The 56,066-nt window shown below is 66.6% G+C and carries 50 protein-coding genes (1 of these 50 running past the window's edge); 24 read left to right on the top strand and 26 right to left on the bottom strand.

Translation table 11 applies throughout. The features are described from left to right. Positions 1-1,876 carry the 3' portion of an amidase gene (locus XINFAN_RS19605; RefSeq protein ID WP_199286473.1) on the top strand. 74 nt of this gene lie to the left of the window's left edge, so only the last 1,876 of its 1,950 coding nucleotides appear in the window; its start codon lies off the left edge, out of view; it ends in the stop codon at positions 1,874-1,876. Here the strand turns inward: XINFAN_RS19605 and XINFAN_RS19600 are convergent. The 9 genes from XINFAN_RS19600 to XINFAN_RS19560 all read right to left on the bottom strand — a co-directional run bounded on the left by XINFAN_RS19600 (position 1,873) and on the right by XINFAN_RS19560 (position 10,511). Continuing rightward, positions 1,873-2,961 (bottom strand): ABC transporter ATP-binding protein, encoded by a 1,089-nt coding sequence (locus XINFAN_RS19600; RefSeq protein WP_124088547.1) that lies wholly within the window; start codon positions 2,959-2,961, stop codon positions 1,873-1,875. The two genes, XINFAN_RS19605 and XINFAN_RS19600, sit on opposite strands and share 4 nt — an antisense overlap. Then, the gene (locus XINFAN_RS19595; protein ID WP_124088546.1) at positions 2,958-3,758 is read right to left on the bottom strand and encodes an ABC transporter permease; all 801 of its coding nucleotides are present in this window, start codon (positions 3,756-3,758) and stop codon (positions 2,958-2,960) included. The genes XINFAN_RS19600 and XINFAN_RS19595 overlap by 4 nt, the downstream gene beginning before the upstream one ends. Next, a complete protein-coding gene (locus XINFAN_RS19590) occupies positions 3,758-4,600 on the bottom strand; it encodes an ABC transporter permease (RefSeq protein WP_124088545.1) in 843 nt (280 codons plus the stop codon). The genes XINFAN_RS19595 and XINFAN_RS19590 overlap by 1 nt, the downstream gene beginning before the upstream one ends. Before the next feature lie 68 nt (positions 4,601-4,668). Further along, entirely contained in the window at positions 4,669-5,679 is a 1,011-nt protein-coding gene (locus XINFAN_RS19585) for an ABC transporter substrate-binding protein (RefSeq protein WP_124088544.1), read from the bottom strand. 25 nt (positions 5,680-5,704) lie between these two features. Continuing rightward, positions 5,705-7,168, bottom strand: coding sequence for an aldehyde dehydrogenase (locus XINFAN_RS19580; protein ID WP_124088543.1), 1,464 nt, complete (start codon positions 7,166-7,168; stop codon positions 5,705-5,707). An 8-nt stretch (positions 7,169-7,176) separates the two neighbouring features. Further along, entirely contained in the window at positions 7,177-8,214 is a 1,038-nt protein-coding gene (locus XINFAN_RS19575; protein ID WP_124088542.1) for an LLM class flavin-dependent oxidoreductase, read from the bottom strand. Beyond that, positions 8,211-9,146 (bottom strand): flavin reductase family protein, encoded by a 936-nt coding sequence (locus XINFAN_RS19570; protein ID WP_124088541.1) that lies wholly within the window; start codon positions 9,144-9,146, stop codon positions 8,211-8,213. The genes XINFAN_RS19575 and XINFAN_RS19570 overlap by 4 nt, the downstream gene beginning before the upstream one ends. Then, a complete protein-coding gene (locus XINFAN_RS19565) occupies positions 9,143-9,937 on the bottom strand; it encodes an alpha/beta fold hydrolase (protein WP_124088540.1) in 795 nt (264 codons plus the stop codon). Before XINFAN_RS19565 ends, XINFAN_RS19570 begins: the two co-directional genes overlap by 4 nt. Then, positions 9,909-10,511, bottom strand: coding sequence for an amino acid synthesis family protein (locus XINFAN_RS19560; RefSeq protein WP_124088539.1), 603 nt, complete (start codon positions 10,509-10,511; stop codon positions 9,909-9,911). Before XINFAN_RS19560 ends, XINFAN_RS19565 begins: the two co-directional genes overlap by 29 nt. Positions 10,512-10,611: 100 nt before the next feature. On the opposite strand from XINFAN_RS19560, the gene XINFAN_RS19555 reads away from it, so the two are divergent. Both XINFAN_RS19555 and XINFAN_RS19550 read left to right on the top strand, forming a co-directional pair. Continuing rightward, on the top strand, positions 10,612-11,307 hold the full coding sequence (locus XINFAN_RS19555) for a GntR family transcriptional regulator (protein ID WP_124088538.1): 696 nt from the start codon (positions 10,612-10,614) through the stop codon (positions 11,305-11,307). Positions 11,308-11,309: 2 nt separating this feature from the next. Beyond that, positions 11,310-11,597, top strand: coding sequence for a DUF1330 domain-containing protein (locus tag XINFAN_RS19550; protein ID WP_124088537.1), 288 nt, complete (start codon positions 11,310-11,312; stop codon positions 11,595-11,597). 926 nt (positions 11,598-12,523) lie between these two features. On the opposite strand, the gene XINFAN_RS19545 is transcribed toward XINFAN_RS19550, so the two are convergent. After that, complete coding sequence (locus tag XINFAN_RS19545) at positions 12,524-14,539, bottom strand: TonB-dependent receptor domain-containing protein (RefSeq protein WP_233352407.1); 2,016 nt, start codon at positions 14,537-14,539, stop codon at positions 12,524-12,526. Positions 14,540-14,722: 183 nt separating this feature from the next. Between XINFAN_RS19545 and XINFAN_RS19540 the strand changes: the two genes are divergently transcribed. The 6 genes from XINFAN_RS19540 to XINFAN_RS19515 are packed head-to-tail and all read left to right on the top strand — an operon-like array spanning position 14,723 to position 19,755. Beyond that, on the top strand, positions 14,723-15,613 hold the full coding sequence (locus tag XINFAN_RS19540) for a helix-turn-helix transcriptional regulator (RefSeq protein ID WP_124088536.1): 891 nt from the start codon (positions 14,723-14,725) through the stop codon (positions 15,611-15,613). Between the two features lie 20 nt (positions 15,614-15,633). Next, the gene (locus XINFAN_RS19535) at positions 15,634-16,542 is read left to right on the top strand and encodes a siderophore ABC transporter substrate-binding protein (protein ID WP_124088535.1); all 909 of its coding nucleotides are present in this window, start codon (positions 15,634-15,636) and stop codon (positions 16,540-16,542) included. A gap of 1 nt (position 16,543) precedes the next feature. Next, on the top strand, positions 16,544-17,497 hold the full coding sequence (locus XINFAN_RS19530) for an ABC transporter permease (RefSeq protein ID WP_267898366.1): 954 nt from the start codon (positions 16,544-16,546) through the stop codon (positions 17,495-17,497). Continuing rightward, entirely contained in the window at positions 17,487-18,446 is a 960-nt protein-coding gene (locus XINFAN_RS19525) for an iron chelate uptake ABC transporter family permease subunit (protein ID WP_124088533.1), read from the top strand. Before XINFAN_RS19530 ends, XINFAN_RS19525 begins: the two co-directional genes overlap by 11 nt. Next, positions 18,443-19,201, top strand: a complete 759-nt coding sequence (locus XINFAN_RS19520) for an iron ABC transporter ATP-binding protein (protein WP_124088532.1) — start codon at positions 18,443-18,445, stop codon at positions 19,199-19,201. The genes XINFAN_RS19525 and XINFAN_RS19520 overlap by 4 nt, the downstream gene beginning before the upstream one ends. 50 nt (positions 19,202-19,251) lie before the next feature. Further along, complete coding sequence (locus XINFAN_RS19515) at positions 19,252-19,755, top strand: MarR family winged helix-turn-helix transcriptional regulator (protein WP_233352400.1); 504 nt, start codon at positions 19,252-19,254, stop codon at positions 19,753-19,755. A gap of 44 nt (positions 19,756-19,799) precedes the next feature. Here XINFAN_RS19515 and XINFAN_RS19510 read toward each other — a convergent pair whose 3' ends face one another. Continuing rightward, positions 19,800-21,809: a TonB-dependent receptor gene (locus XINFAN_RS19510; protein ID WP_124088531.1), complete on the bottom strand. Its 2,010-nt coding sequence runs from the start codon at positions 21,807-21,809 to the stop codon at positions 19,800-19,802. Between the two features lie 202 nt (positions 21,810-22,011). Between XINFAN_RS19510 and XINFAN_RS19505 the strand changes: the two genes are divergently transcribed. From XINFAN_RS19505 to XINFAN_RS19495, 3 genes are all read left to right on the top strand, one after another. Further along, complete coding sequence (locus XINFAN_RS19505; RefSeq protein ID WP_124088530.1) at positions 22,012-23,715, top strand: ABC transporter ATP-binding protein; 1,704 nt, start codon at positions 22,012-22,014, stop codon at positions 23,713-23,715. 59 nt (positions 23,716-23,774) lie between these two features. Beyond that, on the top strand, positions 23,775-24,482 hold the full coding sequence (locus XINFAN_RS19500) for a GntR family transcriptional regulator (protein ID WP_124088529.1): 708 nt from the start codon (positions 23,775-23,777) through the stop codon (positions 24,480-24,482). Positions 24,483-24,607: 125 nt separating this feature from the next. After that, on the top strand, positions 24,608-25,564 hold the full coding sequence (locus XINFAN_RS19495; RefSeq protein ID WP_124088528.1) for a dihydrodipicolinate synthase family protein: 957 nt from the start codon (positions 24,608-24,610) through the stop codon (positions 25,562-25,564). A 69-nt stretch (positions 25,565-25,633) separates the two neighbouring features. Here the strand turns inward: XINFAN_RS19495 and XINFAN_RS19490 are convergent, their stop codons facing one another. From XINFAN_RS19490 to XINFAN_RS19480, 3 genes are read right to left on the bottom strand one after another with little or no spacing between them, the layout of a single operon-like run. After that, positions 25,634-27,586 (bottom strand): ABC transporter permease, encoded by a 1,953-nt coding sequence (locus tag XINFAN_RS19490; protein ID WP_124088560.1) that lies wholly within the window; start codon positions 27,584-27,586, stop codon positions 25,634-25,636. A 2-nt stretch (positions 27,587-27,588) separates the two neighbouring features. Further along, positions 27,589-28,617, bottom strand: a complete 1,029-nt coding sequence (locus XINFAN_RS19485) for a quaternary amine ABC transporter ATP-binding protein (RefSeq protein ID WP_124088527.1) — start codon at positions 28,615-28,617, stop codon at positions 27,589-27,591. A 60-nt stretch (positions 28,618-28,677) separates the two neighbouring features. Beyond that, positions 28,678-29,631: an ABC transporter substrate-binding protein gene (locus tag XINFAN_RS19480; protein ID WP_124088526.1), complete on the bottom strand. Its 954-nt coding sequence runs from the start codon at positions 29,629-29,631 to the stop codon at positions 28,678-28,680. Between the two features lie 218 nt (positions 29,632-29,849). Between XINFAN_RS19480 and XINFAN_RS19475 the strand changes: the two genes are divergently transcribed. Beyond that, a complete protein-coding gene (locus tag XINFAN_RS19475; protein WP_124088525.1) occupies positions 29,850-30,554 on the top strand; it encodes a response regulator in 705 nt (234 codons plus the stop codon). Here the strand turns inward: XINFAN_RS19475 and XINFAN_RS19470 are convergent. Next, entirely contained in the window at positions 30,527-33,376 is a 2,850-nt protein-coding gene (locus XINFAN_RS19470) for an ATP-binding protein (protein WP_160144672.1), read from the bottom strand. The two genes, XINFAN_RS19475 and XINFAN_RS19470, sit on opposite strands and share 28 nt — an antisense overlap. A gap of 77 nt (positions 33,377-33,453) precedes the next feature. Here XINFAN_RS19470 and torT point away from each other — a divergent pair, with 77 nt between their 5' ends. The 7 genes from torT to XINFAN_RS19435 all read left to right on the top strand — a co-directional run bounded on the left by torT (position 33,454) and on the right by XINFAN_RS19435 (position 40,105). Then, entirely contained in the window at positions 33,454-34,509 is a 1,056-nt protein-coding gene (gene torT / locus XINFAN_RS19465) for a TMAO reductase system periplasmic protein TorT (protein WP_124088523.1), read from the top strand. Positions 34,510-34,599: 90 nt separating this feature from the next. After that, positions 34,600-35,901 carry an ABC transporter substrate-binding protein gene (locus XINFAN_RS19460; protein ID WP_124088522.1) on the top strand — a complete coding sequence of 434 codons (1,302 nt, stop codon included), beginning with the start codon at positions 34,600-34,602 and terminating at the stop codon, positions 35,899-35,901. Next, positions 35,894-36,358, top strand: a complete 465-nt coding sequence (locus XINFAN_RS19455; RefSeq protein WP_124088521.1) for a hypothetical protein — start codon at positions 35,894-35,896, stop codon at positions 36,356-36,358. The genes XINFAN_RS19460 and XINFAN_RS19455 overlap by 8 nt, the downstream gene beginning before the upstream one ends. A 127-nt stretch (positions 36,359-36,485) precedes the next feature. Next, on the top strand, positions 36,486-37,451 hold the full coding sequence (locus XINFAN_RS19450) for a glutathione S-transferase family protein (protein WP_124088520.1): 966 nt from the start codon (positions 36,486-36,488) through the stop codon (positions 37,449-37,451). A 96-nt stretch (positions 37,452-37,547) separates the two neighbouring features. Beyond that, positions 37,548-38,690 (top strand): isochorismate synthase, encoded by a 1,143-nt coding sequence (locus XINFAN_RS19445; protein WP_124088519.1) that lies wholly within the window; start codon positions 37,548-37,550, stop codon positions 38,688-38,690. Next, a complete protein-coding gene (locus XINFAN_RS19440) occupies positions 38,687-39,331 on the top strand; it encodes an isochorismatase family protein (RefSeq protein ID WP_124088518.1) in 645 nt (214 codons plus the stop codon). The genes XINFAN_RS19445 and XINFAN_RS19440 overlap by 4 nt, the downstream gene beginning before the upstream one ends. A 9-nt stretch (positions 39,332-39,340) precedes the next feature. Continuing rightward, positions 39,341-40,105, top strand: a complete 765-nt coding sequence (locus tag XINFAN_RS19435; RefSeq protein WP_124088517.1) for a 2,3-dihydro-2,3-dihydroxybenzoate dehydrogenase — start codon at positions 39,341-39,343, stop codon at positions 40,103-40,105. On the opposite strand, the gene dhaL is transcribed toward XINFAN_RS19435, so the two are convergent. The 5 genes from dhaL to XINFAN_RS19410 form a co-directional block, all read right to left on the bottom strand. Beyond that, on the bottom strand, positions 40,072-41,850 hold the full coding sequence (gene dhaL, locus XINFAN_RS19430; protein ID WP_124088516.1) for a dihydroxyacetone kinase subunit DhaL: 1,779 nt from the start codon (positions 41,848-41,850) through the stop codon (positions 40,072-40,074). The genes XINFAN_RS19435 and dhaL overlap by 34 nt on opposite strands. Before the next feature lie 480 nt (positions 41,851-42,330). After that, positions 42,331-43,686 carry a class I SAM-dependent methyltransferase gene (locus XINFAN_RS19425; RefSeq protein ID WP_124088515.1) on the bottom strand — a complete coding sequence of 452 codons (1,356 nt, stop codon included), beginning with the start codon at positions 43,684-43,686 and terminating at the stop codon, positions 42,331-42,333. Positions 43,687-43,760: 74 nt separating this feature from the next. Next, a complete protein-coding gene (locus tag XINFAN_RS19420; RefSeq protein ID WP_233352398.1) occupies positions 43,761-45,158 on the bottom strand; it encodes a Vgb family protein in 1,398 nt (465 codons plus the stop codon). Positions 45,159-45,181: 23 nt separating this feature from the next. After that, positions 45,182-45,439 (bottom strand): hypothetical protein, encoded by a 258-nt coding sequence (locus XINFAN_RS19415; RefSeq protein ID WP_124088514.1) that lies wholly within the window; start codon positions 45,437-45,439, stop codon positions 45,182-45,184. 56 nt (positions 45,440-45,495) lie between these two features. Further along, positions 45,496-47,679, bottom strand: coding sequence for a FepA family TonB-dependent siderophore receptor (locus XINFAN_RS19410; RefSeq protein WP_124088513.1), 2,184 nt, complete (start codon positions 47,677-47,679; stop codon positions 45,496-45,498). Positions 47,680-47,950: 271 nt separating this feature from the next. Between XINFAN_RS19410 and XINFAN_RS19405 the strand changes: the two genes are divergently transcribed. Together XINFAN_RS19405 and XINFAN_RS19400 are read left to right on the top strand one after the other, a co-directional pair. Further along, positions 47,951-48,679 carry a response regulator transcription factor gene (locus tag XINFAN_RS19405; RefSeq protein ID WP_124088512.1) on the top strand — a complete coding sequence of 243 codons (729 nt, stop codon included), beginning with the start codon at positions 47,951-47,953 and terminating at the stop codon, positions 48,677-48,679. A gap of 3 nt (positions 48,680-48,682) precedes the next feature. Continuing rightward, a complete protein-coding gene (locus XINFAN_RS19400; protein WP_124088511.1) occupies positions 48,683-50,035 on the top strand; it encodes an ATP-binding protein in 1,353 nt (450 codons plus the stop codon). 38 nt (positions 50,036-50,073) lie between these two features. On the opposite strand, the gene XINFAN_RS21875 is transcribed toward XINFAN_RS19400, so the two are convergent. From XINFAN_RS21875 to XINFAN_RS19390, 3 genes are all read right to left on the bottom strand, one after another. Then, positions 50,074-50,238, bottom strand: coding sequence for a hypothetical protein (locus XINFAN_RS21875; protein ID WP_160144671.1), 165 nt, complete (start codon positions 50,236-50,238; stop codon positions 50,074-50,076). Between the two features lie 66 nt (positions 50,239-50,304). Further along, positions 50,305-50,505 carry a hypothetical protein gene (locus tag XINFAN_RS19395; protein ID WP_160144670.1) on the bottom strand — a complete coding sequence of 67 codons (201 nt, stop codon included), beginning with the start codon at positions 50,503-50,505 and terminating at the stop codon, positions 50,305-50,307. Positions 50,506-50,601: 96 nt separating this feature from the next. After that, the gene (locus XINFAN_RS19390) at positions 50,602-52,251 is read right to left on the bottom strand and encodes an extracellular solute-binding protein (RefSeq protein ID WP_124088509.1); all 1,650 of its coding nucleotides are present in this window, start codon (positions 52,249-52,251) and stop codon (positions 50,602-50,604) included. A gap of 188 nt (positions 52,252-52,439) precedes the next feature. Between XINFAN_RS19390 and XINFAN_RS19385 the strand changes: the two genes are divergently transcribed. Further along, entirely contained in the window at positions 52,440-53,546 is a 1,107-nt protein-coding gene (locus XINFAN_RS19385; RefSeq protein WP_124088508.1) for a helix-turn-helix transcriptional regulator, read from the top strand. 196 nt (positions 53,547-53,742) lie between these two features. After that, positions 53,743-53,961, top strand: coding sequence for a hypothetical protein (locus tag XINFAN_RS19380; RefSeq protein ID WP_124088507.1), 219 nt, complete (start codon positions 53,743-53,745; stop codon positions 53,959-53,961). Positions 53,962-54,321: 360 nt separating this feature from the next. Here the strand turns inward: XINFAN_RS19380 and XINFAN_RS19375 are convergent, their stop codons facing one another. From XINFAN_RS19375 to XINFAN_RS19365, 3 genes are all read right to left on the bottom strand, one after another. Continuing rightward, on the bottom strand, positions 54,322-54,834 hold the full coding sequence (locus tag XINFAN_RS19375) for an RES family NAD+ phosphorylase (RefSeq protein ID WP_124088506.1): 513 nt from the start codon (positions 54,832-54,834) through the stop codon (positions 54,322-54,324). Further along, positions 54,831-55,301, bottom strand: a complete 471-nt coding sequence (locus XINFAN_RS19370) for an Xre family toxin-antitoxin system antitoxin (protein ID WP_199286472.1) — start codon at positions 55,299-55,301, stop codon at positions 54,831-54,833. The genes XINFAN_RS19375 and XINFAN_RS19370 overlap by 4 nt, the downstream gene beginning before the upstream one ends. A gap of 438 nt (positions 55,302-55,739) precedes the next feature. Then, positions 55,740-56,066 (bottom strand): ABC transporter permease (locus tag XINFAN_RS19365; RefSeq protein ID WP_124088504.1); only part of this gene is annotated, 327 nt, incomplete at its 5' end.

Below are 56,066 nucleotides of genomic sequence, written 5' to 3'. Positions count from 1 at the left end.
GGTGGCGGGCTATCTGAACCGGATCGCGCATTACGACCGGCAGGGGATCCTGCTGAACGCGGTGCCGGTGCTGAACCCGGCGATGTTCCAGGAGGCCCGCGCCTCGGACCTGCGGCGCGCTGCGGGAGGGACGCTCGGCCCGCTCGACGGCATCCCCTATACCGCGAAGGACAGCTACAAGGTGCGCGGGCTGACGGTGGCCGCGGGCTCGCCCGCCTTCCGCGACCTGGTGGCGACGGGCGACGCTTTCGCGATTTCCCGGCTGCGGGCAGGCGGGGCGGTGCTGATCGGGCTGACCAATATGCCGCCGATGGCGAATGGCGGCATGCAGCGCGGCCTCTGGGGAAGGGCAGAATCGCCCTACAATGGCGATTACCTGACGGCGGCTTTCGCCTCGGGCTCGTCCAACGGCTCGGGCACGGCGACGGCGGCGTCTTTCGCGGCCTTCGGGCTGGGCGAGGAAACCTGGTCCTCGGGCCGCGCACCGGCGGCGAACAACGGGCTTTGCGCCTATACGCCCTCGCGCGGGGTGATCTCGGTGCGGGGCAACTGGCCCTTGGTGCCGACGATGGATGTGGTGGTGCCGCATGCGCGGACCATGGCGGATCTGCTGGAAATCCTCGAGGTGATCGTCGCGGATGATCCCGAGACCCGCGGCGATCTGTGGCGGCGCCAGAGCTGGGTCGCGATCCCGAAGGCGTCAGCGGTGCGGCCGGAGTCCTATCCGGCGCTGACGGGGGTGCTGACGGGCAAGCGGTTCGGCGTGCCGGCGATGTATATCAACGCCGACCCTGCGGCCGGAACGGCGGAGCATCCCGGCATCGGCGGGCCGACCGGGCAAAGGATCGAGACCCGCGCCTCGGTCATCGCCCTGTGGCAGAGGGCGCGGGCGGCGCTGGAAGCGGCCGGGGCCGAGGTGGTGGTGACCGATTTCCCCGTGGTCTCGAATTACGAGGGCGACCGGCCGGGGGCGGCGAAGATCGGGACGCGCGGCCTCGTGCCGCCGGACTATCTGCGGCGCGAGATCGTGGAACTCTCGGCCTGGGCCTGGGACGATTTCCTGGCGGCGAACGGCGATCCGGGGCTGAATCGCCTCGGCCAGGTCGACGGGGCGGGCATCTTCCCGCCACCCGCAGGTGCGCTGCCCGACCGCTACACCGGGTTTGACGACGACATCGCCCATTATCCCGACCACGCCCGCGCCCATCCGGTCACGGATTTCCGCGAGATCCCGCATCTGGAACAGGGCTTCCGGGGGCTGGAGGCAACCCGCCAGCGCGATCTGGAGGCCTGGATGGACGGCCTCGGGCTGGATGCGGTGGTGTTCCCGGCGGTTGCGGATGTCGGCCCGGCGGATGCGGATGTGAACCCGGCCTCGGCGGAACTGGCCTGGAGGAACGGGGTCTGGGTCGCGAACGGCAATCTGGCGATAAGGCATCTGGGGATTCCCACCGTCACCGTGCCGATGGGGGTGATGGCGGATACCGGGATGCCCGCGGGCCTGACCTTCGCGGGCCGGGCGTATGACGACAACGCGCTTCTCGCGCTGGCGCTCGCGTTCGGGGCCACCGGCACCTGCCGCGAGCCCCCGCCGCGCACACCGGAACTGGCATTGCCCGACGCGCAAGGCGGCACCCGCCTCAGCCTGCGCGCCCGGATCGAAGACGCGCGCCTTGTGATCGAGGGCGAAACCGACGGCCCCGACCTCTGGCTGACGCTCGACGGAACCCCGCTCACCGCCACCCGCGACGGTGAGCGTTTCCGCGCCGAGACAGAGGCCCCGTCTGACCGCCCCCGGCACAGTCAGCATCTGCCGCCCTACCGCCCGATGGTGATCGCCTGCGCGGGCGGCGCGGCGGCCTACGCCTTCGCCTAGCCGCGCACGAAGGCGTGGGCGGCCTCCGGCGACCAGCGGATATGCAGCCGGTCGCCCCGCGCCACATTCGCCGCCAGCGGATGGCCGAAGTTCAGCCGCACCGACAGCGCCGCGCCCCAGGGGGTGCGCGCGGCCAGCGTGGTGTTGTTGCCGAGGAAGGTCATATCCTCGACCGTCACCGGCAGCGAGGCGCCCTCGGGGCCGGGCTCGGTCGCCAGTTCGATCCGTTCGGGCCGCAGCATGAGTTCCGCCGCCTGGCCCGCGCGCCCGCTGCCGTGCAGCGGCACGGCGGCCACCGTGGTGCCGTCGGCGAAGCGCAAAGCCGCGCGCTCACCCGAGACGCTGGCGAGTTCCCCGGCCAGAAACGCGCTGTCGCCGATGAAATCGGCCACGAAATGGGTGGCGGGGTTGGCGTAAAGCTCGGGCCCGGTGCCGACCTGCTCGATCTTGCCCTTGTTGAAGATCGCGATCCGGTCGGAAAGCCGCAGGGCCTCTTCCTGGTCATGGGTGACGTAGAGGATGGTGACGCCGGTTTCCTGGTGGATGCGGCGGATCTCGAACTGGATTTCCTCGCGCAGCTTCTTGTCGAGCGCCGAGAGCGGCTCGTCCATCAGCAGAACCGGCGGATCGTAGACCAGCGCACGCGCGAGAGCCACGCGCTGCTGCTGGCCGCCGGACATCTTCGCGGGCATACGGTCCTCGAACCCTTCCAGCCGCACCAGTTTCAGCGCGCGCTTCACCCGCGCATCCACCTCGGATTTGCCCATCCGGCGCACCCGCAGCGGGAAGGCGACATTCTCGCCCACGCTCAGATGCGGGAACAGCGTGTAGCGCTGGAACACCATGCCGATGTTGCGCTTGTGCGAGGGCGTGGACAGGATCGACTTGCCGCGGATGGTGATGTCGCCCGCGCTCGGGTCCTGGAACCCGGCGAGGATGTAGAGCGTCGTGGATTTCCCCGAACCCGAGGGGCCGAGGAAGGTCATGAACTCGCCCTCGGCGATCGACAGTTCGACGTGATCGGTGGCGACGACCTCGCCGAACACCTTGCGGATGCCGTTGATGTGCAGATAGGGCGTGGTCATCTGGATTTACCTTTGCGGATCAAAGCGGCGACGATCATCAGAAGCACCGTCAGCACGACAAGCAGGGTGGAGGCGGCGGCGATCACCGGGGTCAGGTCCTGGCGGAGCGTGGTCCAGACCTTGACCGGCAGGGTCTGCAAACCGGGCGAGGCCATGAAGATCGCCAGCACCACCTCGTCCCAGGAAATCAGGAAGGAAAAGATCGCGGCCGAGAAAAGCCCGTGGCTGATCGCGGGCAGGGTGACGCGGAACCGCGCCTCCCAGGGGCTGGCGCCGCAGAGGATGGCGGCATCCTCGATCGCCGGATCGAAGGTTTCCAGCGCGCCCGAGATGGTGATCACCGAGAACGGCAGCGCCACGATCAGATGGGCGATCACGAAACCGACCAGGGTGCCGTTCAGCCCGAGCCGCAGGAAGGCCGCGTAAAGCGCCACCGCGACGATGATCACCGGCAGCACCATCGGCGTCAGGAAGAACGCGCGCAGCACGGCGCGGCCGCGGAATTTGCCGCGCACCAGCGCCAGCGACACCAAAAGGCCGAGCGCGACCGACAGCACCATGACGATGGTGGCGATCTTCGCCGAGGTCAGCGCGGCCCCGATCCAGCGCGGATCGGCGAACAGCTCTTCATACCATTTCAGCGTCCAGCCCGGCGGGGGAAAGATCAGCCAGCGCGAATCTCCGAACGACAGCGCGATGATGAACAGGATCGGCATCAGCAGAAACAGCGTCATCAGCGCGCAGATGCCCGACAGCAGCCATTTCCAGGCCCCGAGCTTGTGGAAATCGAGAAGCATCAGCGCACCTCTGGTTTCGGTTCAAAGAACCGCAGCTGCACGGCGTAAAGGCCGAGGGTGACGATGAGCAGGATGAAAGCCGCGGCCCCGCCCATGCCCCAGTTCACAAGGCTCTGCACCTGCTGCGCGATCATCTCGGCCAGCATCATGTTGGCGGTGCCACCCAGAAGCGCGGGGGTGACGAAATAGCCCAGCGACATCACAAAAACCATCAGCCCGCCCGAGGCGATGCCGGGCGCCGCCAGTGGCAAGAGCACACGAAACAGGGCCTGGCCCTTCGAGGCGCCGCAAAGCGCCGCGGCTTGCAGGATGGCGGGGTCGATCTTCCTGATCACGCCCAGAAGCGGCAGGATCATGAAGGGCAGCATGATATAGACCATGCCGATGGTGACGCCGATCAGGTTGTTGGTCAGTTGCAGCGGCTGGTCGATGATGCCCAGAGCCATCAGGCTGCGGTTGATCAGCCCGGTCTGCTGCAAGAGCACCATCCAGGCGTAGGTGCGCGCCAGGAGGTTGGTCCACATGGAAAGCAGGATCACGGCGAAGATCACGCTGGCCCATCTCTGTGGCATGATCGCCAGCGCCCAGGCGACGGGGAAGGCCACCAGCACGGTAACCAGCGTGACCACGCCCGCGACGAAGAAGGTGTTGAAGAACACTTTCGCATAGGTCGCCGAGCCGATCAGCGTGCGGTAATTGTGCAGCCCGGGCTCGGGTTCGGTAACGGAACGCAACAGAAGCAGCGCGACCGGAACCACGAAGAAGGCCAGCAGCAGCAGGATCGCGGGCATGGCGAGGCCAAGGCCCGATCCCCTGCGCTTCGGGGCAAGTGTGATGCTCATTGCTGGTCTCCTCCCGGTCAGCGCAGGCGTGAAGGCGGGGGCCGGGTCAGCGGCCCCCGCGGGCGGGCTTACTGGGCCTGCCAGGCATACCAGCGGTTGCCGATCTCATCGCGATGCTCGGCCCACCAGGACATGTCGGCGTTGATCTGCACGGCGGTCTGCTGGTCGGGCAGGGTGGCGCGGATCGCCTCGTCCATCAGCGCGGCCGAGCCGGTGTTGATCGGCGCATAGCCGGTTTCAGTGGCAAAGGCGGCCTGGGCCTCGGCGCTGGTGGCATGGGCGATATAAGCCATCGCCGCATCCTTGTTCTTCGTGCCTTTGGGCACGACCAGCGCGTCGGCGGCGGTGATGTTCTGATCCCAGGAGACGCCCACATCCATCCCGTCGGCTTGCAGCGCGGCGATCCGGCCATTCCAGAAGAAGCCGATCGGCGCCTCGCCCGAGGCCAGCAACTGCTGCGACTGCGCGCCGCCTTCCCACCAGATGATGTCGCCCTTGATCGTGTCGAGCTTCGCGAAAGCGCGGTCCAGATCCAGCGGATACAGCTCCTCGGGCGTCACGCCGTCGGCCAGCAGCGCGGCCTCGATCACGCCCGGGGCGGACCATTTGTAGAAGGTGCGCTTGCCGGGGAATTTCGCGGTGTCGAACAGATCGGCCAGCGTCGAGGGCTTGTCGCCCGCGAAATTGGCCGGGTTATAGCCCAGCACGAAGGAATAGTAGAACGATCCCACCGCGTAATCCGACACGAAACGCGGGTCGAGCGTGGCCTTGTCGATCACGCTGAAATCCAGCGGCTCCAAAAGGCCCTGTTGCCCGGCCTGGATCGCCCAGTCGAACTCCACATCCACCACGTCCCAGGTGGTGGCGCCGGCCTCGACCATGGCCTTGATCTTGCCGTAGTCGGTGGGGCCGTCCATCACGATGCTGGTGCCGGTCGCGGCCGAGAACGGCTGTGCCCAGTTCTTGTCCTGCGCGTCCTGGGTGGTGCCGCCCCAGGAGGTGAACACCATCTCCTGCGCCGAGGCACCAGAGGCGAACATCGCCCCTGCGATGGCGGCGGCTTTGACGATATGTTTCATCTTTTTCTCCCTGTTGATCGTATTTTCAGCGCATCACGAACGGATCCGGGATCGGATCGTCCGAGGTGCGCAGCCAGACGGTTTTGACGGTGGTATAGTCGAGCGCGGCGGCGAGGCCGCCTTCGCGGCCGTGGCCCGAAAGCCCGTGCCCGCCGAAGGGCGCGATCGGAGAGACCGCGCGGTAGGTGTTGACCCAGACGATCCCGGCGCGGATCGCGCGGATCATCCGGTGCGCCCGGGTGAGGCTGCGGGTGAACACGCCCGAGGCCAGGCCGAAAGCGGTGTCGTTCGCCAGCGCCAGCGCCTCGGCCTCGTCTTTGAAGCCGACGACGGAAAGCACCGGGCCGAACAGTTCCTGCGTGAGCGCGGGCGCGTCGGGCACGCCGGTGCAGTCGAGGATGGTGGGCGGGAAATAGTAGCCCTCGCCCGGCGGTGTGGTGCCGCCGGTGATCAGCTTCGCGCCGCGTCCGAGGCTGTCGGCCACCAGCCGTTCGATCCGGTCGCGCTGGCGGGCGGTGCAGAGCGGGCCGACCTCGGTTTCCATCTTGTCCGGCGCGCCGATCCTCACCGCCTCGGCTTTGGCTTTCAGCCGGGCGAGGAAGTCCGCGCGGATGCTCTCCTGCACCAGAAGCCGCGATCCGGCGACGCAGCTCTGCCCGGTGGCGGCGAAGATCCCCGCCACCTGAGCGTTCGCGGCGCTGTCCAGATCGGCGTCGTCGAAGACGATGAAGGGCGATTTGCCCCCCAGTTCAAGCGAGGTTTTCGCCAGGTTCTCGGCCGAGCCGCGCACGATATGGCGCGCGGTCTCGGGTCCGCCGGTAAAGGCGATATGGGCGACTTTCGGATGTGTGGTCAGCGCCGCGCCTGCCTCGGGCCCGCCGGTCAGGATATTCACCACACCCGGCGGGAAACCGGCCTGATCGACCAGTTTCGCGAATTCCAGCAGCGGCGCGGGTCCGTCCTCGCTGGCTTTGACGACCAGCGTGCAGCCCGCCGCCAGGGCGGGGCCGATCTTGACCGCCGACAGGAAAAGCTGGCTGTTCCAGGGCACGATGGCCGCGACCACGCCCACCGGCTCGCGCCGCAGCCAGACCTCCATATCCGGCTTGTCGATGGGCAGATGCGCGCCCTCGATCTTGTCGGCAAGGCCCGCGTAATAGCGGTAATAGTCCGCGACATAGGCGATCTGCGCCGAGGTTTCGCGGATGATCTTGCCGGTATCGCGGGTCTCAATCGCCGCAAGGCGCGGCGCCGCTTCCGCCACCAGATCGGCCAGCCGGGCCAGCAGCCGCCCGCGCGCGGTGGCCGTCAGCCCGGCCCAGGCGGGATCGCGGAACGCGCGGTCGGCGGCGCGGACGGCCCGGTCGACATCCGCCGCGCTGGCCTGCGGCATCAGTGCCCAGGGGGCGCCGGTGGCGGGGTCGATGCTCTCGAACGTGGCCGCAGCCTCGTGGAAAGCGCCGTCGATATAGTGGCGGAAGCGGTCCATCTTTCCCCTCACGCGAAAGCGGGCATCACGTCGTCGATCAGCCGCTTCAGCCCCTCGCGCTTGCGCGCAAAGCTCATGCCGCTGTCGATCCAGAACGAGAATTCGTCATAGCCGAGCGCCTCGATGGCCTTCAGCCTGTCGATCACCTCGAATTTGTCGCCGATCAGCAGGTTCTGCCGCATCACCTCGGGCGAGTAGAACGGATGCGCGGCGATCTCCTCATCGGACAGCGGCTGGATCATGCCCTTGTCGATGGGGCGCTTGTTCAGGAACCAGGCGCCGAAATAGTTGTAGAAGGCGTTCAGCTCGCGCGCCGCCTGATCGGCGTCGGCGCGGTCCCTGGCCACGAAACCGTGTTGCAGGATCATGATCTTCGGACGCGGCACGTCTGGGTGGTTGGCGCAGCCGGCGTTGAACCGCTCCATCAGGCTGACGACTTCCTCATGCGGCTGATGCAGCGGCGTCACCTGCACATGGCAGCCCTGCGAGACGGCGAAGTCGTGGCTGCTCGGATCGCGCGCGGCGACCCAGACCGGCGGGTGCGGCTGTTGCAGCGGCAAGGGCGCCGAGGTGGTGGCGGGGAACTTCCAGAACTCGCCGTCATGGGCGTAATTGCCCTGCCACAGCCCTTTGATCGCCGGGATCAGCTCGCGCATCCGGCCGCCCGCGCCCCAGGCGTCGAGGCCGGGCATGATACGCTCGTATTCAAAGCTGTAGGCGCCGCGGGCGATGCCGAGTTCCAGCCGCCCGTCCATGATGATGTCGGCCATCGCGGCCTCGCCCGCCAGCTTGATCGGGTGCCAGAACGGCGCGATCACCGTGCCGGTGCCGAGGCGCACGTTCTTCGTCCGCCGCGCCAGATCGACCAGGTTCAGGAACGGGTTCGGCGCGATGGTAAAGCTCATGCCGTGGTGTTCGCCGGTCCAGATCGCGCACATGCCGCCCTCGTCGGCGATGTGGCAAAGTTCAAGCATTTCCTGGTAGAGGCGCGGCTCGGGATCGGTGGGGCTGACGCGCTCCATATGGATGAAAAGCGAGAATTTCATTGGTCTTTCCCTTTGTTGGCGCGCGTCACCATTCCCTGTTCATTTGTGCCGAAATAGACGCCGTAATTGCCCATCCGCGCCTCGTCGGCGAGGCGGTTGAGCATGATGCGCGCCGCCGGATCCGAGACCTCGGCGACGCCTTCGGGCGTCAGATCGACAAAGGCGCCGGTGGCGGCTTTGCCGGGCACGGCAGGGCAGCGGAAAGCGATATGCTGGCAAGCCTGCGCGGTATCCTCGTAGACGGCATAGATCGAACCGGCTGCCGCCTGCACTCCGGTCGAGGCGATCAGGGTGGAAAGCGCGGTCTGCACCCCCTCGCGCCCGACCCGCGCCATCGGCAGCGTGAGGCCGCCGTGGCCGTCACCCTTCAGCAGCACCTGGCCTTCGGCTTCCAGAATGGCCGAGATCACCACATCCGGCCCGGTGGGCAGTTGCGCGGCGGTGGCCGCCGGGGTGACATAGGCGCCGCGGTAATAGCCGAGGCCGGGCTCCTGCGTCGCCTCGAACCCGCCGATGCGGCCGATCAGGATGGTGTGGTCGCCCGCTTCGATGGCCTGGTGCAAGGTGCAGTCGAACCAGGCCGAGACGCCTGCGATCAGCGGCGCACCGACCGGCCCCTTGCGCCAGTAGATGGTGGAAAAGCGGTCCTCGGCGGGGCGGGCGAAAGTGGCCGAGACCTGCTTCTGCCCCTCGGCCAGGATGTTCACGGCGAAGCCTTTGGCGCCCTTGAACACCGGCAGGCTGCGCGAGGCATTGGCGATCGACACCAGAAGCAGCGGCGGGTCGAGGGAGACCGACGAGAAGGAATTGGCGGTGAAGCCGACCGGATGGCCGGTTTCGTCGATGGTCGTGACCACCGTCACCCCGGTCATGAAACAGCCGAAGGCGTCGCGCAGCGCGCGGGGGTCGGGAAGGGTGTCGGTCTCGCTCATGCCGGAACCTCTTCGGTGGCAAGCCATTGTTTCAGTTCGGCATTCACCGCATCCGGCGCGGTCAGTCCGACCATATGGCGGTGGCCCGCGATCACCGCCGCCCGGCCGCGCGGCGCAAGGCCGGCCATGGCGCGGGTCATTTCCGGCGTGGAATTGGCGTCGCCGTCGCCGGTCAGTACCAGCATCGGGCAGCGGATTTCGCCCAGACGGTCGGCATAAACCCCGTCGCCCCCGGCAAAGGCGCGGTAGGCGGTGGCGTAGCCGCGGGGGCTGACGGCGGAAAGCCAGGCCGCCACCTGGTCGCGCACCGCGCCCTCGCCCTCGCCGAACCAGCGCGACAGCGGGCCGTCGATGCTGCCCCTTCCGGCGGCGATCTCTTCGGCGCGGGCCAGAACGGCGGCGCGCGCGGCCTCGGCCCGGCGGTGCACCCCGTTCAGAAGCGCCACGCGGCGCACCAGATCCGGGTGTTCCACCGCCAGCCCGCCCGCGATCAGCGAGCCCATGGAATGGCCCGCGACATTCACCGGCCCGAGGCCGAGCGCGGCTATCACCCGCGCCGCCCAGGCGACGAAATCGGGCAGAAGCGCGCCCGCGGGCAGGGGGTCGCTTTCGCCATGGCCGGGCATATCCACCGCGATCACCCGGGCCACCGAGGCCAGATCTTCGATCTGTGGCCTCCAGGCCTCGGCCCGAAGGCCGACGCCGTGGATCAGCAGCAAAGGCTCGCCCGCGCCCGCCTCGATCAGGCGGACCGAGGCGCCGTCAGACAGCCGCAGGATTCGCGACATCATGGCCCAGGTCCTTCAGATCCTGATAGCGGTCGCCGATGCGGTGATGCGGCCGCCCGCCAAGCGCGGCGCCGAGCGCGACGAGGATCTCGTCGGCGGCCGGGGCGTCGGGGATCGAGAAATGCACGGTCTGGTAATGCGAGCGGCGACCCTCGTCGTCCTTGTCCATCAGCGGGATCATCACGGGCGTGTTGGCCGGGCCGCGCACATTGGTGAAGGCGAGATAGGTCTTCGCCTTCAGCGCCTGGCGGTAGTGATTGCCGAAGCGCAGGGTGTGGATCAGCGCGTTGGCATGTTCCAGCTCGCCGTCCATGCCGACCACGGCGGCCTTGCCATAGGCCTCGATGGCCTCCACGGAACCGGCGGCCTCGATGACCATCTTCGTCAGCAGCTCGCCCAGCACCGGGGCCACGGCATGGATCGCGGGCTTCAGATCCTCGACGAAGCCCTGGCCGGCCCAGGGGTTCTTCACCACCGCGGCGGCGGCGATCAGCGTCACGGGCTTCGGCGCGGCGCGGCCGCCCTCGATCAGGGTTTTCTCGACATAGGTGAGCGTCTTGCGGATCTGGGCGGACATGGTGAGTCCCTTTCGTTTTGTCTGCTGGTATGTTGGTATACCATAATACGGAATGTCAAGAACATCTTGCTTTGGTCCGGCGGACTGCTAAGGTGAGGCCATGGATCAGACAGCGCCCCCCGACGAAAAAGACAGCGGAGATCTTCGGATCGCGCATCCGGTGACCACCCTGCGCGAGCTGGCGGTCGAGCGGCTGCGCAACGCGATCATCACCGGGCGGTTCTCGGGCGGGGACCGGCTGGTCGAACGCACGCTTTGCGACCAGCTCGGGGTGTCGCGCTCGGTCGTGCGCGAGGCGATCCGCTATCTTGAGGCCGAGGGGCTGGTCGAGATCCAGCCGCGCGGCGGGCCGGTGGTGGCCATGCTGGACTGGCCGCAGGCGCGTCAGGTCTACGAGATCCGCCGTCTGCTGGAATCCGAGGCCGCTGCCGATTGCGCCTCCCGTGCGGATGATGGGGTGAAGGCCCGGCTGCGCGCGGCGCTGGCCGATCTGGAGGCGGCGTTCGACGATGCCTCGCCGCTACGGCTTTATGACGCGACCACAGCGCTTTACGAGGTGATCTTCACCGCCGCCGGCCACGATATCGCCTGGGAGGTGGTGCAGCGTTTGCACAGCCGGATCTCGCGGCTCAGGGCGCTGACGCTGGCGACGAGGGAGCGCCGGGTCTCGGGCCCGGCCCATATGGCGCGGATCTGCGACGCGATCTGCGCAAACGACCCCGTGGCCGCGGCCGCGGCGGTGCGCGACCATCTGCGCGACGCCGCCGAGATCGCGCGGCATCTGCTGGAGAAATGACCATGCCCGCCTATTGGATCGCCCATGTGAAAGTGACCGATCCCGCGCGCTACGACGAATACCGCGCGCTGGCACCCGCGGCTTTCGCGGCCCATGGGGCGAAATTCCTCGCCCGGGGCGGGGCGGGCGAGACCTTCGAAGGCCCCGACCTCGACCGCCATGTGGTGATCGAATTCCCCTCGCTGGAGGCGGCGCGGTCCTGCTATCATTCACCCGAATATCAGGCGGCGCGGGCGCGGCGCGAAGGCGCGGCCCTGGTCCATGTCGCCATCGTCGAGGGGGTGGCGTAGCGGCCGTCCCGGCTGCGGCCGCCGTAATCCGCGCCGCCCCAAAGCCCGCTTTTCAGCGCCCAAGGTCCGGCTCGCGACAGGGTCAGCGCGCATCCGCCCCGGCCGGTTGGAACGATCCCGCCCTTCGGGGGGCGGGGAAACGCAGTGCTTGTCCGGCCTGGGTGGGGCCGGAGACAAGGTCTGGCAGACCCGCCGGATGGCCCTGGGTGCCGCCGCCCGGATTCGGATACAGCGCGCCTTGACCGATAAGAAGACGGCCTTCGGAGTTCGGGCAGCACATGCCTGAGATCGTGCCTTATCGTATCCACACCATTCTCACTGATCAGGCCATTGGTCCGGAAGACGATGGCGAAATGCATCCGGTTCGCAGACCGGTTTCGCAACCGCGACATCCTCTGCGCCCGGCCAATGCGCTTCGACAGGGACTGTGAGGCGCATTGGATCGGGCGCAGACTGACCCGGCCCGACCACCCGTCGACCAACGGGCAGGCAGAGCGGATGAACCGCACCAGCAGGGATGCGACGGTCAAACTTTCCATTACGGTGGTCACGATGATGCGAACCCACCTCGCGGCGCTCATGGTCGCCTGTAACTTCGCCCGCAGACGTAAGACATCCCGGGATCACGCCCCGCGCAGACATCCGCATGGTCCGGATCTCAGAGCCGGATCGCGTCATCCGGAACCGATCCAAAATGCCGGGACTGAACATTTAAAGCACCGGCGGGGGCCTGATGATCGGGCCGATGACCGGATGCTTCGGCACCGGACAGCGAACCCGGTCCTGCCGGGATCCTCTGCAATCGCAACCGATATGATGAGTTCTGCACCCGAAGTCGCCTGGCTCTTGTTTGCGATGGGGGAAATGCTTTCGGCCCGGAACAGTCCGGGCCGAAGGCGGCAGGCAGTCGGGGCGGAGGGTTCCGCTCAGAACTTCAGCGCGGCGCCGAGCGTCACGGTGCGGCCCGGACCCCAGACCGGATCGATTCCGCCGCGGCTGCTGTTCGCGGCAAAGCCGGACCGCTCGGAATAGGTCTCGTCCAGCAGGTTGTCGACGCCGAGCCGGACCGAGAGATTCTCGTAAGCCGGGGGCGCCCATTCGGCCCAGGCGTTGACCACGGTGTAGGACGGCTGCCTGAAATAGGTGGTGGCGCCGACCACGCGCTCGTCGATGCTGCCCGCCCATTCCACCGTGGCGCCGACCACCATGTTCCAGGCCGGAACCTCGTGATCGACCCAGACCGCGGCGATGCTGCCCACCGGCATGAAGAACACGCCGTTGTCGGGCAGGACATCCACCCCGTCGCCGGTCACATCGGCTTTGGTGTAAGATGCGCCGATCCGGGTGCCGCCGAAGTCGTAAGCGGCGTTCAGCGTCACGCCCTTGCTGCGGAACTCCTCGCTGCGGTTGAGCAGCATGGTGCTGGAATAGTTCAGCAGATCGGTGATCTTCGTGTCGAACAGGGTGATCCCCGCCTGCCAGTTTTCGCCGCCGAAATTCGCGCCGATCTTGTAGTTCTCGGCCTCGCCGGGCCGCAGGTTCGGGTCGGTCGCGAAGGCGTTGTTGCGGGCGTGGACATAGCCGTAATCGCCGATCACATAGCCCAGCCAGGTGCGCGAGGCCCCGGCGAAGATCTCGACATTGTCGTTGAAGCGATATGCGGCGGTGGCGTTCACGCTGGCGCCCGAATCGCTGAACCGCTGGCCGTTCCAGTCGGTGAAGCGGTGCGCGTCGTAGCGCGCGCCGGTGGACAGGTTGAAACCGTTGTCGAACTCGAACCGGCCCTGGACATAGGCGCCGACCTGGGTGGTCGAGAAGTCGCGGTAACGGCGGTTGGCGGCCTGGCCGTCGCCGTAGTTATCGGTGGCGTAATCGTGCTGATTGAAGTCCACCCCGGCGGTGATCTTGCCCGCGCCGATGGTGAAGGTGTTCTGCACCTTGCCGCCGAACTGGTCCTCGTCAAAGATCGCGTCGCCGTTGTTGCCGCGCGCGCCGGTGGCGTAATTCGGCCGCCAGTATTCATACCGGCTGAGGTAAAGCGCCACCTCGGGATCCCAGCCGTCGGTCGGGTCGGTGGTGGTGTAGCTCAGCTTCACCGAATCGCGGCTGACCTTCAGCGGGTGAACCTCGTCGCCGGCCAGATCCATGTTTGCTTTGATCAGGCGGTCGGCGTCGTCGCGGCTGCGCTCCAGCCCCAGTTCCAGCCGGTGGCCCTCGAATTCATAGCCGAATTTCGCGATGACGTTGCGCGCCGCCGGTTCGGTGCCAAGCACCTCGCGGCCCTCGCCGTCCTCGTAATTGTCGCCGTCCGAGCCATGGGCCATGATCAGCCAGTCGAAACCCTGATGCCGGCCGTAGCCCGCGAGGCTGCCCGAGACGCCGCGCCCGTTCGAGCCATAAGACAGCGCCGCGCGGCCGCCCAGGGTCTGGCCGTCCTCCAGCAGGTCGTTCGCGCCGACCGTCTCGTAGCGCAGCGCGCCCGCGGCGGCGGCAAAGCCGGAATCGGCGGCGGCGGCGCCCGCCTCGACCTCGACCGCCTTCAGGAAGGCCGGGTCGATCACGTTCGAGCCGGTATGGTGCCAGCTGGTCGAGCCCTGCGGCACCCCGTCCACCGTCACCGACAGAAGCGACTGCTCGATCCCGAAGACGCTGACCTTCTTCGCCGGACCGCCGCCGCCCGAGACCGTCACCGAGGATTCCCGCGCGAACAGCTCCGACGTGTCGGCGGGTTGCAGACGCTCCAGATCCTCGGCGGTGATCACGGTGCCGCCGGTGGCCTCGATATTGTCCTTGCCGTCGGTGACGATGTAGATCGTGCCCAGATCGACGGGTTCGTCGTCGCGCACTTGCGCGTGAAGCGCGGTCGCAAGCGCCAGAAGCGACACGCCGGCAAGGGGCAACAGCCGCAGCATCGGGCGCAGAGGAGTCGGATGTCCTGACATGTTCGGTCCTTCTGGTCAGCGGACCGCCCCGTTCACGCGAAGTGTCGCAGGCCGGGCACGGTTCTTGAGTGTTTTGCGTGGTTATTATAGAAACCCGAGGGCACGCTCTATCGCGCAGGGTTTTGCCGGAGCGACAATCTTGTTTGACAGCGCGTCAGCCGGACGGAAGGGACAGGAGGTCGGATGACGGTTTTCCACTATCCCGGCAATCTGCGGATCGGCCTGCGCAACGAGGATGCGGCGGGGGTCTCGGGTTCCGCGATGCAGATCGGGGAAGACCGGCAGATGCTGTTCCTGCTGATCAGCGGGCATCAGAGATTTCTGGTGAATGATGCGGAATTCGTGCTTTCCACGCTGATTCCCGGCCAGACCGGGCCGCAGGCGCTGCTGCTGCGCGTCGCGGCGGGCAGCCGGGTGGAATATCTGGAAAGCCAGGGCCGCCCGCTGGTCAAGATCGGCATCATCACCGATCCCGACTGGCTGGATCATGCCGGCGAGGTGGATGAGAGCGAAGGGCCCGACATCCGCCCGCCCGCCCGTCTGCCGGGCCTGCCGCGCGATGTGACCCACCGGGCCTGGACGCCGGGGGCCGACATGCTGGCCATCGCGCAGGATATGGTCGCGGTGCATCGCCAGGGGGTTCTGGGCGCCATCCCGCGCGAGGCGATGAGCCTGTCGCTGATGTCGCGCGGCGTCGATCTCTACCTTACGGCGTTGCAGGCGGCGGTGCCGCCCCTGCGCGACGGGCAGCCGGGCCATCCGCGCATCGCGGCGCTGGCGGGCTATATCGCGAGCCACCTCGACGATCCCGACCTTGGCCCCGAGGATCTGGCGCGGGCCTGCGGCCTGGGGCTGCGCAGCCTGCAACGGCTGTGCCGCCGCACGATGGATTGCAGCCCGAGCGAGTTCATCCGCGCACAGCGGCTGGAGGCCGCCTTCGCCGCGCTGCGCCGGGGCAGCGTGAACGTGGCCCAGGCGGCCTTCATGGCGGGCTATTCCAGCGCGGCGAATTTCTCGACCGCGTTCAAGCGCGAATTCGGCGTCACCCCCGGCCGCGCGCAGGAGTTGCGGTGAGAGATCGCAAGGAGAGGGATATGCGTGGTTTTCTGACGGGTTTCGGATTTGCCCTGGCGCTGCTGGCGGGGCCTGCGCTGGCCGACAGCGTGACGATCCGCCATTCGCAGGGCGAGACGGTGGTGGATGCGCCGGTGGGCAAGGTGCTGATCCTCGACATCAACGCGCTCGACATCGCGGCGGCGCTCGGGGCACATCCCGCGGGCGTGCTGGGCAGTAATCTGCCCGCGTATCTGGCGGAATACGCCGGGGACGAACATCCGAAGATGGGCACGATCTTCGAGCCCGATTACGAGGCCATCGCCGCCGCCGGGGCGGATCTGATGATCGTCGGCACCCGCACCGCGCCGGTATACGGCCAGATGTCCTCGCTGCTGCCGACGGTGGATCTGAGCCTTGAAGGCAATCATTTCGAGGCGGTGCGCCGCAATATCCGCGCGGTGGGGCAGATCTTCGGGCTGGAGGCGAAGGCCGGGGAACTGGTCGCCGATCTCGACGCCCGGATCGACCGGCTGAAGCAGGTGGCGCCGGGGTCGGGCACCGCGCTGATCCTGGTGACGAACGGCGGCAAGCTGGGCGCTTACGGCCCGACCTCGCGGCTTGGCTGGATCCATACCGAACTGGGCTTCGCCCCGGTCGAAGAGGGGATCGACGACCGTTTCCACGGCGGCGATGTGATCTCGTTCGAGTATATCCTGGAGCGCAACCCCGACTGGATCTTCGTCGTCGACCGCGATGCAGGCGTCGGAGCCGCGGGCGAGGGCGCGAAAGCGGTGCTCGACAATGCGCTGATGGCCGGGACGAGGGCCGTGCAGGATGGCCATGTCGTGCTGCTCGACCCGAATGCGGCCTATATCACCTTCGGCGGCTATACCGCGATGACGATCCTGCTGGATCAGATGGCCGATGCGCTTGGGGCGGCGGGGTAACTTGCCGCTGCTGGCCGCATTCCTGCTGACGGCGGCTCTGGCCTGCACCAGCCTGATGGTGGGGGTCTCGGACCTCAGCCTTGCCGCGCTGGCCGCGGGCGACGACCGCGCCTGGCTGGTGCTGTGGGAAAGCCGGGTGCCCAGGATGCTGGCGCTGGTGCTCTCGGGCGCGTCGATGGCGATCGCGGGGCTGTTGATGCAGATCGTGATCCGCAACCGCTTTGTCGAGCCCTCGACCGTGGGCACGGTCGAGGCGGCGGGGATGGGGCTTCTCGTGATGACGCTGCTGGCCCCCGGCGCCCCGGTGATCGTCAAGATGGCGGTGGGTGCGGTTTTCGCCATGGCGGGGACGGGGCTGTTCCTTTTGATCCTGCGCCGGGTGCCGTTGCGCGATCAGATGATGGTGCCGCTGATCGGCATCATCCTGACCGGAGTGCTTCAGGCGGTGACCACCTTCTTCGCCTATCGCGCCGACCTGATGCAGACCGTGCTGGCCTGGACCCAGGGCGACCTCTCGGGCGTGTTGCGCGGGCGCTATGAGCTGTTGTGGCTTGGCGCGGCAGTGGCGGGTCTGGCCTGGATCACCGCCGACCGTTTCACGCTGGCGGGGCTGGGGCGCGACATGGCGGCCTCGCTCGGCCTCGCGCATGGCCGGGTGGTGGGGCTGGGGCTGGCCATCGTCTCGCTGGTCACGGCGGTGGTGGTGGTGACGGTTGGGATCATCCCTTTCCTCGGGCTGATCGTGCCGAACCTCGTGAGCCTCGCGCTTGGCGACAACATGCGCCGCGCGGTGCCCTGGGTGGCGGTCTCGGGCGCGGGGCTCGTGCTGGGGTGCGACATCCTCGGCCGGACCTTGCGCGCGCCTTACGAGATCCCGGTCGGGACCATCCTCGGCGTGATCGGCAGCCTCGTCTTTCTGATCCTGCTCCTGCGGAGGCGCGCGGATGCCGCCTGAGCGCCGCGCCCGTCTCGCGCTGGTCGTGCTGACGGTGCTGGTGCTGGCGGCGGTGGCCGCCTTCATGACGCTCGGCGTGCGCGGCAACTGGGATTTCGTGCTGAAATTCCGCGGCATGAAGCTGGCGGGGCTGGTGCTGGTCGCCCATGCGGTGGCCATCTCGACGGTCTTGTTCCAGACCGTCACCGCCAACCGGATCCTGACGCCCTCGATCATGGGGTTCGACGCGCTTTATGTGCTGACCTCGACGGTTCTGGTCGCCGTCCTCGGCTCGGCCGCGCTGGCGCAGCAGGACGCGCGGCTGTTGTTCGCGGCCAAGGTGGCGCTGATGGTGGGCTGTTCGATGGCGCTCTACCGCTGGCTGTTTCTGGGCGAGGAGCGCAGCCTGCACCGCCTGTTGCTGATCGGCGTGGTGTTCGGGATCTTCCTGCGCACGCTGGCGGAATTCGTGCAGCGCCTGCTTGACCCGAACGAGTTCATGGTGCTTTCCGACATGCTTTTCGCCAGTTTCGGCACCATCGAGCCGGTGCTGATGGGGATCGGCTGGGGGCTGACCGCGCTGGTCACGCTCTGGGTCGCGCGCAACGCCCGGCGGCTGGATGTGATCGGCCTCGGGCGCCCGATCGCGGTGAACCTCGGCATCCGGTGGCGGCGCGAGGTGCTGATGGTCCTGGCCATGGTTTCGGTGCTGGTCTCGGTCTCGACCGCGCTCGTGGGCCCCGTCACCTTCTTCGGCCTGCTGGCGGTCAGCCTTGCGCATCTGGCGGTGGGCACCTCGCGCCATGCGGTGCTGTTGCCGGCGGCGAGCCTCGTCGCGATCCTGTTGCTGGTCGCCGGGCAGACCGTGCTGGAGCGGGCCTTTGCCTTCAACACCGCGCTTGGCATCGTGATCGAATTCTTCGGCGGGGTGGTGTTCATCCTGCTCTTGCTGGCCGGAGGGCGCCGATGATCGAAACCCGCAACCTGCGCAAAAGCTACGGCCCCGCCCTGGTGCTGGACGATGTGAGCCTGGTGCTGCCCCGGGGCGGCATCACCACGATCATCGGCGCGAACGGCGCGGGGAAATCGACGCTGCTCTCAGTCATCGCGCGGCTGGTGCAGCCCGATGGCGGCAGCGTCACGGTCGACGGGACAGAGGTGTTCCACGCCGCCGGGCCGGAGCTGGCGAAGAAGCTGGCCGTGCTGCGGCAGGAGAACCACCTGACCGCCCGGCTGACGGTGCGCGAACTGGTGGGCTTCGGGCGCTGGCCGCACAACCGCGGCCGCCCGACCGACGAGGACCGCCGCGCGGTGGATCACGCGCTGGATTACCTCGACCTGACCGGCCTTGCCGGGCGCTTTCTCGACCAGCTTTCCGGCGGGCAGCGCCAGCGTGCCTTCGTCGCCATGGTCCTGGCGCAGGAGACCGATTATCTGCTGCTGGACGAGCCCTTGAACAATCTCGACATGAAGAACGCCCGCGCGATGATGCGCATCCTGCGCGAGGCGGCGCATGATCTGGGCAAGACCGTGGTCGTGGTGCTGCATGACATCAACTTCGCCAGCGCGCATTCCGACCGGATCGTCGCCATGCGGGCGGGCCGGGTGCTCTGCACCGGCACGCCCGGGGAAATCGTCACCCCCGAACGGCTGCATCAGATCTACGACATGGAGATCGAGGTGCGCGAGATCGGCGGCCGGCGCTTCGCCTTCTGGTATGGCTGAGCCGGGGGCGCTATGGTCGCGGCACCCCGTGTCCGCCAGCAGGAGCGCCCGTGACCACAGCCGAGACCGAGACGAGGGATCCCCCCCTGACCGCCGCCGAAGGCGCCGCCTTTTTCGGCGATCCCGACCCCGGAATCGGCTATAACAGGGTCTTTTTCGCGCTTCAGCGCATCCAGCGCACCATCATGCCCGAAATCGAGAAGAGCCTGCGCGAGATGGGGATCCAGGACCCGATCTGGTATGAGATCATCGAGGCCGCCGACAGTGCGGGCGAGAAGGGCATCCAGATGCTCGCGCTGCAAAAGCGGCTGTTCGTGGCGCAATACGCGCTGTCGCGCCATGTCTCGCGGATGGTCAGGGCCGGGCTCTTGCGGCGCGAGGCCTCGGGCGGGGCAGGGCGCGCCCAGGTCGTGCGGCTGACCGGGGCCGCCGAGGGGATGCAGGAGCGGATCTGGAACGTCTATGCCGAAAAGATCCAGGCCGCCTTCGCGCCGCGGATCAGCCAGGCCGAGGCCTATACCCTGGTGCGGATGCTGAACCGGCTATACGACTGAAAAGGGGGCGGTTTCCCGCCCCCCTGCAAGAACCGTGCAGCGGCTCAGAACTTCAGTGCAGCCACGATGGAAAGCGTGCGGCCGGGCTCGTAGAACGGGGTCACGCTGGAATAATCGGCGCCATAGGTGGCGCGGTCGGCATATTCCTTGTCGAAGACATTGTTCACCTCGGCCCGGATCGTCAGCCCTTCGACCTGGGGCGAGGCATATTCGGTGAACAGATCCAGCACCGCATAGCCCGCAAGGCCCTGATTGGCGCCGGCGTTGATCTCGTCGTAAGAGGCCGCGCCGCGGATGGCGCCGCCCCAGGTGAAATCGCTGCCCTCGGGCGTGTGCTGCGCCTCGACCGAGAAGACGCCGCCCAGAGGTGCGCCAAGGTCCAGCGCCGCATAGCTGTCGCTGCCCACGCCGTTCACCTTGATCTTGCTGTGCGAATAGCTGGCGCGCAGATAGCCGCCCTCCCAGCCGTAGCCGAGGCCCAGGTTGAAGCCGCGGCTTTCCGCATCGCCCACCCCGTTCACCCGGAAGCTGGCCAGCCGCACATCGTCGAGCCTGGTCAGGAACAGCTCGCCGTCCAGCCGCAGCACGCCGGTCTCGTAATCGAAGCCGAGCGTGTAGTTGGTTGAGCGTGAGGATTTCATCGCGCCGTAATTCCAGGCCGGATTGAAGATGAAATTGTCCTCGATCGTCAGGCCGCCGAACACCGAAGACGCCCCCGCCCGCAGCCGCAGGTCTTCGGTCACGTTCCAGGCCACCGAGGCATTGCCGCTGAGGCCCGAGAAACTGCCCTCCCAGCCCGAGGTGCCGGTAAAGTCCTGGCGGTCGTAGCGCAGCCCGAACGAGACCGAAAGCGCCTCGGACGGGTCAAGCCGGGCCTGGGCGAAGAGGCCGACATTCTTCGCCCGCTCGCTGACGCCCGGGTTGGTGTTGTCGCGATAGGTGCTTTCGCGATCATAGAAATCCACCCCGGTGGTGATCGTATCGGTGCCGCCCAGGTGGAAGCGGTTCTCGACCCTGGCCGAGACGGTGCTGGTTTCGCCCCGGCTGACCCCGAGCGTGGGGTCGAGCGGCTGATCGACGCCGATGGCAACCGCGGACCGGCCGATGGTCACGCGCGGATCCCAGAAGCCGGAGCCTTGGGTATTCTCGTAGGAAAGCGCCCAGGAGGTGCGTTCGGTTTCATAGCGGCGCAGCGGGAAGGGGCGTCCGTCGCTGATGAAATTGGCCCGGTAGGGGCGCAGGGCATCGTCGTCCATCCGCTGGCCGGAAAGCTCGAAGCGATGGCCGTCCGGGGTCTCGTAGGCCAGTTTCAGCAGCGCGGTCTGAAGATCGGCGGCGCTGCCTTTGATCACCGTGCCCGCGCCGGTCTTGTAATCCTCGCCGGTCATGGATTTCAGATAGGCCAGCCATTCAAAACCGCCGTGCCGCCCTGCCAGGGTGGCGGAACGGCCGAAGGTGCTGCCGTTGTCGCCGTAGGACAGCCGGGCGTTGCCGCCGAACGTCTGCCCCTCATCGAGGATGTCGGCGGCATCCACCGTCTCCATCACCACGGCGCCGGCCATGGCATGCGGCCCGGCATCGGCCGGTGCTGCGCCGGCATCGACGCGGACGAATTTCATCAGCCCCGGATCGAAGGCATTGGCCGAGACATGGTGGAAGATCCGGTTGTTCTGCGACACCCCATCGACCGAGACCGCGAGGTTCAGCATATCGACGCCGTTGACGAAGATCTTCTGCGCCACCGGAATCGCGCCGCCGACCGAGACCGAGGCGATCCCCGCGAACAGGTCGCGCAGATTGCCCATCCGCGCCCGGTCAAGCTCGGCATCCGCCACATACTGGCTGGTGCCGCGGTCGGCGGCATTGCCGTCGGGGTCGCGCGCGCGGCTGTGCATCGGGTCGAGCAGGATGGTGCCGAGGAACTCGCCTTCGGCCCCGTCCTGGGCCAGCACCGCGGGCGGAGAGGAGACGAGGGCGCTGCCCGCGAGAAGCGCGGCGAGGAGGGGGTTGCGCAGCAGGGCGCGACGGCGGGGGAAAAGGCGGGATTCGGCCATATGGGTCTCCTGTCGGTGGCTGGCTGAGACCTGGTCCTGGCTGTCGGGGAAATAGCACGGGCCGGCTGAACATGCAATCGCATGTTTAAGACCCGCACCGGCGGAACCGGGCGGATCGCCCCGCTGCCCTCTTGACCATTCGCGCCCGGAGGGCGAAGCCGGGGTATCGGCCGCCTCTGGCCGCGCTGGCAGGAATGATGTGATGCTGCGGGACTTCTTCGCCTATTACCGGCCCTGGAAAATGCTGTTCTGGATCGACTTCGGCTGCGCCGTGCTGTCGGGCCTTCTGGAACTGGCCTTCCCGCTGGCGGTGCGCGGCTTCATCGACGTGCTGCTGCCCGCGGGCAACTGGTCGCTGACGCTGACCGCGGCGCTGCTGCTGATGGCGGTTTACCTGGTCAACACCGGGCTGATGGCGGTCGTCACCTATTGGGGCCATATGCTCGGCATCAATATCGAGACCGAGATGCGCCGCCGCGCCTTCGATCACGTGCAGAAACTGTCCTGGAGCTGGTTCGACCGCCAGCGCACCGGCCATCTGGTTTCCCGCGTCACCCGCGACCTGGAAGAGATCGGCGAGGTCGCCCATCACGGCCCCGAGGATCTGTTCATCGCCATCATGACCTTTGCCGGCGCCTTCGCGCTGATGCTGTGGCTGCATGCGCCGCTGGCGATCATGACCGCGGTGATCGTGCCGGTGGCGGTGGGAATCGTCTCGGTCTTCGGCGGGCGGATGACCGCGACCTGGCGCGCGATCTATTCCCGCGTGGCGAATTTCAACGTGCGGATGGAGGAGAACGTCGGCGGCATCCGCGTGGTCCAGGCCTTCGGCAACGAGGATCACGAACGCGAACGCTTCGCCCATGACAATGCGATGTATCGCCAGACCAAGCTGGAGGCCTACCGCATCATGGCGGCAAGCCAGGCGCTGAACTATATCGGCATGCGCGGGGTCCAGGTGCTGATCATGGTGGCGGGCGCGGGCTATGTGCTGAACGGCTCGCTCACGGCCGGGGGCTTCGTCGGGTTCCTGCTGCTGTCGGGCGTGTTCTTCCGCCCGCTGGAAAAGATCGCTGCCGTGCTGGAGACCTATCCCAAGGGGATCGCAGGCTTCCGCCGCTATCAGGAACTGCTGGCGACCGAGCCCGACATTGCCGATACCCCCGGCGCGGGCCCCGCGCCCGCGCTCACCGGCAATGTCCGGTTCCAGGATGTCACCTTCGGCTACGATCCCGCCCGGCCGGTGCTGCGCGGCGTCAGTTTCGAGGTCAGCCCCGGCGAGACGCTCGCCTTCGTCGGCCCCTCGGGCGCGGGCAAGACCACGCTGCTGGCGCTGCTCCCGCGGTTCTACGAGCCGGATTCCGGCGCGATCACCCTCGACGGCCATGACGTGAAAAGCTTCACGCTGGAAAGCCTGCGCCGTCAGATCGGCATCGTCAGCCAGGATGTCTATCTGTTCGGCGGCACCCTGCGCGAGAACATCGCCTACGGCCGGCTGGACGCGACCGAGGCCGAGATCCTCGCCGCCGCCGATGCCGCACAACTGACCGGGATGATCGAGCGACTGCCCCAGGGCCTCGACACGGTGGTGGGCGAGCGTGGGGTGATGCTGTCGGGCGGGCAGAAGCAGCGCGTCGCCATCGCCCGGGTGTTCCTGAAGAACCCGCCGATCCTGATCCTCGACGAGGCGACCTCGGCGCTGGACACGGAAACCGAACGCGAGATCCAGGCCGCGCTGGAACGCTTGGCCGAGGGGCGCACGACGCTGGTGATCGCGCATCGCCTTGCCACGATCCGCGACGCCGACCGTATCGTGGTGATGGAGGAGGGGCAGATCACCGAGACCGGCAGCCATGCGGAGCTGGCGCTTTCCGGCGGGCGCTACGCAAGGCTCTCGGCCGCCTGAACGGTTGATCGCCCGCATGCAGTGACGTATTCCTTTTGTATACAAGAGGGGATCCGACGATGAGCGCCAGCGACACCACCGCCACCGCCGAGCGCAAACGCGGCTCGGGCGTGCGCATGGTCTATGAGCTCTTGCGGGACCAGATCCTCGATCTGGAGCTGCCGCCCGGCGCCATCGTCGACGAGATCCAGCTTGCCGACCGTTTCGGTATGTCGCGCACCCCGATCCGCGAGGCTTTGGTGCGGCTGGCGGCCGAGGGGCTGATCGACACTTTGCCGAACCGCTCGACCATGGTGTCGCAGATCGACTTCGCCAATCTGCACACTTTCTTCGACGCGCTGACGCTGATGTATCGGGTGACGACGCGGCTCGCGGCCGAGCACCACCAGCCCGCCGATCTGGACCGCATCCGGCGCCTGCAACGCGCCTATGAGGACGCCGCGCAGGCCCGGGACGAGATCGCGATGATCGCCACCAACCGCGATTTCCACTACGCCATCGCCGAAGCAGGGCGGAACCGCTATTACCTTTCGCTGTTCGGGCGTTTGCTGGACGAGGGGCGGCGCATCCTGCGGCTTTACTATTACAGCAGTTTCGAGGGCGAGCTGCCCGGCGAATATCTGCGCGAGCACGAGGCCATCGTCCAGGCCATCGCCGCGCGCGATATCGAGGCCGCAGACCGCCTCGCCCGCGCCCATGCCGATCAGATCGTGCGCCAGATCGGCAAGGCCATCACCCGCGACCGCCGCCAGGACATCGCGATCTGAACCCCGCGCGCCGGGCGTGGGTTCCGGTTTGGCATATTTCTTGTCGACAAGTAAAATACAAGGCGTATGATCCACCCGAGCCGACAGATTCGGCCCCCTGGGAGGGGCCAGTGATGGAGAGACGGATGAGCGATATTTTCTCGGGCACCATTCCCGCCCTGATGACGCCCTGCAAAGCCGACCGCAGCCCGGATTTCGACGCGCTGGTGAAGAAGGGGCAGGAGCTGGTCGGCCTCGGCATGGCTTCGGTGGTCTATTGCGGCTCGATGGGCGACTGGCCGCTTCTGACCGATGCAGAGCGTATGGAAGGGGTCGAGCGGCTGGTGAAGGCGGGCCTGAAGGTCATCGTCGGCACCGGCGCGATCAACACTGCCTCGGCGGTGGCGCTGGCGCAACATGCGGCGAAGGTCGGCGCGCATGGGCTGATGGTGATCCCGCGGGTGCTGTCGCGCGGCTCGGTTCCGGCGGCGCAGAAGGCGCATTTCAAGGCGATCCTCTCGGCCGCGCCGAACCTGCCTGCGGTGATCTACAACAGCCCGTATTACGGGTTCGAGACCAAAGCGGATCTGTTCTTCGCCTTGCGCGCCGAGCATCCCAATCTGATCGGCTTCAAGGAATTCGGCGGCAATGCGGCGCTGACCTATGCGGCCGAGAACATCACCTCGGCCGATGACGGGGTGACGCTGATGATCGGCATCGACACTTCGGTGTTCCACGGCTACGTCAACGCCGGCGCCACCGGCGCGATCACCGGCATCGGCTGCGTGCTGCCGCGCGAGATCCTGACGCTCGTCAATCTGTGCAAGGCGGCGGCGAAGGGCGACGTGAAGGCGCGGCGGCTGGCGAAAGAGCTGGACGAGGCTTTGTATGAGCTGGCCCGCGTCGATGGCGAGCCGGACCTGGTGCTTTACTTCAAGCATATGATGGTGCTGAAGGGGAACCCGGAATACCGCCTGCATTTCAACGAGACCGACGCGCTGTCGCCCAGCCAGGCCGGTTTCATCGAGGCGCAACTGAAACTGTTCGACGCCTGGTATGCCGAGTGGTCGCAGCAGGGCGATGTGAAACCTTACCTCGCCTGATCTGCTCTCGGGCTGATGGTGACGAAAGGCCCGCCGGTTTCCCGGCGGGCCTTTTGCCTTGCCCGGACCTTACAGCCCGAGCGCGGCGCTGCGGCTTTCGGACCAGCGGCGGATCAGGTGATCCACCGCCAGCCCCATGAAGGCCACCGCCAGCCCCAGAACAAGACCCTTGCCCACATCGGTGGCCGAGAGCGCGCGCTGCAACTCCTGCCCCAGATCCTGGGTGCCGATGAAGGCCGCGATGATCACCATGAACAGCGAGAACATCACCGACTGGTTCAGCCCCACCATCATCACCGGCAGCGCCATCGGCAGCCGCACATGCCACAGCATCTGGCGCCGGGTGGTGCCGCTCATATGCGCGGCCTCGACCAGTTCCGCCGGCACGCCGCGCAGCCCCTCGATCGTGTAGCGGATCAGCGGCACCGCGGCGAAGGTCACCACGGCGGCGACCACGGCCACGTCGTTCACCCCGAACAGCATCACCACCGGGATCAGATAGATGAAGCTGGGGAAGGTCTGAAGCGAGTCGCAGAGCAGCAGCATCCGCCCGGCCCGCGTCTCGCTCCGCGCGGCCCAGATGCCGAGCGGCAGGCCGATCAGCGCGGCGATGAATACGGAAAAGCCCACCATATAGACGGTGATCATCGCCCGGTCCCACCAGCCCGACAGCGCGATCAGGCCGAAGAAGGCGACGACCACCGCGGCCGAGCGCCAGCCCCCCACCGACCAGCCCGCGGCGGCGATCCCGGTCAGCACGGCGGTGAACGGCAGCCAGAGCATCCCGTCGCGCAGCGGGATCAGCACCCAGGTGATCAGGAACCAGCGCAGCCAGGTGGTGACCGGATCGACCAGCCGGATGAAGCCGTCGACCAGCACATCCAGCGGCCCGGCCACGCTGAGCGCCTGCGCCCGCGGCACCTGATGCAAGAGCGGAAAGATCTGTGCCAGGGCGAAGGCCGCCACCAGCGCCAGTGCCCAGACCACCAGCACCGGATGGCGGCGCGCCCAGGGCAGGGTCTCGTCGTGATGCACCGGCTGGCGCATCGCCCAGGCTTTCGACAGCCGGTCCAGCACCACGGCGATCAGCACGATGGTGATGCCGATCTCGACCGAGAGCCCGATCTTCAGCGCCTGAAGCAGTTGCAGGAGCTTCTGCCCGAGGCCGGGCATGCCGATGAAACTGGCCAGCACCACCATGGCAAGGCATTGCATGATGACCTGGTTCACGCCGATCAGGATCTCGGTCCGGGCGGTGGGGATCCGCACCTTGCGCAGAAGCTGCCAGGCGGTGGCGCCGCCCATCTTGCCGCTTTCCACCACTTCCTCGGGCACCTTGCGCAGGCCGAGTTCGGTCATGCGGATCATCGGCGGCACCGAGAAGATGATGGTCACGATGGCGCCCGCCTTCGGCCCCACGCCGATGAACACCACGACCGGGATCATATAGGCGAAATGCGGCAGGCTCTGCGCCACGTTCAGCACCGGGTTCATCAGCTTCGCGGCCCAGGTCCAGCGCCAGGCCATGATCCCCATCACAAGGCCGAGCAGAACCGAGAACGGCGCGGCGATGGCGATCACGGAAAGCGTCTCCATCGCCCATTGCCACTGGCCCATGACGGCGATCCAGACGAAGGTGCCGCCCGACAGCGCGGCCAGCCGCCAGCCGCCCAGCCACCAGCCAAGCGCGGCCATCGACACCGCCACCGCCGACCAGGGCAAGGGGCCAAGCCGGGGCCAGCGGTTCTTGCCGTAAAGCAGGTTCGCGGTCACATCGAGCAGCCATTCCAGCATGGCGGCGAAGGCGCGGGTGACATGGATCAGCCCCAGATCGTCGCGCAGAAAGGCGAAGATCACGTTGATCCAGTCGGCGAAGGGCAGCACCAGCCAGTCCGGCGCCCGCATCAGCCCCGGCGGCAACAGGTTGCGCCCCAGGATCAGCACCAGCGCCGCGCCGATCAGGATCAGCGCCACCCGCGGGCGCAGGTCCTGGTGGGGTCTGAGGGGGATGTTCCCGGCCATGCTCATACGTGTTCCCCCAGGAGGATATCGAGCGCGCGGGCGCGCTCCAGCACTCCGGTGGTGCGGCCCTGGGCGTCGGCGACCGGGATCCAGTCGCGCCGGTCGGCCACCAGATGCCGCGCCATCTCGCGCAGGGTCTGGCCGCCGGGCAGGGCGGGGCCCTCGGCGCTGCGGCCGGTCAGCGGCTCGGCGAGGCCAGAGGCATGGATCACCCGGGCGCGGTCGATCTCGGCGGTGAAGCGGGCGACATATTCGGTGGCCGGCTCAAGCACGATCCGGTCGGGGGTGTCGCATTGCTCGACCCGGCCGTCCTTCATGATGGCGATGCGGTCGGCCAGCCGCAGGGCCTCGTCGAAGTCGTGGGTGATGAAGATGATGGTCTTTTTCAGGATCGCCTTGAGGCGCAGGAATTCGTCCTGCATCTCGCGCCGGATCAACGGGTCGAGCGCCGAGAACGGCTCGTCCAGAAACCAGATGTCGGGCTCGACGGCGAGGCTGCGGGCGATGCCGACGCGCTGCTGCTGGCCGCCCGACAACTCGCGCGGGAAATAGCTCTCGCGGCCCTTCAGGCCGACCAGCGCCAGCATCTCGCGGGCGCGGGCAATGCGCGAGGCACGGCTCTGGCCGCGCATCTCCAGCGGGAAGGCCACGTTTTCCAGCGCATTGCGGTTGGGAAGCAGGCCGAAGCTCTGGAACACCATGCCCATCTTGCGGCGGCGCAGGTCGATCAGCTCGGATTCGGACATTTTGCCGATGTCGCGGCCCTCGATCAGGATCTCGCCCGCGGTGATTTCGTTCAGGCGCGACAGGCAGCGCACCAGGGTGGATTTGCCCGAGCCCGACAGCCCCATCACCACCAGCATCTCGCCCGGCATGATATCGAGCGTGACATCATGCACGGCGGTGACATGGCGGTCGGGCCGGGCCTGCGGGTCGGCGCGGAGCTGCGCCAGCGCGTCCATCGGGCGCGGGCCGAAGATCTTCCAGACGTTGCGGCAGGAAATAACGGGATCGGAACGGGTCACGGGCATGGCCTCCGGGATTGGCAGGCCCGCCCCCGGGAAAGGGGCGGGCTGGCGGTCATAGGCGGCTCATTCCAGCCAGGGCTTCCAGGTGGCCTCGTTGGCGGCCAGCCAGGCGGTGGCGGCGTCCTCGGGCTCCATCCCGTCCACATCGACCAGCTTGGCCATCTCGGCGATCTGCGGATTGGTGAAGCTGACCTTCTGCAAGACCGCATAGGCGCCGGGCCATTTCTCGGGCATCCCGTCCCAGGCGGCGATCTTCAGATAGCCGTCGGCGGGGTTGCCGCAATCGTAGACCTTGTCGGGATGCGGCCCCACCGCCGGGTCGCTGTCGCAGCCCGCTTCCCATTTCGGGAATTCCACGAATTCGCCCGGCCAGACCGCTTCGGCGAAATTCGGCGTCCAGTTGAACAGCACGATCGGGGTCTTGTCGCGTTCCGCCGCCGCCAGTTCCGCCCAGAGCGCGGCGGCCGACCCGGCATTGACCACGGTGAAGTTCATATCCAGCGCCTCGACCTTCTCGGCGTCGTGCTTCAGCCAGTCCACCGGCCCGCCGAGGAAGCGGCCCTTGTCGCCGGTTTCCGGCGTGGCGAAGGCGCTCGCGCAGGCGTTCAGCGCCTCCCAGTCGGGCAGGCCGGGGCAGGCCTCTTTGGTCCAGAGCGGATACCACCAGTCCTCGCGCGTCACCGCATTGTGGTTGCCGGCCTCATGGATGCCGCCCTTTTCCTTTGCGGCGTCGAAGGAGGCGCCGAACGCGCCCTCCCAGACCTCGACTTCCAGCGCCGCGTCGCCGAGGCGGATCGCCTCATAGACCGCCTGGCTGTCGGTCGAGACATATTCGACGGAATTGCCCATGCCCTCGAAGATCTGGCCGATGGCATGGCTCATCACGATCTGGCTGGACCAGTTGTGGATCGGGATCACGATCGGATCGCCGGAATCCTGGGCGAAAGCGGGAAAGGCGAAGGCGAAAGGGGCAAGCGCAAACGCCACGGCCCGGACGGGTCGGCTGGTTCTGGTCATGGTGCATCCCTGTTATGGTCCGCCCCCCATGCGATGGCGGGGTGCGGAGATTGACGGAAGGTTGCTCCTTCCTGACGACCATGCTGCAAGGCGTTTGTTACGAGGTCAGTCCCCGGCTGTGAACGTGCTGGATTAAATTGTAAAAGATTGTTAACAACGGCGGGTGTTTTGCCGGTTGCGCCCGCGTTCCTCCGCCCTCCAGCCCCTGAAAGCCCGAGATGACCGCCAGACCGGCGCATATACTGATTGTCGAGGACGAACCCGTCTCGCGCAAAACGCTGGCCAGCTATCTGGACAGTTTTGGCTATCGCGTCTCGGAAACCGACAATGCCGACGAGGCCGAGGCGATCCTTGCCCGCGATGAGCCGGACATCCTGCTGGTGGACATCAACCTGCGCGGCCGCGACGGGCTGGAGATCACCCGCGACCTGCGCGCCCGCTCGGAAATCGGCATCATCCTGATCTCGGGCCGCACCGACGATGTGGACCGGATCATCGGCCTGGAACTGGGGGCCGACGATTACGTCTGCAAGCCGTTCAACCGGCGCGAGCTGCTGGCGCGGATCAAGAACCTTCTGCGCCGCACCCAGGCCCTGCGGATGCTGTCGCGCAAAAGGTTCCGCTTCGAGGGCTTCACCTTCGATCTGAACACCCGGCAACTGACCGCGCCCGATGGGGGGCAGCTTGCGCTGACCCGCGCGGAATACGAGCTTCTGCGCGCCTTCACCGCCAATCCGGGCGTGGTGCTGGACCGCGACCGGCTGGCCGCGCTGATCACGCAGCGCCGCGGCGGGGTGAACCTGCGCAGCGTGGATGTGCTGGTGCAAAGGCTGCGCACCAAGATGGGGGACGATCCGCGCGCGCCGCGGATCCTGTCCACCGCGCATGGCGAGGGCTATCTGTTCACCGCCGCGCTGGACTGAAGCCGCGCCAGCGCCGCGCGCAGGGCTTCGCGGGCGGCATCCGCCAGCGCGGGCAGGCGGGCAAGCGGCCCGGCGGGATCATCGCCCCCACGGGCCTGGCGGTCGATCAGTTGCAGGCAGTCCACCAGTTCCGGCAGGTCGAAATTCCCCGCCGCGCTGGCCAGGTGATGCGCCTCGCGCGAGAGGCGGGCCAGATCGCCGCGCGCCGCGCCGATTGCCGCCAGGCCCTCGTCCAGCCGGTCAAGGAACAGCGCGCCGAGTTCCGCCACCACCGGCGCGGGCAGATCGGCCACCATCCCGCCCAGCACATCGGCTCCGGTCACGCTGGCCAGCGCCGCGGCCAGCCGCTCGGGCGAGAGCGGCTTTTCCACCATCGCCGACATGCCCGCCGCCATGTTCTCGCCCACGCCCGCGCCGCCGACATGGGCGGAAACCCCGATCACCGGCACATTCGCCCGCAATGGATCGGCAAGCGCGCGGATGCGCCGCGTGGCCTCGGTGCCGGAGATTCCGGGCAGGTTCACGTCCATCAGGATCGCGTCGAACCCGCCCCTGGCCGCCGCCGTAACCGCCTCTTCGCCCGAGGCGACCATTTCCAGCCGGTGCCCCATCGGCGCGAGGCTCGCCTCGATCACCATGCGGTTGATCGGGTGATCCTCGACCACCAGCAGCCGCAAGGGGCGCGAGACGGGGGGGACGGCCTCGGCCTCCGGCGCGCCTTCCTCCAGGTGCAGGCGCAGGGTGAAGACCGAGCCCCGGCCGGGCGTGCTTTCCACCCCGAGCCTGCCGCCCATGGCGGTGGCGAACCGGCGGCAGATCGCAAGGCCGAGGCCGGTGCCGCCCACCTGCCGCGCGGCCTGGTCGGCCTGCTCGAACGGCTCGAAAATCCGCTCCTGCGCCTCGGGCGGGATGCCCTTGCCGGTGTCGCTGACGCGGAAGGTCAGGTCGTGGCCGCCGTCTGCCGGGGTGGCAGAGACCGCCAGCGCCACCTCGCCCCGGTCGGTGAATTTGATCGCGTTCGAGAGAAGGTTGATCAGGATCTGCCGCAGCCGCCCGCGGTCGCCCCTGACCCAAGGTGGCAGGTCCGTGGCCGGATCCAGCCGGAACGCCAGCCCCTTTTCCCGCGCGGCGGGTGCCAGCAGCCATTCGGCGTCGCGCAGCAGCGGTTCCAGCGCGAAATTCTCTCGTGCCGCCGCATCCGGCCCGCTTTCCTCGCGGATGAAGTCGAGAATGTCGCCGAGGATCACCATCAGCCGGTCACTCGACTGTTCCAGCGCCGCCAGCCGCTCGCGCTGCACCGGGCTAAGGCCCTCGCGGGGCAGGCCGCGGATCATCCCCAGAACCCCGTTCATCGGGGTGCGGATCTCATGGCTCATCATCGCCAGAAACTCGGATTTGGCCCGGTCGGCGGCCTCGGCCTTCTGCCGCGCCACCGCATGGGCCGAGACCTCCTGGCGCAGGCTTTCGGTCTGCGCCTCGACGAGTTGGCTGAGTTCGTTGCGGTGGCGGTGCAGCTCCTCCAGGTGGCGGGTGCGCTCGTCCTCCAGCTCGCGGTTCTGGATCGCCTGGCGGCGGAACACCTCGACCGCGCGCTCCATCCCGGCGATCTCGTCCCGCCCGCGCGGATGGACCGGATCGTCGATATGGCCCCCGGCGAGGCGTTCCATCGACAGGGACAGCCGGTCCAGCCTGCGGGTGATGTTGCCGCGCACGTAGAACCACAGCACGCCCAGCGAAACGGCAAGCGCCATCGCCGCCCCCCAGGCCTGAAGCGTCTGCGTCAGCCGGATCGCGTCGAGCACGTCGCCCCCCGCCAGCACCGCCCGTTCCTGGACCGAGGCCGCCAGCACCGCCGCGCCGCTGTCCATCCGTCCCGCCGCCGCCAGCACCGTGTCGCGCGCGTCGGCGACCCGGGCCTCCAGCCCCAGCACCGTCGCGGTGGCGTCCAGCACATCGGGCGCCCCCGCCCCGCGCGCGCCGGGCGTGCGGGCGGCGCCCTGGCGGATCGGTGTCAGAAGCGCCAGCGCCCGGTCGGCCTGGCCCGGATCGGGGATCGACAGCACCCGCCGCCCGACGATGGTCAGCCGCCGCGCCATCTCGACCCGGATCGCCTCCAGTTCTGCCCCTGCTTCCGCGCCGCGGTCGGGCAACACGCCCAGCCGGTTCAGCAAAAGCCCCAGTTCCGAGGCCTGGGCGCGCAGTTCGAACATCAGGCTGAGCTGGAACAGATCCACTTCGATCAGCTTGTCGAGCGCGGAAAGCCAGGCCTCTTCGCCGCCCTCGGGGATCTCGTAAAGGCTGGAGATCAGCGCCGAGGCGGCGGTTTCGGCATTGGCGACCAGGGTGTCGGCGATGCCTCCCAGTCCGGCGGTGGCGGCAAGCCCCTCGTCCAGCCGCTGGCGCAGGCTGGCGCGGGCGAGGATGCGGCGCTGCACCGTCAGATCCAGCACCCCGATGGCCATCCGCAGATCCATCACCGCGGTTTCCAGCGCCGCGATCGCCGCGGTGTCGCTGTTGCGGTAGGGGGTGAGGCGGGCGTTCATCTGATCGACCTGCGCGATCAGCCAGGCGGCGCGCTCGCGCCGCTCGGATTCGGACTGCACGGCGGCCAGTTCCGGCGCCACGGCCATGATCCGCGCGCTGGCCTCGGTGAAGCCGCGCACGTCCGCCAGCGCCGGAATGGTCACGCCCGAGACATTGGCCTGGGTGCGCGCCACGCTGCGTAACGCCAGCCAGCCCGCCACCGTCGCCGCCGCCGGCAGGCCGAAGATCACCAGGAATACCAAGAGCAGCTTTGCGCCCAATCCGGTGCCGCGCCGCATTTTTCCGCTCTCCCCCCTTCCGCCCGGGCCGGTTTGCGGGAAAGGTTGCACGGAACTTGCCGGGGGCCACGCGAAAAATGCGCCTGACGCCGTTTCTTCTGCCGCTCTGCCTGATCGCCGGGATGACTGCGGCGCGGGCCGAGACATGGGAGCTTGAGGTCCATCGCGTGCCGATGGACGACGCCAGCCCGACCGATCCCCTGGCCTATACCCCGCTCGACCGGGCGGCGCAGCCCTGGCATCTGTGCATCCTCTATCCGCATCTGAAGGACGCCTACTGGCTGAGCGTGAATTACGGCATGGCCGAAGAGGCAAAGCGGCTCGGCGTCGGTTTCACGCTTTACGAGGCGGGGGGATACCCCAATCTGGACCGTCAGATCGAACAGGCCGGGGCCTGCGCGGCCTCGGGCGCCGATGCTCTGGTGGTGGGCACGGTGTCTTACGACGGGCTGACGCCGGTTTTGCGCCGGATCGCGGCGGATATGCCGGTGATCGCCACGGTGAACGACATCGCCCCCGAGGGGATCAGCGCGAAATCCAGCGTGCCCTGGCGCGAGATGGGCGCGGCGGCGGGCCGGGTGCTGGCGGAGCGCCATCCGAAGGGCAGCGCGCCGGTCGATGTGGCCTGGTTTCCCGGGCCGAAGGGGGCGGGATGGGTGCGCTTTGTCGAGGAAGGGTTCCGCGCCGCCATCGAGGGCAGTTCCGCCCGGGTGGTGGCGGTGAAACACGGCGATACCGGCCGCGAGGACCAGGTGCAGCTGATCGAGGAAATGCTCGACGAGACCGGCTTCCCCGACTACCTCGTCGGCAGCGGGCCGATGGCAGAGGCGGCGGTTGCGATCCTGCGCGCGCGCGGGCATGAGGGAACCGGCATCGTCTCGGACTACATGACCCATGCGGTGCATCGCGGCATCAGGCGCGGGCGCATCCTTGCCGCGCCCAGCGATTTTCCGGTGATGCAGGGGCGGCTGGCGGTGGAACTGGCGGTGCGCGCGATCGAGGGCCGGCTGGTGGTGCGCCATGCCGGGCCGCGCATCGTGACGGTGACGGCAGAGAACGTGGCGGATTACGGGGTGGGGAATACGCTGGCCCCCGCCGACTTCACGCCGGTCTTTTCCGCAACGCCGCCCTGAGACGGGCGCGGGAAGTTTCCTTTGCGGAAAATGAATTGACAGAAGGGGATGGCGGGCCGCTAATGCCCTGATCATCCGCAGGGGCCATTCATGTCAGGGCGTGCGCGCAACCGCATACGGCAGTTCGGGCCGGGCGGCCTCAGCCGCCGCGGGGTGCTGGGCACGGTGCTCGGCGCGCTGTTCGCGCCGCGCGCCGGGGCGGCGGAGGGGCCGGTCAGGATCGGCTTTCTCGGCCCGCTCAGCGGTCCGGTCGCGGCCTGGGGCCGGCCGGGGCTGGACGGCAGCCTCTTGTGGGCGGAATGGGTGAATGCCGCGGGCGGCATCCGCATCGGCGGCGTGGCGCGGCCGGTCGAGATTGTCGCCTTCGACGACCAGTATGACCCCGCCCGCGCCGGGGCGGGCGCGCGGCGGCTGATCCGCGACCAGGGTGTCAGTTTCCTGATGATGCTGGGCGGCGACAGCTGGCCCGGCGTCGCGCCGGTCGCGCACGAGACCGGGATGCTGTGTTCGACCCTTCTGCCCTCGGACCTTGGCCCCGATACGCCGACGCTGATCGCCCCGGCCGAGGTGCATCCGATCTACAACGTCACCGGGGTGGACTGGCTGGCGAGGAACCGCCCCGATCTGAACACGGCGGTGATCTGCGCGCAGGACGACGTGTTCGGCCTGCCCTCGGTCGCGACCTATCTGGCGGCCTTCGAGGCGGCGGGGATAGAGATGCTGGACGAGCCACTGCTGTTCGACCCCGCCACCGCCGATTTCGCGCCGCTGGTCACGCGGATGCTGGCGCGGGGCCCGAAGATCGTCTGCCTCGACACCTGTTACCCGGGTTACATCCTGCCGATCTGCGAGCAGTTGTTCCGTCAGGGCTTCCGCGGCCAGATCCTCTCTTGCACACTGGATTTCCACGACCGGATCCAGGCCGCGACCTCGGCGGAATTTCTGGAAGGCACGGTCTTCCAGTTCCCCGATTTCGACGATCCGGCGCTGAACGGCGGCGGGGTCAACTTCCCGCGCCCGAACGAATTTTACGCCGAATACAACCGCCGCCATCCCGGCGGCTGGAGCTCGGTAAGCTGGCAATATGCCGCCACGCTGGATCTGTGGAAGGCCGCCGCCGAAAGCGCGGGCAGCGAGGACCCGGGCGCGGTGCTGGCGGCGATGAAGGCGGGCGGCCATCTGGCGCATGTCTTCGGCCCGGCAGAGTGGTGGGGCGAAGAGTTCTTCGGGATCTCCAACGCGCTGGTCGGCAACTGGCCGGTGGTGGAAATCGCGGGCGGCAAGGCGCGGGTCCGCGAATTCGTCTCGGTGACGGCCTGGTATGACCGCCACGGCCCGCTGCTGATCAGGCACATGCGCGCGCTTGGGCAGATGTGGGATCAGCGTGGCTGAGGTCTGGCTCGGGCTGCAAAGACGCGGGGCGGGCGCCCTGCAACGCGGGGCGCGGCGGCGGGCGGCTCTGTGGTTCCGCCTCGCCTGGGCGCTGGCGCTGACCTTCCGGCGCGACGACCCGCGCCGCGCGGCGGGCCTTGCGCTCCTGGCCCGCGCCGATCGGCAGGAGGCCCGGGCCGCGCGCCGGCTCGCCCGGGCGCTGGCGCTCTGGCCCGGCGTCATGGCCCGGCTGGAGGCCGGACCCGCCCCGCAGACCGCCCGCAGTTCCGCCTTCCATCTGCGGATGGAGGTGCGGCACCGCGCGGCCTGTGAGGCCATGGCCCGCCGCGAGGTCATGGACCTCGGGCGAAGGATGGAACAAGCGATGCGCTCCGGCGCGCCCGTCCCGCCGCCGATGGGGTCGGGCCCGCTGGCAGAGGCCTGTCATGCGCTTCGCGCAGCGCAGCGGCACCCGTAGACCGGACCCTGTCCGGCATGGCAGAACGAAACGCGGGGTGCGCGCCCTGGCCGGTCCGCGCACTGCGGCCTCGCGCAACCGGCGCGGTTTCGCTATCCTGTCCGCGTCACCCTTCGGGAGGAAAGCCATGCTTGTCGACGGAAAATGGACCGGAGAATGGCAGCCGGTGCAGGCCACCGATGCGAAGGGCGGTTTCGTCCGCCAGGTCTCGGTGTTCCGCAACTGGATCACCCCGGACGGCGGCGCAGGCCCCACCGGGCGCGCGGGCTTTCGCGCCGAGGCCGGGCGTTATCACCTTTACGTCGCGCTGATCTGCCCCTGGGCCTCGCGCACGCTGATCGCGCGCAAGCTGAAAGGGCTGGAGGAGCTCGTTTCGCTCTCGGTGGTGGAACCCGAACTGGGCGAGGAGGGCTGGCGCTTCGCCAGTCCCGATCCGCTGACCGGGGCGAACTGGCTGCATCAGATCTATACGGGCGACGATCCGCATGTCTCGGGCCGGGCCACGGTGCCGGTGCTGTGGGACAGGGACCGCGAAAAGATCGTGAGCAACGAATCCGCCGATATCCTGCGGATGTTCAATACCGGCTTCGGCGCGCTGGCCTCGGGGCCGGATCTTTACCCCGAGGCCCTGCGCCCGGAGATCGACGCGCTGAACGAGCGCATCTATGCGCGGCTGAACAACGGCGTCTACCGCGCCGGTTTCGCCACCACGCAAGAGGCCTATGAAGAGGCTTTCATGGGCGTCTTCGCGCAACTGGACGAGCTGGAGGAGCGGCTGGCCGAGGGCGGCCCCTGGCTGATGGGCGAGAGCTTCACCGAGGTCGATATCCGGCTTTTCGTCACCCTTGTGCGGTTCGATGCCGCCTATTACGGGCTGTTCAAAACCAACCTGCGCCGGATCGCCGATTATCCCGCGCTCAGCGGTTATCTCGCCCGCGTGCTGGCGGTGCCGGGGATCCGCGAGACCGTCAGCATCGGCCATATCAAGCGCGGCTATTACTCGATCCGCCGGCTGAACCCTTTGGGCCTCGTGCCGGTGGGGCCGGATCTGCCGGGGCTGGACCCGGTGGCGGCACGGCTGAAGATGCGTTAAAGAGCGCGACGGAAAGCGCGGCGCAGGCCGTTGAAACAAGTAGCCAGGCGTCACGACACCCAGCCTTCAGCCGTTCCCCGAGGTGCGAGCCCGTCGATGACTCTTCTTTCTGCGCAAAGCCTGGCTGCCCGTCTGCCGGATTTCCTGATCGCCGGGCCTGGCCATGCGCTGGCCTGGGAGGGCGTCCGGCGCCGTCTGGCCGCGGGTCCGCTGGCCTCGCTGGCGGCGCGGGCCGCCGATTTCTTCGCCGCCGGGCATGACGGGCCGCAGCGTCTGGTGGGCGCGGTGCCCTTCGATCCGCAGGCGGCGGATGCGCTGTTCCAGCCCGCGCGCGAGGGGACGGTCCCCGCCGGAGCGCCCGGCGCGCGCGGGCCTGCGCTCTTGCCGGTGCAGGTGCGCCATGAGCCGCCCGCAGCCGCGTTCCGTGCGGCGGTGGCCCGCGCGACAGAACGGATCGGGGCGGGCGAGTTCGACAAGATCGTGCTGTCGCGCAGCCTGCATCTTGCCGCCAGCGGCGACGAAGAGGCCGGGAACCTGCTGGCGCGGCTGCGCGCCGATACCCTGGCCACCGTTTTTTCCGTTCCGCTGCCCGGCGGGCGCCACCTGATAGGGGCAACGCCGGAATTGCTGCTGGAACGGCGGGGCGCGCAAGTGTTCTCGCATCCGCTGGCCGGATCGGCCCGGCGCAGCGCGGATCCGCGGGCCGACCGCGCGGCGGCGGCGGCGCTGCTCGGGTCGGACAAGGACCGGCGCGAGCACGGAATGGCGGCCGAGATGGTGCTGGACACGCTGGCGCCGTTCTGCCGCCGGATCGCCGCCGAAGAGACCCGCCCGGTGCCGACCGCGCGGATGTGGCATCTCGGCACCCGGATCGCCGGAGAGTTGCGCGACCCCGACACGCCCTGCGCCGCGCTGCTGGCCGCGCTGCATCCGACGCCCGCGGTCTGCGGCCTGCCGCGCGCGCCCGCGCTGGCGGCGCTGCCCGGGCTGGAGGGCTATGATCGCGGTTTCTACGCCGGTGCGGTCGGCTGGCTGGAGGCTTCGGGCGACGGTTGCTGGTATCTGGCGCTCCGCTGCGCCGAACTTTCGGCCACCGGCGCGCGGCTCTATGCGGGCGCGGGCGTGGTCGCGGGATCCGATCCGGCGGCGGAAGAGGCGGAAACCTCGGCCAAATTCCTCGCCATGCTGGCGGCTTTCGGCATAGACGAGAGCGGCAACCCAATGAGCCCCGAGGAATGACGATGGCAGGCCTGCCGCAGATCGCCCCCTATCCGCTGCCGCAAGGCGACGAGATCCCCGCCGCGCGCGGCCCGTGGCGGGTGCAGACCGCGCGCGCGGCGCTTCTGATCCACGACATGCAGCTTTACTTCCTGCGCCCCTTCGCGCGGCAGGAAAGCCCGATCGCCCCCGCGATCGCGAATATCGCGCGCCTTGCGGCCCATGCGCGGGCGCGGGGCATCCCGGTGTTCTATACCGCGCAGGAGGGCGATCAGCCGCGCTGTGACCGCGGGCTCCAGGCCGATCTCTGGGGGCCCGGGATGCGCGCCGACCCCGAACATCAGGCGATCACCCCGGAACTGGCGCCCGAGCCCGGCGACTTCGTTCTGGTCAAGCACCGCTATTCGGCCTTCCAGCGCTCGAACCTGGAAAGCCTGATGCGGGCGCGTGGGCGCGATCAGCTGATCGTCTGCGGCGTCTACGCCCATATCGGCTGTCTGATGACCGCGGCCGAGGCGTTCCAGCGCGATATAGAGCCTTTTCTCGCCGCCGATGCTCTGGCCGATTTCAGCCGCGCCGATCACGATCTGGCGCTGAAATGGGCGGCGGGGCGCTGTGGGGTGGCAATGGCGAGTGACGCGCTGATCGCGGCTTTGGACTGAGGGGATTCCATGCGACTGACCGGATTTCAGGACGCGCTGGCGCTGGTGACCGGGGCAGGGGGTGGCATCGGCCGCGCCCTGGTCGGGCTTTTGCTGGATGCGGGCGCGCGGGTGGTGGCGACCGACCTGACCGCCCCCGATCTGCCGCCGCGCCAGGGGCTGACCTGCCTGCCGCTCGACGTGTCTGACGCGGGCGCGGTCGAGGCGCTGGTGGCGCAGGTCGAAGCGGACCTCGGCCCGGTGCGCTTCGGCATCGCAGTGGCGGGGGCGCTGGCGACCGGCCTCGTCACCGAGACCAGCGACGAGGACTGGCGCCGGGTGTTCGCGGTGAACGCCGACGGCGTGTTCCATCTGACCCGGGCGCTGGCCCGGCGGATGATCGGGCGCGAGCCGAGGGGGGCGCTGGTCGCGGTCTCATCCAATGCCGCCGGGGTGCCGCGCTACGGGATGGCGGGTTATGCGGCCTCGAAAGCGGCGGCGACGATGTATATGCGCGCGCTCGGGCTGGAACTGGCGCCGCATGGCATCCGCTGCAACATCGTCGCGCCGGGATCGACCCGGACGCCGATGCAGACCGGCATGTGGGCGGATGAGAGCGGCGAGGCGCGGGTGATCGCGGGCCTGCCCGAGCAGTTCAAGCCGGGGATCCCGCTCGGCAAGATCGCCGAACCCGGGGATATCGCGGCGGCGGTGATGTTCCTGCTGTCGGACCAGGCGGGCCATGTCACCATGGCCGATCTTTACGTCGATGGCGGCGCCACACAGCGGGGCTGAAGCGCGCTTTCCAGGAGTGCCCGGTCAAGCGCCGCCGACATCGCGCGCAGCAGGATGAAGGTCGAGGCCGCGCCGGGGTCGATATGCCCGACCGAGCGCGCGCCCAGTTTGGCCGACCGCCCGCGCCGCGATTCCAGTTCTGCGGTGGCACGCATCCCGGCCTCGGCCCCGTCGCGGGCGGCGCGCAGCACATCGGTTTCGATGCCCTGCGCGGCCCGCGCCGCTTCCACCGCTGGAACCCAGGCGTCGATCATGGTCTTGTCTCCGGGCTGCGCCCCGCCGCGCGACAGGATCCCGTCCAGCGCGCCCGCGAGCCAGGCCGCCAGCGCGCCCGCGTCCAGGTTCAGCCGGTCGTCGACCGCCGCGCCTGCGCGCTGGAACGCGCTGGCGTAAAGCGGCCCGGAAGACGCCCCGACCGCATCGAGGAACGCTTTCGCCACCCGCTGGCAGGTGCCGGTGATCGTCTCGCCCTCGGGCGCGGCGTCCAGCGCGGTCTGCACCGCTTTCCAGCCGATCTCCATCGTCACGCCATGGTCGCCGTCGCCGATCACGCCGTCGAGTTCGGACAGCCAGTCGCGCGCGGCGATGATCTGCGCCCCGGCCCCGGCCAGCAGGGCGCGGAAGATCTGCGGCGTCACCCTGCCGGTTTCAATCAGCGGCCCTTGCGCGAGAGGCGCCGCCTCGGTCGCGGCCACACGCCTCGGCCTGCGGGCCGCCCGCGGCGCGGGATCCACCGCGCCGACCACCAGCGCGGGCGTCCGGCAGGGGTGGTCGAGCAGCGCCGCCAGCTCTTCGTCCAGCTTCATCAGCGTGACCGAGGCCCCCGCCATCTCCAGCGAGGTCGCATATTCGCCGACCCAGGAGCGGTGGATCACCACCCCCCGCGCATCGAGGATCTGCTTCACCCGGTTGAACAGGATGTAAAGCTCAAGCTGCCCGGTGGCGCCGAGCCCGTTCACCAGCACCGCCACCCGCGCGCCCGGTTCGGGCGCCAGCTCAGCCAGGATCGCGCCCATCAGTTCGTCCGCGACCGCATCGGCACGGGCGAGCTTGTCGCGGCGCACGCCGGGCTCGCCATGCAGGCCCATGCCGATTTCCATCTCATCTTCGCCGATCTCGAAATTCGGCCGGCCGGTCTGCGGCAGCGAGCACGGCGACAGCGCCACCCCCATCGACAGCGTATTGGCATTGGCCTTCTGCGCCAGCGCCTCGACCCGCGCCAGCGGCTCGCCCAGATCGGCCGCGGCGCCCGCGATCCTGAACACGAAGAAGTCGCCCGCGATGCCGCGCCGCTCGCCCCGCCGGTCGGGGGGCGCCGAGGCCACATCGTCGATGACCGCCACCTGGCGCACCGGGGTGCCCTCGGCCTCCAGCACTTCGGCGGCCATGGTGAAATTCATCACATCGCCGGTGTAATTGCCGTAAAGCAGCACCACACCCGCGCCGCCGTCCGCCGCGCGGCCCGCGTCGGCGATATGGTCGGGCGAGGGCGAGGCGAAGACATTCCCCACCGCCGCCGCATCCGCGAGACCGCGCCCGACATAGCCCGCGAAAGCCGGCTCATGCCCCGAGCCGCCGCCGATCACCACGCCGACCTTGCCCTCGCGCGGGCCGTCCACCGCCACCACGGCGCGGCCGGTTTCGCCCTCAAGGCACAGCATATCGGGATGCGCGGCGACCATGCCCGCGATCATCTGGGAGATCACATCCTCGGGCGCGTTGATCAGCTTCTTGCTTCTGGTCATGGCGGGCCCCTTTCGGCTGGGTGGCTCTTTCCTGATACATTTGTCATTTCATTTTTACAACTATTCAGAGGGACGGCTTTCCCCCCGGGGCATAAGCCGCTGGCTTTTCAGCCCCGGCCTCTGAGGGATCGCGATCTGTCTGGCTCTGAGGTCCGGGCCTTGCAGATATATCCGCAGGGAGTGGGGCTATTGAGCGTCTGAAGCCTGCGGGTAAAGTTTCAGGCTGCGATGAAGGTCGCCTGATGCGGGCACTAGCCCCGGCGCGTGAGCGCCTCGTTGCAGGCCCGCCAGTTCAGCGTCTTGTGCAGGTCAGGGGCGGCGGTCTGCTCATCCATCACAGCTATCACGCTGTATTCACGTGATGAATCCCTCACGGGATGTGTGCAACAGAGCCGCGTGGATACCCTGGCCGACACCTCTGCGACGGTGGTCTGGAACGCCCCATGGCGATCACACCGCAGTCAGCAGAAGGGTCATCCATCAGGCTGGCAGAAGCGCCAAAAGTGCTTTCTGAGTAAGCCCTCGCCCCGAATAGAGCATGTTCAGCGCCACCGTATCAAAGCCTATCCCCGAGGCAAGCGCCGGTGCAGCCAGCCCTGGCACGTCATGCCCGGCTGCGGCCGCCGCCCGGAGAATGCTGTTCAGTTTTCGGGCGGCATCAGAGTCAAATCCCGGAAACACCGGATGGGCGATTCCTGCGGTCAGCAGAACTTGCAGGCACTGGTTCAGCAGGGCTGCCCGCCCCGGGAAGGGCTCACTTCGCAGCATTTCGCTGAAGCGGGCTGGTCTTCTGCGCAGGATGCTGACCAATGCCGATAAGATCCGGACATCAAATTCAACCGGTCCGATCGAACTCGCAAACACGCCATCGGCGGGCAGATCCGTTCCGGGGATCAGCCCCCAAATGAAGCCATCAAGAAGCCCGATGTGTTTAACCGAAGCAACGTCATTCCTTTTCCGGGTAAAGATATCTACCCGACGGGTTTGATTGCGGGCCAGATCCTTCATGGTCTCCCGCAGCACGCCTTCAGGAATCTCAGTGATAGCATCCGCTGCGCCGCCGGGTATCGAAAAGGCGTCAATATTCTCAAGGGGATTGGCGCTCCCTCGCCATTCGAGCCCGGAGGCGTTCATGCTTTGGCAAACTTCACCGAAGGGCAGGGGCAGGAAGTCGGGATTCAGGTATTCATGCGCCACATAGGCCGGCCTTTCCCGCATCAGCGCGTCCAACGCCTCCGAGGCAACCGGATAGAGCTGGAAGAAGCCGGCTTTCGCGTCTCGCATTGAACTGAGCAGCTTAAATCCCTCTCCAACAGGATCCTGCCTGTCAGACAATGCTCTGAATACGGAATGGAAGGCCCGCAATACGGCGCCGCCGGGATCGCTCATATAGTGAAGTGTGGCGACACCGCCGGGAGCCAGATTGCGCCCGATGAAATCAATGACGGACTGACGGACATCCTGCCCAACCCAGGACAAAACGCCGAAGCAGGAGATGAAGTCGTAAACGCCGGTGCGCTCCTCTACCTCCCGAAGGTCCGCACATTCGAAGGTGACATTGCTGAGCCCGGCCCGGTGCGCGCGCTCGCGGGCGACCCGTATATGGTCGGGGTTGATATCTATGCCATGGAACTGCATGTTCGGGTTGACGGCCGCAAACAGCGTTGCGCTGAAGCCCTGACCGCATCCCAACTCGCACCATCGCGTTCCACGACGCCCCGGCGTGGAATGGCCGAGCGCCGCCATGACTGTTGCGGTCCAGACCGGCGATTGCTCGCGATGAAAATAGTCCGGATAGGCAACAGAACGGATATAATTTGAGGCTTCTGGGGACATGCCCGGATCTCCTTGCCATGAGAGCGCCCCGCCCGACGGGGAAAACGGGCGGGGCGCAATCTGACGACGCGGCCTTATTCGGCGGCCAGCGTAATGCGCCAGATATTGTCGCCGGTCGGATCATTTTCTCCACGCGCCTTGTTGACGGCCCAGATACGGCCCTCGCCATCTGCGCGCAGTTGGTTGGTGGAGTTGCCGGCATCGAGATTGGCGACGATCTCGCCCTTGCGATTCACCACTGCGATGGTGCCCGAGCCGCGATTGGCGACATAAGCGAGACCGCTTTTCGGCTCGAAAGTCACGTTCAGCGGCTGCGCACCTACCGGCAGATCGAATTTGATCTCGCCGCTGGCCTCGTCGATAATGAGCAGATTATCCGATTGCTGCGAGACGACAAAGATCAGACCCTCCTTTGCGTCATAGGCAACCCCTGCCGCAGCTTTGGCGCCGGGCAGGTCGATCAGACGGGACTCACCGCTTTTCAGATCGATCACGGCCAGTTCATTCGTGCTCATCGAGACATTGAACAGCTTGCCGCTGGCCGGGTCGATATCGAGCGACATGGCAGAATATTCGCCGCCGCGCTTCGCCGAGGTGATGACTATCGGAGCGAGTTGCTCCAGCGTCCTGGTGTCAAACACCTCGATATTGCCGGTCCGGGTGGCGGAGGCATAGGCGCGGCCGTTGATCTCGTCGATCACCACGTCGCGGGCATGGTTCACCGCGCCCGGCTCGAATTGTTTGATCAGTTTAAGGTCGGCCTGGGCGTAGACCGCGATGGTGTTCTGACGCGAATTGGTGACCCAGACGGTGCCATTGGCATCATCGACACCGACGCCGTAAACCGCGAAGACGCCCCCGTCCTCATCCTCGCGCGCGGGCGCGGCTGGCGGCTCTGCTTGGGCGAGAACCGCCAGCGTTTCTGCGTCCAGCTTGGTCAACGCCGATTGTCTGACCGGCGGGCGTCCGACCGCCGAGGCAACGAAGACCGCCTTTGAGGCTTCGGAATAGTCCACCTGATAGAGGCCTCGGGTCACCGGCCCATTCGCGATGGCGAATTTCTCAGTGCCCGAGATCGGAATCTCGGGGGAAATCTTCAGGGTGATCATTTCAGCCGCAGCAGGTTTTTCCGCAATGACGAGAACAGGTTGCTGGCCGGTCGCGGCATCGGCATCCACCGTCAGCTCAAAGCTGAACTTGCCTTCGGCATCGACCACCAGCGGGCCCGCGGCATTCAGAACGGTCGGGCCGCGCATCAGGGTGATCTCCTGGCCCGGGATCAGCTTTTCACCCGAGATGACGACCTTGCTGCCCTTATAGACCGGCTCTCCCCTGGTTGCCGAGGTGGCGCTGACCTGGCCCGGGAAATCCACGACCGGGGTGAAGACCGTGTCCGCAAGACCTGGCGCGATCGAGGCGATGATTACGAGAAGCGAAGCGCCGAACATCCGGCGCGGATTCAGAGAACGCATTGGCATTCCTTGCAATGATGGATTTATTTCCAGACGGCCCGGATTTCGGCCCGTCCGTGTTGTTTGTGGTGGAAAGAGATTTCCCATTCCGACCGTTCTTCATTGCGACGGATTTCGCCGCTGGTCTTGCCGCTACAAACAAGGTCCTGGGGTCCGGCAATTTCAAACATCACCTGATTGCCGTGACGTCGCGCGGTGGCGAAGTAATTCTCCTCGGCACTGGCATACTCTGCGGTCAGCGCAATTGCGCCGGCCCAAAGTCCTGTTGCTGTCCGGTTCATGTGTTGCCCTTCCAGTAAGAAAGAACTGGCCGGACTTCTCCGGCCAGCCAATTCGGTCAGAAGGTAGCGTTCAGGCCGATATAGAAGGCGCGCCCCGGTTCATTGAAGGTGTTCGCACCATCCCCCGTCCGGAAGATCTGCTCGTTGAAGATATTGGTCACGCCGGCACTGATCCCGGCCTTTTCCGAGACATCCCATTTCATCCCGAGATTGACCAGGGTATAGGCACTGCGGGTCTCAAGATCGGTATTCGCGATCCCGGTATGAACCGCATAGGTTGCGGCTTCGATCTTGCCGTAATGCGTGGCCGAGAGCGTAAAAGTCAGATCGTCGCGCACCGCCCAGTCGAGCGAGGCGTTGATCGTATGATCCGGAACCAGGCTGAGCGGGTTCTCGATCATGGAGCCATTCGCAAGACGGAGTTTTCCGACCGAGGTGATCATCTTGGTCACGTTGACGTTGAACAAAAACGCCTCGCCAATCGGGGTGGAGAAGTTGCCTTCAACCCCTTCGACGATGGCGTCGGGGGTGTTCTCCCACCGCAGATAGCTGCCGCCGGCGGGCCTGACGCCAGCAGAGGTAAGCCCCGGTGCGATACGGTTTTTATAGTCGTTCCGGAACCAGGTCAGGCTGCCCGAGAGGCCGTTGTCGCCGGCATAGGCAAAGCCGATTTCCTTATTGACGCTGCTTTCCGGTTCAAGATCCGGATTGCCGAGGATTTCACAGGGCGTCGTCACTCCGGCCGGGCAGCCCATGCCCATGGTCGAATAGACATAGTTGGGGTTGAGCTGGAACAGGTTCGGGGCTTTGAAGGCCCGCGCAATTCCCAGCTTCATCGACCATTCGTCGTTGAAAGCATAGGTTGCATTCAGACTGGGCGACCAGTTCGACCCATAGGTATCGCCGTAATCATAGCGCAGACCCGGGGTCAGCGTGAGGCTCTCCCCCCAGAGAATATTGGCCTCGGCATAAAGCCCGATCTGATGTTGCTCATCATGGAGCGGCTGGCCGCTATTGATATTGCTCGCCCCGGTGGCGTTTTCGTCGTCGAGGATTTCACCACGATACTCACCACCAAGCGTCAGCTTGCCCTCGCGGCTGAAAATGGAGATCGGGAGGATCCACTCCGATTTCGCTGTGATCGAATCATAGACGATTGTCGACTGCTCGGTCGTGCTGATATTGTCGGGGCTGCCACCCGTCGAAACACCGTTGCGGGTATTGCGGGTATTTTCCCATTGCAGATAGCTGAAGGATTCACCGAAATCAAAGTCACCGCGGTGGGTCACCGCAAGGGTGCGGCGCAGCATCTTATTGGTTTCCTGACCAATGATATTCACGCCGTTCACATCGGGCTGTAAAGAGCCGCTGTTGCTGTCCCCGGAATATTCATTGCCCTGGCGCGAGAAGGAAAAGTCCAGATCAACCTGGTGACTTCCATTCGGCTCCCACCGCAGAAGAGCGCCAACATCCTTGTTGGTGACGCCCTCGCGACCGGCCTGAGTTGTCGTGCCGGCGAGAACCGCAGCATCGGCATTCAGTGCAATATCGTCAGCTTCGGATTTATTGATGTTTCCATAGAAACGGAAGCTGAGATCCTGACCAATCGGACCGGCCAGCATGAAATTGGCGCGTTTGGTGCCGCCCTCCAGTTTGTTGGCCGGGATGGTATAGTGAAGACCGGCGGTCGCGGTAAATTCTTCGGGTTTTCTGGTGATGATATTTACGACCCCACCCGCCGCACCCGAGCCGTAACGCGCCGCGGCAGGTCCGCGAATGATTTCAATTCTCTCGATCATCTCGGCAGGAACCCAGTTGGAATCGCCGCGCGTGTCGCGTTCGGCCTGGCGACCCATTTTCACCGAATTTCGTGAGGTGACAGGTTTGCCGTCGATCAGAATAAGGGTATTTTCCGGCCCCATGCCCCGAATATCAATCTGGCGGTTGTTGCCGCGCGCCCCGGACGCCGAGTTTCCGGTAAGATTGACGCCTGGCATTTTGCGTACAATCTCGGAAATGTCATTCGCGACAGGCGTTTTCTCCAGGTCTTCCGCCGTGATGTTGGACACGCCGAGCGCCTGCTTGATCTGTTCTTCAGCAGACAGAATGATCGTCCCGAGATCAATTGAATCGTCTTCCGTCGCAGCCGTCTGAGCCGATGCAGCGCCTACGAGAACGCCCGTAGAAAGTAACAATACCAACGCCGTGCCCGAGGCAAGGCGCGAGGACAGCTTGGCCATCACATGCTCCTGGTTTGGTGACTTTTCAGAGCTGGCGGCTGGCTTGCTCGCACATCTCAAAGCGCCTTCGCGGTTTGGCGCGCAACAAAAAACCGGTGGATTTTGTCGCCAGTTGTCAAAGCGGGACAATTTGGGGCTTTGACAGGGGTGATTTTATGAAGATGCGTTGCGAAATCACCATATTGCGCTCTGAGATGAAGGTGAAATATACTGCGGCGAGCAAGTCTGAGCAAATAGTTCATCAGGCTGACTCGCTGGCCGGGCAAAGAAGATGCGAACGAGTTCAGGGCGAATTCTGTTAGTCGACGACTCCGAAGATATCAGGCGAACATTGTCAATGTATCTGCAACGCAACGGAATGACCGTCAGCGTTGCAGAGTCCGCGCTTGCTGCGCGGAAAATCATTGTGAACAGAAAGTTCGACGTCATTCTTCTGGATATTATGATGCCCGGAGAAGATGGCCTCAGCTTTTGCAGGTATATCTCCGAGAACAGAGAGATTCCGATCATCTTTCTGACGGCGCTGCATAGCGATGCTAATAAAATTCGCGGGCTCGATATAGGTGCGGACGATTATATCACCAAGCCTTTCAATCCGAGGGAGTTGCTCGCCAGAATAAATGCCGTGATGCGGCGCAGAGTGGCAGCGTCGGAGCCCCCTGAAGAGATTGCTGTCCGTGTCAGGCGGCGGTTCCTTGCCTTCACACATGATCCGCAGATTCGGGTGGTTCATGTCGACGGGGGGGAGGATATCATTCTCACCACGGGCGAGAACCGTCTGCTGGAGGCAATGCTGGAGCAACCTGGTCGTGTTTTCCGTCGCGATGACATCTCCGGTATTATCCGGGGACCAAAGGTGCTGGCCAGCGCCCGGGCGGCCGACAATTGTGTCTTCCGGCTGCGACGCAAACTTGGCGACAATGCAAGGGCGCCGAAGCTGATCATTACCGAATGGGGCGGCGGATATCGCCTCAACGCCGACGTTGCAGAAGTGGCCTGACGCATGTTCAGGTTTTTCACCGAAAGCATTCATGGGCGTTTTGCGTTGCTGCTGATTGCCTCGCTGCTGTTTTGCAACCTCGCTGCTGCTTTTCTGCTGGCGCGCGAGGGCACGGCCTTCGATGCTGCAATCCGGATGCAGCGCGATATGGGCAGGCTGGTGGCGCTGGTCGAATCCATTGAGGAAAGTGATCGTGAAACCGGGGCTGCGATCCTCAGCCGTTCTACCACCGGCTATACGCGATTCAGCATTGATGCGGGGCCGGTCGGATCTGACGGCGCGCCGCAGATCAATGAGGTCGCCCATGAGATAATGCAAGCCTTGCCGGGGCACGATATCCGGGTGATCCCCGGTAATCCGCTTGCCGCGGTTCATGAACGCGGCCCGACACTTATGATCATTTCGGTGCGGATCGGAGAGGGGGTGCGAAAGGGCGAATGGCTCAATTCGCTGGTATACCCTCTGGCGCCTTCGACGGTCTGGGGGCAGAAATGGGCGTTTTTCGTGCCGCTCTTTGCCTCGCTCGCGACCGCTTTGCTGGTTGGGTTGCGCATCCTCCAGCAGATGACCAAACCGCTGAAGCGGCTTGCGATAGCCTCGCTGGCCGCCGGTCGGGGGGATCATTCGGTCCGGCTGATCGAAACCGGACCGCAGGAAATTCGTGAGGCCGCCGTCGCCTTCAACACGATGCAGCGTCAGATTTCCGAGTTTGAATCAGACCGGCGCCGGTTGCTGGCCTCGATCGGGCATGATCTGCGTACGCCGATCACCTGCCTGCGCATTCGTGCGGAGGTGATGGAGGATGAAACGCAGCGCGAACCGATGATCGAGACGCTGGAAGAGATGTCGGTGATGGTCGAGGATATTCTGAACTTCTCCCGCGATACCGCGAATGCCGAAGCGCGCCGCGTCACCGACCTCATGCAGATGGCGGGCCAGATCTGTGCCGAGCGGGCTCTGGATTTCGCCGCCGGCGCGCCGATCCTCCTGGAGGTGCAGCCGGTCTCCCTCCGTCGCGCGTTCAGCAATCTTGTCGACAATGCCCTTCGTTATGCCGGCAATGCCGAAGTAAGCCTGACGCGGCAGGGTGATTGTGTGACCTTTACGGTAAGGGATGCCGGACCCGGGATCGCGGAGGACCGGCTCGATACCGTGATGGAGGCCTTCGTGCGCGGGGAAGAGAGCCGCTGTCGGGAGACCGGCGGCCTCGGTCTGGGTCTGACGATCGCGCGCGATATCGTGGTCAATCATGGTGGCAGGCTGAGCCTGCGAAACCGGCCGGAGGGCGGGCTGAGCGCGGAAGTTTCCCTCCCCGGCACGGTGCTTCCGGCGGCAGGGGCCGCGATGAGCGGCTGACGGTCCGTGATCGGTCGCAACGTCCGAGCGCGCGCCGGTCATCCTGCGAAGAGCACGGTGACCGGGCTCCCGGTTTCATAGCGGCATGACAGCGAGAGGCTGCCCCTCTGCGGGTCGATGCACTGCGCCGCAAGGCAATGGCTGTCCTGATTGTAGCTGGGCCAGTTCCGGGTCGTGTAGCGCGGAAGTGTCGGTCTGCTCATGCTAGCCGGCTGTCACGCCGGATGCACGAGGTGAACCCGCCACCGGATTTGTTCAACAGAGACCGGTCATCGGCAAATATAACCGGCGCCGGGCGCCTGATCGCAGGGGGAACCCGCCGAACCCGTGCCGGAGGGCGTATAGTTCGGCGTGCTCGCCATCGCCTGCGCCAGGGTATTCATCGTGTCCAACACCGCTTGCTGTTCGGGACCGGTGCATCCGCTTGCCAGGCATCCGACAAGCATCAGGATCGCTTTTCTCATGATCATCTGACCTGATTGAAGTTATTGGTTATAGTCGGCATCACGGTCAATCGACCTGCTGCAAGTCGTATCGCTGCAGGCTGGACTGCCCTGCATCTGTCCTCAGAGATCGCCCCAAAGCTGGTCGATCCTGCGCTGAAGCTGCGGCGTGACGGGATTCACGACACCGAGCTGCTTCATCACCGATTCAGGCGGATAAAGCGCCGGGTTTTTCAGCAGATCCTCGTCGATGAACGGACCCGAAGCCTTCACCGCATTGGCATATTGCACATAGTTGGTATTCTGCGCCGCCACTTCGGGCTTGAGCAGAAAATCGAGGAACTTCAGTGCCTCGTCCACCCCTTTGGCCTTTTGTGACAGCATGAAATAATCGAACCAGATGATCGAGCCCTCATCCGGGATGAAGAAATTCAGCGCCGTCGCCTTGCCGTCGGCCTGGCTCAGCGCCTGCATCGCATCGCCGGAATAGCCCACGGCCACGCAGGCCTCATGCTTGGCCACCTTGTCGATGAACCGCTCGGAATCCACCACCTCGAAATAAGGCGCGGTTGCAGTCAGCCTGGATTCGAGACCGGCCAGGGAGTCGTCGTTCAGATCGCTCTGGGGCTTGCCCACCGCGCCCACCATGGCCGTCAGAACGTCATTGGGGGCATCGACCACCAGAATGCCGCAATCGGCCAGCTTGCGGGCGTATTTCACATCCAGCAGCAGATCCCAGCTCCAGACCTCTTTGCCCAACCGCTCCTTCACCTTGGCCCGGTCCATGACGATGCCCATCGTCCCCCACATATAGGGCACCGCATAGGTGTTGGACGGATCCCAGTTCGTGGTGATGGTGTTGATCACCGGATCGATTTCCTCGAAGTTCCGCAGCGCCGCCGTGTCGATCGACTGCACCAGGTCCTGATCGACCATGTCGCGGATGCCCAGCCCCGGCCGCATGAGCAGGTCATAGGGTTTCCTGGCCGAAGCCATCAGCGTGTCGGCCTCTTCCAGCGAACCGAAAACCTCATAGGTCACACGCAGACCGGTCTCGCGTTCGAACTGCATCAGGGTTTCAGGGTTGATGTAATCGTTCCAGTTCAGGACCCGCACTTCGCCCTTGTAGTCGATGTCGCGGTTGGAGGAGGCGCGCATGACCGCTTCGTAGATATTCGTCGTCAGAAGGCCGTCGACCCGCATGTCCCGATCTTCCTGAAAGACCTCGATGGCGGTGAAGGTGCCGGGGCCGAAAACGCCGTCGCTTGGTCCCGGCGCATAGCCCAGGTCGCGCAGCGCGATCTGGGCCTGGCGCACCATTTTGGGATCGACCACAAGGTCCAGCCCGTCGGCCTGACCCGAACTCCAGTTGTCTTTCGCCCAGACCGCCAGAAACAGCGCCCGCAGGAACTGTTCCGACAGAATGTCGGGGTTGTTCAGCCTGGCCACCTTGACAAAGGCATCCACCGCATCCTGCGTGTCACGGTCTATTTCCCGCGTTATCGCCGCCTCGCTCAGATAGCCCAGCCGGGCCAGCATGCGCTGGACGGTGGCCACCCGCCGGGCCTCGGCCTCCGAAAGGGTCCTGCGGCTGCCCGGACCATCAGTCCCCACATCCGCGCGGACCTTGCCATCCTCTCCCACGCTGACCGACAACAGCCCCTGCGCGGCATTGGGCTGCGCGCTGGCCAGCAGCACCAGGGCGGCCAGCCCCGCAAGCCCGGCATACCGACGGCGCAGGGTTGTGGAGCATGGAAATGGTTCTGTGTGCATCGCGTCCTCCCCTTGTGATGCCTGCGCCGGGCCGCCCCTCTCCCTTCAGCGTCGACCGCCGATCCGGAGCAACCGCAGACAGCACCATGGGCCGCCGATCCGGCTATTGCGTGACCCATATGGGTCATGCCAACCTGCCGGAATTGATTTCTGCCGGCGCAACCCAATCCGCTTCCCACCAGGGCTCCATGAAAAGCGTTTCCCCGGATTCTGCCGAAGAACTGATCGACCTCATCTATGAGGCGGCGGTTCTGCCTGAGTTCTGGCCCGCCGCCCTCGACAAGCTCGCAACCCTGTCGCAAAGCCTTGGCAGCATCCTGATCGCGCGCAGCACCGACGGGCTGAAGATGACCGCCTCGACCCCGATGTTCATGCAAGAGGCAACGGAGTATTTCCTGACCTTCTCCGCCCAGAACGAACGTCTCAGACGGCTGATCGCCCTTGGCCGCAGCGGGTTCGTGGCCGACAGCGATGTCTTCTCGCAAGAGGAGATCGTAAAAGAGCCGATGTTCAGCGACTATCTGATCCCGCGCGGCCTGGGGCAGGGCATAGCAACCGTGATCCCCATGCCCACCGGCGATGAAATCATCCTGCATTGCGAGGGGCGGTTCCAGGGCGCCCCCACGGCCCCGGCGCTGATCGCCCGGATGGATCTGTTGCGGCCCCATATCGCCCGCGCGGCGCTGGTCGCCTCGCGCATCGCCTTTGAAAAGGCCCGCACGGCGGTCGAAACCCTGTCCCGCGTCGGGATTCCCGCCGCCGCCGTCAGCCTTTCCGGAGAGCTTTTGCTGACCAACCCGGGCTTCGAGGCGGAGAGCCAGGTATGGACCACCCGCTTCAGGGATCGGCTTGCCTTACAGGACGGCGTTGCGCAGGCGCTGCTCGTCGAGGCTCTTCGCGCCACCCGGCACGGCACATCCGTCCGGTCCATTCCCATCACCAAAACCGGCGGGCCGGCCATCCTGCATGTCCTTCCGGTCTGCCGCGATGCGCGGGATCTGTTTTCGCGTGCGGCTGCGATTCTGGTCCTGACCCGCGCCACCGATCGCAGCGGGCCGCCCGACAGCCTGCTTCAGGCCCTGTTCGATCTGACACCGTCCGAGGCCGTCATCGCCAAAAAGCTGTCGCTCGGGCTTTCGGCCAATCAGATCGCGGCCGAAAGCGGCAGGAGCCTGGAAACCATCCGCAACCAGATCAAGCGGGTGCTGAGCAAATCGGGCCATTCCCGCCAATCGGATCTGCTTGTCACGCTGGCGGTGCTGACCAAAGGCACGCCGCCCCCACCCGGGACATGACCCAAACGGGTCACGACACGGCGGTCCCATCCGCTACCTCATGGTGCACCGGAGCTGCAATCCTGCCGCGTCCGGCGATGGAACCCCTGGTGGAAAAATGCGTGGATTGCTCGGACCCCTTGCCTCACTGACGCTGTATTCGGCGTCGTCTCACATGGCCATGGCCTGCGTCGACCTGGATGCGAACACAGGCAGAATGTTCAACAACTGCGGCTATAAGGTGATCGTCGATTTCAAGACCGTCGGCGGCGGCTGCTTTACCAACGGGCATGGCACCGAGGTGATCGCCGCCGGTGGCTGGCAGGGAACCGCGCTGGCGATGTCCTGCGGCAGCCAGGGCGGCTGGCAGAATGTCTGGGCGTGGTGCGCCTATGACGATTGGGTGAATGGCACCTGTACACCTTACGCCCAATAGTCCCGCCTTCTCCCCGACCGGCCACTCCGACAAGGCAGCGCTCCGGCGCGGCAAGGTCGGCCCCGAGCCCGCGGCCACATGTGCCGGGGGCCGCACCGAGCCATCAGCCTCCGCCGGACGGGACCGGAAGTCCGGCGGCAAGCTGGCTCCGTTGCCTGTGTTCCTCGGGATGAGGGTCTCCGGCAGCCGTTTGCCGGATCGCTCGGCCTGACGCCTGATCTGCCGCGGGAAGAGCGAGACTTCCTCGACCATGCCCTCTGGCAGGGTCACGCCGATGGCGGTCATGATGTCGCGGGTCCGAGTGTCGATCACTTCGGCCTTCAGGCCCCTCGGGATCACCAGGCTATCCCTCTGCCCCGGTCAAGCCGGAACCTGTCCGGCCTGAAGGCGCGGATCAAGCGCGAAGCGTTCCTGCGACATGTCGTCGAAATCATCGCCTGATGTCGTGGCGTCGAAGATCAGATTCCAGCTGTGCGCCGAGACCGCGCTCGGGATCAGCACGAAGCGATGCTGCGCGATGAGGTCATCGCCAAAGGCCTGCTGGTTGGAATTTGGCGTGCAGGGGGCCAGCCAGTTCGGGTTCGGTATATCGTCGGGCATCACCACATGGACCATCGCAGGATCCACGATCCGCGCGGAGGTCAGCACATGTGGCTGCGTGTCGAGCACCCGGAAACCCTTATGGACCGCGACCTCCAGCGTGGCCGTCGCCGGATCGAGCGAGGTATAGATCGCCCGTATGCCCGGACTGTTCCAGCGTCCGCCGACCTGGAAACTGCCCTCGCCGCTCTGCCATGTCCCGGCATGGCGGGCGGCGTCGAGCCGCCAGAACCGGAGCTCCCCGGTTCCGAGCGGCGGCGGCAATGGGATCATGCATAGACCCCGTAATCGATCCGGGTCAGGTAGTCCTCGACGGCCTCTACCCCGACCGCGGTGGCCATCAGGTCGATCGGGCGCCGCTGGTCCAGCCCGATGGCCGGACGGTTCATCCAGGCCTCGGCCTCTTCCTTCGATCCGAAGATCTCGGTCGCCCGGCCGAGGATTTCCGCGAATTTCCAGGTGCGGTTGCTTTGTTCCACGCTCAGGGTGGTCTCGCCGCCGTCCTTTCTGCGCCGTTGCAGGGTGCGCAGGCTGATGCCGATGGCCTTGTCGAGGGCGCTTTCCGTGGCGAGGATGCCGACTTCCCGGGTCAGATGCAGGAGGGCGAGCGAGGGCAGGCCGCCCATCAGCACATCATGCGCCTCAAGGCTGTTGCGCACCGGCTTGCGGATCGTGGTCTTCCCGCCAAGCAGGGCGTAGGTCCGGGCAATGTCGTGTTCGATCGGGGCGATCCGGGTCATGCAAGCCTCCGGCGTCATGTGTCGTAATGAATATGACATCTGTCGCCCGCTGTTTCAAGCCGCGGCTCAGTCGAAAGGGACATGGAAGGCGGGCGGGTCCGGATCGCACAGCCTGGTTTCTGACGGTAGAAAGACCAGACGGGATCGCGTGAAGAACGGGATTGGGGGGCAGAGCCGAACGCCCCTCGATCTCTGGGCCGCGCGAGCGCGTCCGTGCAGGTCAGGACGGTCTGCGGGGATGCAAGGGCGCAGGAACGGCTGACCGAAAGGATCGCCCGCTGCGCAGCCTGCTCGCAATGGCCAGAGATCCCGGAAGCGGGGGGCAGGATCTGGCTGTGGTTGCAGATCCTGCCCTGACCGTGGCGCCCGGAGTTTTCAAAAACTCCGGGCCGGACCCTTTGAAGGGTCCGGACCGGTTTCTTTGAAGAAACCGGCGGGTCAGCGGCCGGTCACGCCGCGCAGGCGGTCGGAGCGGCGGCGCAGCAGCTCGATGGTGGTCAGCAGCGCGATCGAGATCACCACGAGGATCGTCGCCACCGCGAGGATCGCCGGGCTGATCTGCTCGCGGATGCCGTTCCACATCTGCCGCGGGATGGTCTGCTGCTCGGGGCCGGCGATGAACAGAACCGCCACCACCTCGTCGAAAGAGGTGACGAAGGCGAACAGCGCCCCCGAGATCACCCCCGGCAGGATCAGCGGCATGATCACCCGGAAGAAGGTGGTCGAAGGGCTGGCCCCGAGGCTGGCCGCCGCGCGGATCAGCGA

Source organism: Pseudogemmobacter humi (genome assembly GCF_900609055.1).
GTDB classification, from domain to species: Bacteria; Pseudomonadota; Alphaproteobacteria; order Rhodobacterales; family Rhodobacteraceae; genus Pseudogemmobacter; species Pseudogemmobacter humi.
The sequence above is the reverse complement of the archived record's forward strand: the minus strand, read 5'-3'. Positions and strand labels throughout refer to the sequence as shown.

What these genes read in the sequence shown, in the direction of transcription:
- XINFAN_RS19520 (WP_124088532.1), top strand. Translation starts at nt 18,443, where the DNA reads ATGATCGAAACCCGCAACCTGCGCAAAAGCTACGGCCCCGCCCTGGTG.
- XINFAN_RS19375 (WP_124088506.1), bottom strand. Translation starts at nt 54,834, where the DNA reads ATGATCCCATTGCCGCCGCCGCTCGGAACCGGGGAGCTCCGGTTCTGG.
- XINFAN_RS19385 (WP_124088508.1), top strand. Translation starts at nt 52,440, where the DNA reads ATGAAAAGCGTTTCCCCGGATTCTGCCGAAGAACTGATCGACCTCATC.
- XINFAN_RS19600 (WP_124088547.1), bottom strand. Translation starts at nt 2,961, where the DNA reads ATGACCACGCCCTATCTGCACATCAACGGCATCCGCAAGGTGTTCGGC.
- XINFAN_RS19555 (WP_124088538.1), top strand. Translation starts at nt 10,612, where the DNA reads ATGGATCAGACAGCGCCCCCCGACGAAAAAGACAGCGGAGATCTTCGG.
- XINFAN_RS19540 (WP_124088536.1), top strand. Translation starts at nt 14,723, where the DNA reads ATGACGGTTTTCCACTATCCCGGCAATCTGCGGATCGGCCTGCGCAAC.
- XINFAN_RS19480 (WP_124088526.1), bottom strand. Translation starts at nt 29,631, where the DNA reads ATGACCAGAACCAGCCGACCCGTCCGGGCCGTGGCGTTTGCGCTTGCC.
- XINFAN_RS19405 (WP_124088512.1), top strand. Translation starts at nt 47,951, where the DNA reads ATGCGAACGAGTTCAGGGCGAATTCTGTTAGTCGACGACTCCGAAGAT.
- XINFAN_RS19580 (WP_124088543.1), bottom strand. Translation starts at nt 7,168, where the DNA reads ATGGACCGCTTCCGCCACTATATCGACGGCGCTTTCCACGAGGCTGCG.
- XINFAN_RS19510 (WP_124088531.1), bottom strand. Translation starts at nt 21,809, where the DNA reads ATGGCCGAATCCCGCCTTTTCCCCCGCCGTCGCGCCCTGCTGCGCAAC.
- XINFAN_RS19475 (WP_124088525.1), top strand. Translation starts at nt 29,850, where the DNA reads ATGACCGCCAGACCGGCGCATATACTGATTGTCGAGGACGAACCCGTC.
- XINFAN_RS19390 (WP_124088509.1), bottom strand. Translation starts at nt 52,251, where the DNA reads ATGCACACAGAACCATTTCCATGCTCCACAACCCTGCGCCGTCGGTAT.
- XINFAN_RS19565 (WP_124088540.1), bottom strand. Translation starts at nt 9,937, where the DNA reads ATGATGTCGCGAATCCTGCGGCTGTCTGACGGCGCCTCGGTCCGCCTG.
- XINFAN_RS19545 (WP_233352407.1), bottom strand. Translation starts at nt 14,539, where the DNA reads ATGTCAGGACATCCGACTCCTCTGCGCCCGATGCTGCGGCTGTTGCCC.
- XINFAN_RS19570 (WP_124088541.1), bottom strand. Translation starts at nt 9,146, where the DNA reads ATGAGCGAGACCGACACCCTTCCCGACCCCCGCGCGCTGCGCGACGCC.
- XINFAN_RS19435 (WP_124088517.1), top strand. Translation starts at nt 39,341, where the DNA reads ATGCGACTGACCGGATTTCAGGACGCGCTGGCGCTGGTGACCGGGGCA.
- XINFAN_RS19420 (WP_233352398.1), bottom strand. Translation starts at nt 45,158, where the DNA reads ATGCGTTCTCTGAATCCGCGCCGGATGTTCGGCGCTTCGCTTCTCGTA.
- XINFAN_RS19445 (WP_124088519.1), top strand. Translation starts at nt 37,548, where the DNA reads ATGACTCTTCTTTCTGCGCAAAGCCTGGCTGCCCGTCTGCCGGATTTC.
- XINFAN_RS19560 (WP_124088539.1), bottom strand. Translation starts at nt 10,511, where the DNA reads ATGTCCGCCCAGATCCGCAAGACGCTCACCTATGTCGAGAAAACCCTG.
- XINFAN_RS19585 (WP_124088544.1), bottom strand. Translation starts at nt 5,679, where the DNA reads ATGAAACATATCGTCAAAGCCGCCGCCATCGCAGGGGCGATGTTCGCC.
- XINFAN_RS19400 (WP_124088511.1), top strand. Translation starts at nt 48,683, where the DNA reads ATGTTCAGGTTTTTCACCGAAAGCATTCATGGGCGTTTTGCGTTGCTG.
- XINFAN_RS19495 (WP_124088528.1), top strand. Translation starts at nt 24,608, where the DNA reads ATGAGCGATATTTTCTCGGGCACCATTCCCGCCCTGATGACGCCCTGC.
- dhaL (WP_124088516.1), bottom strand. Translation starts at nt 41,850, where the DNA reads ATGACCAGAAGCAAGAAGCTGATCAACGCGCCCGAGGATGTGATCTCC.
- XINFAN_RS19425 (WP_124088515.1), bottom strand. Translation starts at nt 43,686, where the DNA reads ATGTCCCCAGAAGCCTCAAATTATATCCGTTCTGTTGCCTATCCGGAC.
- XINFAN_RS19500 (WP_124088529.1), top strand. Translation starts at nt 23,775, where the DNA reads ATGAGCGCCAGCGACACCACCGCCACCGCCGAGCGCAAACGCGGCTCG.
- XINFAN_RS19595 (WP_124088546.1), bottom strand. Translation starts at nt 3,758, where the DNA reads ATGCTTCTCGATTTCCACAAGCTCGGGGCCTGGAAATGGCTGCTGTCG.
- XINFAN_RS19535 (WP_124088535.1), top strand. Translation starts at nt 15,634, where the DNA reads ATGCGTGGTTTTCTGACGGGTTTCGGATTTGCCCTGGCGCTGCTGGCG.
- XINFAN_RS19575 (WP_124088542.1), bottom strand. Translation starts at nt 8,214, where the DNA reads ATGAAATTCTCGCTTTTCATCCATATGGAGCGCGTCAGCCCCACCGAT.
- XINFAN_RS19590 (WP_124088545.1), bottom strand. Translation starts at nt 4,600, where the DNA reads ATGAGCATCACACTTGCCCCGAAGCGCAGGGGATCGGGCCTTGGCCTC.
- XINFAN_RS19460 (WP_124088522.1), top strand. Translation starts at nt 34,600, where the DNA reads ATGTCAGGGCGTGCGCGCAACCGCATACGGCAGTTCGGGCCGGGCGGC.
- XINFAN_RS19485 (WP_124088527.1), bottom strand. Translation starts at nt 28,617, where the DNA reads ATGCCCGTGACCCGTTCCGATCCCGTTATTTCCTGCCGCAACGTCTGG.
- XINFAN_RS19450 (WP_124088520.1), top strand. Translation starts at nt 36,486, where the DNA reads ATGCTTGTCGACGGAAAATGGACCGGAGAATGGCAGCCGGTGCAGGCC.
- torT (WP_124088523.1), top strand. Translation starts at nt 33,454, where the DNA reads ATGCGCCTGACGCCGTTTCTTCTGCCGCTCTGCCTGATCGCCGGGATG.
- XINFAN_RS19505 (WP_124088530.1), top strand. Translation starts at nt 22,012, where the DNA reads ATGCTGCGGGACTTCTTCGCCTATTACCGGCCCTGGAAAATGCTGTTC.
- XINFAN_RS19410 (WP_124088513.1), bottom strand. Translation starts at nt 47,679, where the DNA reads ATGGCCAAGCTGTCCTCGCGCCTTGCCTCGGGCACGGCGTTGGTATTG.
- XINFAN_RS19550 (WP_124088537.1), top strand. Translation starts at nt 11,310, where the DNA reads ATGCCCGCCTATTGGATCGCCCATGTGAAAGTGACCGATCCCGCGCGC.
- XINFAN_RS19380 (WP_124088507.1), top strand. Translation starts at nt 53,743, where the DNA reads ATGTTCAACAACTGCGGCTATAAGGTGATCGTCGATTTCAAGACCGTC.
- XINFAN_RS19415 (WP_124088514.1), bottom strand. Translation starts at nt 45,439, where the DNA reads ATGAACCGGACAGCAACAGGACTTTGGGCCGGCGCAATTGCGCTGACC.
- XINFAN_RS19470 (WP_160144672.1), bottom strand. Translation starts at nt 33,376, where the DNA reads ATGCGGCGCGGCACCGGATTGGGCGCAAAGCTGCTCTTGGTATTCCTG.
- XINFAN_RS19440 (WP_124088518.1), top strand. Translation starts at nt 38,687, where the DNA reads ATGACGATGGCAGGCCTGCCGCAGATCGCCCCCTATCCGCTGCCGCAA.
- XINFAN_RS21875 (WP_160144671.1), bottom strand. Translation starts at nt 50,238, where the DNA reads ATGAGCAGACCGACACTTCCGCGCTACACGACCCGGAACTGGCCCAGC.
- XINFAN_RS19525 (WP_124088533.1), top strand. Translation starts at nt 17,487, where the DNA reads ATGCCGCCTGAGCGCCGCGCCCGTCTCGCGCTGGTCGTGCTGACGGTG.
- XINFAN_RS19395 (WP_160144670.1), bottom strand. Translation starts at nt 50,505, where the DNA reads ATGATCATGAGAAAAGCGATCCTGATGCTTGTCGGATGCCTGGCAAGC.
- XINFAN_RS19370 (WP_199286472.1), bottom strand. Translation starts at nt 55,301, where the DNA reads ATGACCCGGATCGCCCCGATCGAACACGACATTGCCCGGACCTACGCC.
- XINFAN_RS19490 (WP_124088560.1), bottom strand. Translation starts at nt 27,586, where the DNA reads ATGGCCGGGAACATCCCCCTCAGACCCCACCAGGACCTGCGCCCGCGG.